At 72.0% G+C, this 45,998-nt stretch carries 45 protein-coding genes and 7 tRNA genes (1 of these 52 running past the window's edge); 31 read left to right on the top strand and 21 right to left on the bottom strand.

Going from position 1 to position 45,998, the window contains the following annotated elements; genetic code table 11:
- Positions 1 to 373 precede the first annotated feature (373 nt).
- Complete coding sequence (locus ABD299_RS00805) at positions 374 to 1,600, top strand: glycoside hydrolase family 10-like protein (protein ID WP_344257930.1); 1,227 nt, start codon at positions 374 to 376, stop codon at positions 1,598 to 1,600.
- Positions 1,601 to 1,618: 18 nt separating this feature from the next.
- Here ABD299_RS00805 and ABD299_RS00800 read toward each other — a convergent pair whose 3' ends face one another.
- Positions 1,619 to 1,816: a DUF1918 domain-containing protein gene (locus ABD299_RS00800; RefSeq protein ID WP_344257928.1), complete on the bottom strand. Its 198-nt coding sequence runs from the start codon at positions 1,814 to 1,816 to the stop codon at positions 1,619 to 1,621.
- Between the two features lie 292 nt (positions 1,817 to 2,108).
- On the opposite strand from ABD299_RS00800, the gene ABD299_RS00795 reads away from it, so the two are divergent.
- Both ABD299_RS00795 and ABD299_RS00790 read left to right on the top strand, forming a co-directional pair.
- Positions 2,109 to 2,351 (top strand): GNAT family N-acetyltransferase, encoded by a 243-nt coding sequence (locus ABD299_RS00795; RefSeq protein ID WP_344257926.1) that lies wholly within the window; start codon positions 2,109 to 2,111, stop codon positions 2,349 to 2,351.
- A 69-nt stretch (positions 2,352 to 2,420) separates the two neighbouring features.
- On the top strand, positions 2,421 to 2,981 hold the full coding sequence (locus ABD299_RS00790) for a histidine phosphatase family protein (RefSeq protein WP_344257924.1): 561 nt from the start codon (positions 2,421 to 2,423) through the stop codon (positions 2,979 to 2,981).
- Here the strand turns inward: ABD299_RS00790 and ABD299_RS00785 are convergent.
- The 3 genes from ABD299_RS00785 to ABD299_RS00775 form a co-directional block, all read right to left on the bottom strand.
- Positions 2,941 to 4,992, bottom strand: coding sequence for a TRAP transporter permease (locus tag ABD299_RS00785; protein WP_344257923.1), 2,052 nt, complete (start codon positions 4,990 to 4,992; stop codon positions 2,941 to 2,943). The two genes, ABD299_RS00790 and ABD299_RS00785, sit on opposite strands and share 41 nt — an antisense overlap.
- Entirely contained in the window at positions 4,989 to 5,492 is a 504-nt protein-coding gene (locus ABD299_RS00780) for a DUF1850 domain-containing protein (protein ID WP_344257921.1), read from the bottom strand. Before ABD299_RS00780 ends, ABD299_RS00785 begins: the two co-directional genes overlap by 4 nt.
- A gap of 61 nt (positions 5,493 to 5,553) precedes the next feature.
- Positions 5,554 to 6,579: a TAXI family TRAP transporter solute-binding subunit gene (locus ABD299_RS00775; protein WP_344257919.1), complete on the bottom strand. Its 1,026-nt coding sequence runs from the start codon at positions 6,577 to 6,579 to the stop codon at positions 5,554 to 5,556.
- 187 nt (positions 6,580 to 6,766) lie between these two features.
- Here ABD299_RS00775 and ABD299_RS00770 point away from each other — a divergent pair, with 187 nt between their 5' ends.
- The gene (locus ABD299_RS00770) at positions 6,767 to 7,726 is read left to right on the top strand and encodes a TAXI family TRAP transporter solute-binding subunit (RefSeq protein ID WP_344257918.1); all 960 of its coding nucleotides are present in this window, start codon (positions 6,767 to 6,769) and stop codon (positions 7,724 to 7,726) included.
- Between the two features lie 36 nt (positions 7,727 to 7,762).
- Here the strand turns inward: ABD299_RS00770 and ABD299_RS00765 are convergent, their stop codons facing one another.
- Together ABD299_RS00765 and ABD299_RS00760 are read right to left on the bottom strand one after the other, a co-directional pair.
- Positions 7,763 to 9,145 carry a sensor histidine kinase gene (locus ABD299_RS00765; RefSeq protein ID WP_344257917.1) on the bottom strand — a complete coding sequence of 461 codons (1,383 nt, stop codon included), beginning with the start codon at positions 9,143 to 9,145 and terminating at the stop codon, positions 7,763 to 7,765.
- Between the two features lie 7 nt (positions 9,146 to 9,152).
- Entirely contained in the window at positions 9,153 to 9,821 is a 669-nt protein-coding gene (locus tag ABD299_RS00760; RefSeq protein WP_344257916.1) for a response regulator transcription factor, read from the bottom strand.
- 294 nt (positions 9,822 to 10,115) lie between these two features.
- On the opposite strand from ABD299_RS00760, the gene argC reads away from it, so the two are divergent.
- From argC to ABD299_RS00735, 5 genes are all read left to right on the top strand, one after another.
- Positions 10,116 to 11,144, top strand: a complete 1,029-nt coding sequence (argC, locus tag ABD299_RS00755) for an N-acetyl-gamma-glutamyl-phosphate reductase (protein ID WP_344257944.1) — start codon at positions 10,116 to 10,118, stop codon at positions 11,142 to 11,144.
- Between the two features lie 94 nt (positions 11,145 to 11,238).
- Positions 11,239 to 12,390 carry a bifunctional glutamate N-acetyltransferase/amino-acid acetyltransferase ArgJ gene (argJ, locus tag ABD299_RS00750; RefSeq protein WP_344257915.1) on the top strand — a complete coding sequence of 384 codons (1,152 nt, stop codon included), beginning with the start codon at positions 11,239 to 11,241 and terminating at the stop codon, positions 12,388 to 12,390.
- Complete coding sequence (gene argB, locus ABD299_RS00745; RefSeq protein WP_344257913.1) at positions 12,387 to 13,355, top strand: acetylglutamate kinase; 969 nt, start codon at positions 12,387 to 12,389, stop codon at positions 13,353 to 13,355. The genes argJ and argB overlap by 4 nt, the downstream gene beginning before the upstream one ends.
- The gene (locus ABD299_RS00740) at positions 13,352 to 14,542 is read left to right on the top strand and encodes an acetylornithine transaminase (RefSeq protein ID WP_344257912.1); all 1,191 of its coding nucleotides are present in this window, start codon (positions 13,352 to 13,354) and stop codon (positions 14,540 to 14,542) included. Before argB ends, ABD299_RS00740 begins: the two co-directional genes overlap by 4 nt.
- A 14-nt stretch (positions 14,543 to 14,556) precedes the next feature.
- Positions 14,557 to 15,081: an arginine repressor gene (locus tag ABD299_RS00735; RefSeq protein WP_344257910.1), complete on the top strand. Its 525-nt coding sequence runs from the start codon at positions 14,557 to 14,559 to the stop codon at positions 15,079 to 15,081.
- Positions 15,082 to 15,102: 21 nt separating this feature from the next.
- Here ABD299_RS00735 and ABD299_RS00730 read toward each other — a convergent pair whose 3' ends face one another.
- Complete coding sequence (locus tag ABD299_RS00730) at positions 15,103 to 15,693, bottom strand: pyridoxamine 5'-phosphate oxidase family protein (protein ID WP_344257909.1); 591 nt, start codon at positions 15,691 to 15,693, stop codon at positions 15,103 to 15,105.
- Between the two features lie 105 nt (positions 15,694 to 15,798).
- On the opposite strand from ABD299_RS00730, the gene ABD299_RS00725 reads away from it, so the two are divergent.
- Positions 15,799 to 16,995 (top strand): argininosuccinate synthase, encoded by a 1,197-nt coding sequence (locus ABD299_RS00725; protein WP_344257908.1) that lies wholly within the window; start codon positions 15,799 to 15,801, stop codon positions 16,993 to 16,995.
- Complete coding sequence (gene argH, locus ABD299_RS00720; RefSeq protein ID WP_344257907.1) at positions 16,992 to 18,482, top strand: argininosuccinate lyase; 1,491 nt, start codon at positions 16,992 to 16,994, stop codon at positions 18,480 to 18,482. The genes ABD299_RS00725 and argH overlap by 4 nt, the downstream gene beginning before the upstream one ends.
- A 45-nt stretch (positions 18,483 to 18,527) precedes the next feature.
- On the opposite strand, the gene ABD299_RS00715 is transcribed toward argH, so the two are convergent.
- Together ABD299_RS00715 and ABD299_RS00710 are read right to left on the bottom strand one after the other, a co-directional pair.
- Entirely contained in the window at positions 18,528 to 19,532 is a 1,005-nt protein-coding gene (locus ABD299_RS00715) for a Gfo/Idh/MocA family protein (RefSeq protein ID WP_344257906.1), read from the bottom strand.
- 124 nt (positions 19,533 to 19,656) lie between these two features.
- Entirely contained in the window at positions 19,657 to 20,337 is a 681-nt protein-coding gene (locus ABD299_RS00710) for a lysophospholipid acyltransferase family protein (protein WP_344257904.1), read from the bottom strand.
- 390 nt (positions 20,338 to 20,727) lie between these two features.
- On the opposite strand from ABD299_RS00710, the gene ABD299_RS00705 reads away from it, so the two are divergent.
- Positions 20,728 to 21,252, top strand: coding sequence for a GNAT family N-acetyltransferase (locus ABD299_RS00705; RefSeq protein ID WP_344257902.1), 525 nt, complete (start codon positions 20,728 to 20,730; stop codon positions 21,250 to 21,252).
- A gap of 34 nt (positions 21,253 to 21,286) precedes the next feature.
- Here the strand turns inward: ABD299_RS00705 and ABD299_RS00700 are convergent, their stop codons facing one another.
- Both ABD299_RS00700 and ABD299_RS00695 read right to left on the bottom strand, forming a co-directional pair.
- On the bottom strand, positions 21,287 to 21,727 hold the full coding sequence (locus ABD299_RS00700) for a hypothetical protein (protein ID WP_425581219.1): 441 nt from the start codon (positions 21,725 to 21,727) through the stop codon (positions 21,287 to 21,289).
- 1 nt (position 21,728) lies between these two features.
- On the bottom strand, positions 21,729 to 22,091 hold the full coding sequence (locus tag ABD299_RS00695; RefSeq protein WP_344257900.1) for a hypothetical protein: 363 nt from the start codon (positions 22,089 to 22,091) through the stop codon (positions 21,729 to 21,731).
- 120 nt (positions 22,092 to 22,211) lie between these two features.
- Between ABD299_RS00695 and ABD299_RS00690 the strand changes: the two genes are divergently transcribed.
- The 5 genes from ABD299_RS00690 to ABD299_RS00670 all read left to right on the top strand — a co-directional run bounded on the left by ABD299_RS00690 (position 22,212) and on the right by ABD299_RS00670 (position 29,160).
- Positions 22,212 to 22,808, top strand: a complete 597-nt coding sequence (locus tag ABD299_RS00690) for a GNAT family N-acetyltransferase (protein ID WP_344257898.1) — start codon at positions 22,212 to 22,214, stop codon at positions 22,806 to 22,808.
- 89 nt (positions 22,809 to 22,897) lie between these two features.
- The gene (cbiE, locus tag ABD299_RS00685) at positions 22,898 to 24,130 is read left to right on the top strand and encodes a precorrin-6y C5,15-methyltransferase (decarboxylating) subunit CbiE (protein WP_344257896.1); all 1,233 of its coding nucleotides are present in this window, start codon (positions 22,898 to 22,900) and stop codon (positions 24,128 to 24,130) included.
- A gap of 238 nt (positions 24,131 to 24,368) precedes the next feature.
- The gene (gene cobT / locus ABD299_RS00680) at positions 24,369 to 26,978 is read left to right on the top strand and encodes a nicotinate-nucleotide--dimethylbenzimidazole phosphoribosyltransferase (RefSeq protein ID WP_344257894.1); all 2,610 of its coding nucleotides are present in this window, start codon (positions 24,369 to 24,371) and stop codon (positions 26,976 to 26,978) included.
- 161 nt (positions 26,979 to 27,139) lie between these two features.
- Positions 27,140 to 28,351, top strand: a complete 1,212-nt coding sequence (gene cobA, locus ABD299_RS00675) for a uroporphyrinogen-III C-methyltransferase (RefSeq protein WP_344257892.1) — start codon at positions 27,140 to 27,142, stop codon at positions 28,349 to 28,351.
- Positions 28,348 to 29,160 (top strand): TrmH family RNA methyltransferase, encoded by an 813-nt coding sequence (locus ABD299_RS00670; protein WP_344257890.1) that lies wholly within the window; start codon positions 28,348 to 28,350, stop codon positions 29,158 to 29,160. Before cobA ends, ABD299_RS00670 begins: the two co-directional genes overlap by 4 nt.
- Positions 29,161 to 29,180: 20 nt before the next feature.
- Here ABD299_RS00670 and ABD299_RS00665 read toward each other — a convergent pair whose 3' ends face one another.
- The 6 genes from ABD299_RS00665 to ABD299_RS00640 form a co-directional block, all read right to left on the bottom strand.
- Complete coding sequence (locus tag ABD299_RS00665; RefSeq protein ID WP_344257941.1) at positions 29,181 to 30,332, bottom strand: serine/threonine-protein kinase; 1,152 nt, start codon at positions 30,330 to 30,332, stop codon at positions 29,181 to 29,183.
- A gap of 561 nt (positions 30,333 to 30,893) precedes the next feature.
- Positions 30,894 to 30,968: transfer RNA gene (locus ABD299_RS00660), tRNA-Val, on the bottom strand.
- Between the two features lie 18 nt (positions 30,969 to 30,986).
- Positions 30,987 to 31,058: transfer RNA gene (locus tag ABD299_RS00655), tRNA-Val, on the bottom strand.
- Positions 31,059 to 31,082: 24 nt separating this feature from the next.
- Positions 31,083 to 31,154 (bottom strand) — tRNA-Val (locus ABD299_RS00650).
- 1 nt (position 31,155) lies between these two features.
- Positions 31,156 to 31,229, bottom strand: a tRNA-Cys gene (locus ABD299_RS00645).
- Positions 31,230 to 31,250: 21 nt separating this feature from the next.
- Positions 31,251 to 31,323 (bottom strand) — tRNA-Gly (locus ABD299_RS00640).
- 152 nt (positions 31,324 to 31,475) lie between these two features.
- On the opposite strand from ABD299_RS00640, the gene ABD299_RS00635 reads away from it, so the two are divergent.
- From ABD299_RS00635 to ABD299_RS00625, 3 genes are read left to right on the top strand one after another with little or no spacing between them, the layout of a single operon-like run.
- Positions 31,476 to 32,531, top strand: coding sequence for a chorismate-binding protein (locus ABD299_RS00635; protein ID WP_344257888.1), 1,056 nt, complete (start codon positions 31,476 to 31,478; stop codon positions 32,529 to 32,531).
- A gap of 2 nt (positions 32,532 to 32,533) precedes the next feature.
- Entirely contained in the window at positions 32,534 to 33,358 is an 825-nt protein-coding gene (locus ABD299_RS00630; protein WP_344257886.1) for an aminotransferase class IV, read from the top strand.
- A gap of 50 nt (positions 33,359 to 33,408) precedes the next feature.
- Positions 33,409 to 34,245, top strand: coding sequence for a GNAT family N-acetyltransferase (locus ABD299_RS00625; protein ID WP_344257884.1), 837 nt, complete (start codon positions 33,409 to 33,411; stop codon positions 34,243 to 34,245).
- Between the two features lie 43 nt (positions 34,246 to 34,288).
- On the opposite strand, the gene ABD299_RS00620 is transcribed toward ABD299_RS00625, so the two are convergent.
- Positions 34,289 to 34,822 (bottom strand): DsbA family protein, encoded by a 534-nt coding sequence (locus tag ABD299_RS00620; protein ID WP_344257882.1) that lies wholly within the window; start codon positions 34,820 to 34,822, stop codon positions 34,289 to 34,291.
- Positions 34,823 to 34,951: 129 nt separating this feature from the next.
- Here ABD299_RS00620 and ABD299_RS00615 point away from each other — a divergent pair, with 129 nt between their 5' ends.
- Both ABD299_RS00615 and ABD299_RS00610 read left to right on the top strand, forming a co-directional pair.
- The gene (locus ABD299_RS00615; protein WP_344257880.1) at positions 34,952 to 35,359 is read left to right on the top strand and encodes a hypothetical protein; all 408 of its coding nucleotides are present in this window, start codon (positions 34,952 to 34,954) and stop codon (positions 35,357 to 35,359) included.
- A 68-nt stretch (positions 35,360 to 35,427) separates the two neighbouring features.
- Positions 35,428 to 35,631 (top strand): hypothetical protein, encoded by a 204-nt coding sequence (locus ABD299_RS00610; RefSeq protein ID WP_344257878.1) that lies wholly within the window; start codon positions 35,428 to 35,430, stop codon positions 35,629 to 35,631.
- Positions 35,632 to 35,654: 23 nt separating this feature from the next.
- Here the strand turns inward: ABD299_RS00610 and ABD299_RS00605 are convergent, their stop codons facing one another.
- Both ABD299_RS00605 and ABD299_RS00600 read right to left on the bottom strand, forming a co-directional pair.
- Positions 35,655 to 36,221 (bottom strand): CGNR zinc finger domain-containing protein, encoded by a 567-nt coding sequence (locus ABD299_RS00605; RefSeq protein WP_344257876.1) that lies wholly within the window; start codon positions 36,219 to 36,221, stop codon positions 35,655 to 35,657.
- A 172-nt stretch (positions 36,222 to 36,393) separates the two neighbouring features.
- Positions 36,394 to 36,807 carry an SsgA family sporulation/cell division regulator gene (locus tag ABD299_RS00600; protein ID WP_344257874.1) on the bottom strand — a complete coding sequence of 138 codons (414 nt, stop codon included), beginning with the start codon at positions 36,805 to 36,807 and terminating at the stop codon, positions 36,394 to 36,396.
- A gap of 248 nt (positions 36,808 to 37,055) precedes the next feature.
- Between ABD299_RS00600 and ABD299_RS00595 the strand changes: the two genes are divergently transcribed.
- The 4 genes from ABD299_RS00595 (at position 37,056) to ABD299_RS00580 (ending at position 40,132) form a co-directional block, all read left to right on the top strand.
- Positions 37,056 to 37,127: transfer RNA gene (locus ABD299_RS00595), tRNA-Val, on the top strand.
- A 138-nt stretch (positions 37,128 to 37,265) separates the two neighbouring features.
- A tRNA-Val gene (locus ABD299_RS00590) sits at positions 37,266 to 37,337 on the top strand.
- Positions 37,338 to 37,500: 163 nt separating this feature from the next.
- Positions 37,501 to 39,480, top strand: coding sequence for a threonine--tRNA ligase (gene thrS, locus ABD299_RS00585; protein ID WP_344257872.1), 1,980 nt, complete (start codon positions 37,501 to 37,503; stop codon positions 39,478 to 39,480).
- Positions 39,481 to 39,568: 88 nt separating this feature from the next.
- On the top strand, positions 39,569 to 40,132 hold the full coding sequence (locus ABD299_RS00580) for an HIT family protein (RefSeq protein WP_344257870.1): 564 nt from the start codon (positions 39,569 to 39,571) through the stop codon (positions 40,130 to 40,132).
- On the opposite strand, the gene ABD299_RS00575 is transcribed toward ABD299_RS00580, so the two are convergent.
- Positions 40,133 to 41,809 (bottom strand): hypothetical protein, encoded by a 1,677-nt coding sequence (locus ABD299_RS00575; RefSeq protein WP_344257868.1) that lies wholly within the window; start codon positions 41,807 to 41,809, stop codon positions 40,133 to 40,135.
- A 253-nt stretch (positions 41,810 to 42,062) separates the two neighbouring features.
- Here ABD299_RS00575 and pgsA point away from each other — a divergent pair, with 253 nt between their 5' ends.
- The 5 genes from pgsA to pdxS all read left to right on the top strand — a co-directional run.
- Complete coding sequence (gene pgsA / locus ABD299_RS00570) at positions 42,063 to 42,722, top strand: phosphatidylinositol phosphate synthase (protein ID WP_344257940.1); 660 nt, start codon at positions 42,063 to 42,065, stop codon at positions 42,720 to 42,722.
- Positions 42,719 to 43,642, top strand: coding sequence for a phosphatidylinositol mannoside acyltransferase (locus tag ABD299_RS00565; protein WP_344257866.1), 924 nt, complete (start codon positions 42,719 to 42,721; stop codon positions 43,640 to 43,642). The genes pgsA and ABD299_RS00565 overlap by 4 nt, the downstream gene beginning before the upstream one ends.
- Positions 43,639 to 44,799 (top strand): glycosyltransferase family 4 protein, encoded by a 1,161-nt coding sequence (locus tag ABD299_RS00560; protein WP_344257864.1) that lies wholly within the window; start codon positions 43,639 to 43,641, stop codon positions 44,797 to 44,799. The genes ABD299_RS00565 and ABD299_RS00560 overlap by 4 nt, the downstream gene beginning before the upstream one ends.
- Before the next feature lie 56 nt (positions 44,800 to 44,855).
- Positions 44,856 to 45,422 (top strand): LemA family protein, encoded by a 567-nt coding sequence (locus tag ABD299_RS00555; protein WP_344257862.1) that lies wholly within the window; start codon positions 44,856 to 44,858, stop codon positions 45,420 to 45,422.
- 132 nt (positions 45,423 to 45,554) lie between these two features.
- A protein-coding gene (gene pdxS / locus ABD299_RS00550; RefSeq protein WP_344257860.1) for a pyridoxal 5'-phosphate synthase lyase subunit PdxS crosses the window boundary here: on the top strand, positions 45,555 to 45,998 show its beginning. 471 nt of this gene lie beyond the right edge of the window; only the first 444 of its 915 coding nucleotides appear in the window; it begins with the start codon at positions 45,555 to 45,557; its stop codon lies off the right edge, out of view.

The following is a 45,998-nucleotide window of genomic DNA, read 5'->3' as shown; positions in this document are numbered from 1 at the left end:
ACCTCCAAGCCCGGTCCTTCAGGGCCGGGTCAAGTTGACCCGTTGGAGCAGGCCGCGCCGTTGAGCGCGAAGGAGTCCGACGCGTCGTTGCTGCCGCCGGGCCGGCTGCCGAGGAAGCCGAGCGAGGCCGAGTCGCCGGGGCGACGTGAACAGTGGCATGTCAACCGTCGAACGCTGTTCGCATAAGGGGGCGCGGGGAAGCCATCCGGGTGTGGCCGGGAGAGCCGCTCGGCGGGGACACTTGCACCCGGGCGGGCATACCGCCGACTATCGGGCAAGCTGCCGGGACGCCATCGGCCCCGCGGGAGGGTGCCGCTCCTTCGCCGGGCGGAGGCGGACGGCGGACCGGGTCACCTCAGAGCGGGGGTAGGACATGGGACGGATCACACGCCGGGGCTTCGCCCTGGCGACGGCAGGGGTGCTCTCCGGGGCTCTCGCGCTGAATGCCTCGGCGGCCTCCGGGCGGTCCGTCGCCCCGCCCGGCCGTCCGCACGGTACCGAGCTGCGCGGCATGTGGGTGGCCTCGGTCGCCAATATCGACTGGCCGTCGCGGTCCGGGCTGGCTCCGGACCAGGGGCGGGGCGAACTGTTCTCGCTCCTCGACACCGCGGTCGAGCGGCGGCTGAACACCGTCTACCTCCAGGTGCGTCCCACTGCCGACGCGCTGTGGCCCTCGCCCCACGAGCCGTGGTCCGCCTGGCTGACGGGGGAGCAGGGCCGGGACCCGGGCTGGGACCCCCTGGGCTTCGCGGTCGAGGAGGCGCACCGCCGCGGGCTGGAGCTCCACGCCTGGTTCAACCCCTACCGCGTCGCCATGCACGACGACCCCGGGCGGCTGGCCGCCGGCCACCCGGCCCGGCGGAATCCCGGATGGGTGGTCCGGCACGGCGGGCGGCTCTACTACAACCCCGGGATTCCCGAGGTGCGTGCCTTCACCCAGGAGGCGATGCTGCATGCCGTCGAGCACTACGACATCGACGGCGTGCACTGGGACGACTACTTCTACCCCTACCCGGTGGCAGGGCAGAGGTTCGATGACGACGCGGCGTTCGCCGCGCACGGCGGGGATTTCGCGGACCGGGGCGACTGGCGGCGCGACAACATCGACCGGCTGGTCCGGGAGATGCACCGGCGGGTGCGTGAGATCAAGCCGGACATCCCGTTCGGGGTGAGTCCTTTCGGGGTCTGGCGGAACCGCGACACCGACCCCCTGGGCTCCCCGACCCGGGCCGGTGTGCAGACCTACGACGACCTCTACGCGGACGTGCGGACCTGGGTGAAGGAGGGCTGGCTGGATTACGTCACCCCGCAGCTCTACTGGCACATCGGCTTCTCCGCGGCCGACTATGCCGCCCTGGTGCCCTGGTGGGCGGACGTCACCGAGGGCACGGGGGTGCGGCTGTACATCGGGGAGGCGGCCTACAAGGTGGCCGACCCGGCGCAGCCGGCGGCATGGCACGACCCCGCCGAGCTCTCCCGGCACCTCGCCTTCTGCCGCGATCACCCAGAGGTCCGCGGCCACGCCTTCTTCTCCGCCCGGCAGGTCGCCGACGACCCGATCGGCGCCCTCACCCGTGTGGTGCGGGACCACTACAGCTGAGAAGCATGTCGCGGGCGCTCACCGGTCGCGGTCGGCCCGGTGCTCCACCACCGAGTCGGGGCCCGGGGCCACCACGGTCTCGTGCCCGTCCCGGGACCGGACCCGGTAGGGCGGCTCTCCGTTCGGGCCCATCACCTCCACGATCTCCGCGACCTTCTCGTGTCCGCCGACGGTCCTGCTGTGGGTCACCACCCGGTCACCGGCTCTGGCTCGCATCGGGGTGCCTCCTGAACAACCGAAGATATGGGCAGGTTAGTGACATTTTAGTCCACTTCGCGTCGGGGCTCCCGTCCGAATCCGGTCGACGCCGCCCGCCGTGGCCTGCCACGCTCTGCTCATGATCGAGCAATACGTCATCTCCACGGATCCGGAGCGGCTGGACACCCAGCGGATTCACCGGTGGCTCCACGGACGCCTACTGGGCGGCGGGGCGAAGCCGCGCTGCCCAGTAGGCGGCGATCGACGGATCGCTCAATTTCGGCATGTATCACCGGAAGTCGGGTGAGCAGTGCGGCTATGCGGGTGGTCACCACCGGGGCACTTCGCCTGGCTCTGCGATGTCTGTCTCGACCGTTCCGCGAGCGGTCTCGGGCTGGGAGAACACCTGGTCCGTGCGGTACTCGAAGAGCTGGGGGAGGACGGGCCGCGCCCCGTCATGCTCGCCACCGCCGACGCGCACGGACTGTACCGCAATGCGGGATTCCGGCCGGTGCGCGAGCACGGGAAGTGGATGATTCGCGGAGCCGAGTGACCTGGCGGGCCGGAAAACAAGAGGCGTAGGACGCTGGTCCCGGAAATATGCTCTCCGTACCATTCGGCCATGCTGGTCACGCTGATAGCCGCTGCCCGCAGTTGTTCACCCCTCGACGTCCGCTTCGACGACGACAGGCCCCTGGACACCGCGGGCTGGTACGCCGTGGAGCGTGCCGTCCCGGTGCTGGCGCCGCTGGCCGCCGCCGAGCTGCGGTACTGCTCGCCCACGGCCTGCAGCCGGCAGACGGGCGACGTGCTCGGACTCGCCCCGCTGGCCCAGCTCGCTCTGCGGGACTGCGACATGGGCCGCTGGCGGGGGATGACCCTCCAGCAGGTGGTGGCCAGGGAGCCGGCCGCCGTCGACAACTGGCTGCAGGATCCGCGCTCGGCACCCCACGGCGGTGAGCCGCTGCTGTCCTTCGTGTCCCGGGTCGGCGGCTGGCTGGACACCCGGCCGGTCGGCCCGGACGGCCGGGTGGTCGCTGTCACCGAACCCTCGGTCATCAAGGCGGCGATGCTCTACGTCCTGAAGGCACCGCCGGATTCCTACTGGCGCACCGAGGTGTACCCGCTGTCCGTGGTCAGCCTCAGCGGGGGGAGGGGACAGTGGCATCTGCGGCTGGGGTGAGGCTGTCCGTCCGTCCCCGGGGGCCGCGCAGCTGAGCCACCACCGCCGCCAGCACCAGCACCGCCCCCACCGCGTCGGCGGCCACCGACGGCGTGAGCAGAAGCACCGCGGCGGCGCCCGAGGCCAGCCGTTCCCACAGTGCCGTCCGGCGCAGCCACCAGCCCTCGATGGTGACGGCGAAGGCCATCAGTCCCAGCAGACCGGAGACCACGGCGAGCACGACCTCACCCGCCGAGCCGTTGAGCAGCAAGGGTGAGTAGGCCATGAGCAGCGGGATCACATACAGGCCCTTGGAGAACTTCCACGCGGCCAGGGACGTGCGCATGGGATTCGAGCCGGCCACACCCGAAGCGGCGAAACCGGCCAGTGCCACCGGTGGTGTGACGTTGGAGTCCTGGCTGTACCAGTAGACGATCATATGGGCGACGATCAGCGGAACGCCGAGGTCCAGCAGGGCCGGACCGGCCAGCACGATCAGCACGATGTACGCGGCGGTCACCGGCAGGCCCATCCCGAGCACCAGGGAGGCCACCGCGATCAGCAGCAGCGTGGGCAGCAGGTAGCCCCCTCCCCAGCTCAGCATCATGCTGGAGAACTTCAGGCCGAGGCCGGTGAGCCCCACCATGCCCACGATCACGCCCGCCGCCGCGCACGCCACCGAGACCGACAGGGTGTTCCGGGCGGCCAGCACGAAGACCTCCGCGACGTCCTTGGCGTTCAGCCGGCTCGCCGCGCGGAACATGGCAACCACGGCCAGCACGGCGGTGGCGTACAGGCCGGCCAGCAGCGGTTCGTAGTACTGCGTGAGCAGCACGATCAGCAGCACGAAGGGCAGCAGGAAGTGGAAGCCGTCCCGCAGGACGTCCCGCAGCCGCGGCAACTGATCCGCGGGGACCCCCGTGATGCCGTGCCGTCGGGCCAGGATGTCGACGAACAGAAAGATCACCGCGAAGTACATCAGCGCGGGAATGACGGCGACCTTGACGATCTCCATGTAGGGCACGCCGATCAGCTCCGCCATGACGAAGGCGCCCGCTCCCATGATCGGCGGCAGCAGCTGGCCTCCGGTGGAGGCGGCCGCCTCCACACCTCCGGCCTCGTGCGGCTTGTACCCGACCTTCTTCATCATCGGGATCGTGAAGGACCCGGTGGTGACGGTGTTGGCGATGGCGCTGCCGGAGACCGAGCCCATCAGGGAACTGGCCACCACCGCGCCCTTGGCCGGACCCCCGCGGTACCTGCCGGTGAGCGCGTAGGCGATGTTGATGAAGAACGCGCCCCCGCCGGTCTTCTCCAGCACGGCGCCGAACAGGATGAACATGAAGACGAAACTGGCCGCCACTCCCAGGGCCAGCCCGTAGATGCCTTCCTGGAAAAGGTAGTTGTGGTAGATGATCCGCTGGAAGGTGTAACCGCGGTGGGACAGCAGTCCCGGCAGCAGCGGGCCGATCCAGGCGTAGCACAGGAAGCCGGCGACCAGCAAGGCCATGAAGACCCCGATCACCCGGCGGCAGGCCTCCAGCAGCAGTGCGATCGCCACCGCTCCCATCGCCAGGTCGAGATCCGAGGGGTTGCCGGTGCGGGCGACGATGCCGTCGTAGGCCACCACCGGATAGAGACTGACCGCCACCGCCGCCAGTACCAGCGTCAGATCGACCGCCACCATCACCCGCCCGCGGGCCCAGGCCCCCTTGCCGGCCGGCCGCACCGCGAACACCAGCACCAGCACGAACATCAGGTGCAGCACACGCTGGAGATAGGACGGCAGACCCAGGTCCACGGCCGTCCAGATCTGATAGGACCCCAGCGCCACGGCGACGACGAGCACGGCCAGTCCCGCCCCGCGTCCGGCCGGGCCGGTGCCCCAGCGGGAGACGGCCAGTTGCCGCCACAGCGGGGCCGACCCCGGCTCGTCCCCCGGCATCCCGGCTCCGACGGGCTCCGGCGCGGCGTCCGCCGGGCTGCCGGGTCTCCCGCCCTGCTGCGGGCCACTGGTGCTGTACTCGGTCACGGTGCCTCCTCCGGCACGGTCTGCGAATCCGCCCCGCACGGTCCCCCGAGGGACGACAGGGCGCGCTGGATGGTGGACTGCCGCTCCGGCCGGATCGTCACCCGCTGCCCGGCCCAGCGGCCGGAGAGGGCCACCGTGCCGCCGGGATGATGGAGCAGGTGACCGACCTGCGGGCCGCCGGCCCGGACCACCAGGTCTCCCACCTCACGGCCCATCCCGGTGACCTCCCACCAGTCACCGTCCGCGCGGCCCTCGCCGACGCCGTGGATGTGGCCCATGCCGGCCCCGAACTGCCGCAGCCGGGTGGCTTCCTGCACGATGCGGCCGTCCTCCACCCGGTAGTGGTCCTCGACCGGCAGACGGTCGACCGAGTGTGTGAAGGCCAGGACGAAGGTCTCCCCGCCGGCCAGCGGCAGGCGGCAGCCGGGTCCCTCCTGGGGGCGGACCTCCAGCCCGTCCCACGCCGGCCAGGCCAGGGCCGAGGTGACGGCCGCGGCCATGATGCAGGCCGCGACCGCCCGGAGCCCGGGCCGCGCCGGAGTCCGCGAACGCACGGTCCGGTCAGGGCCGGAGCTCGTCGGGCACCGTGACGCCCTGTTCCTCGGCGTACCGGATCACCCCGGGGTGCAGCGGCACGGGGCTGTGCTCCAGGGTCTCCAGGACGAGATACTCGATGCCGCCCTCGTACACCTGGCCCAGGAAATCGGTGTTCCCGTACAGCGCACTCGCCAGTTCGTAGCCGCGCTCCTCCGACATGTCCTCGGGAACCGAGAGCACGTTCCACAGGGCGAGCGTGTCCACGTCCTCCTCGACCGTGGAGTAGGTGCCGCCCCGGACGGTGTGCGGCGTGTAGAAGGGGTGCTCGCCGGTGACCTTCGCCAGCTCGTCCTCGCACATCGGGATGAGGTGGATCGGATCGGTCGCCTCCAGTTCCCGCAGCGAACCGTGGCCCTCGCCGACCACCCAGGACCCGGCGTCCACCTGGCCCTCGCGCAGGGCCCGCGCTGTCTCGGCGTAGGCGTACCGCTGCCGGGTGATGTCGGCGTCCGGCGACATGCCCAGTGCCTCGAACACCAGGTTGGTGGCCAGCTCGTTTCCGCTTCCCGGGGCACCCACGGAGAACCGCTTCCCCTTGATGTCGCCGAAGCAGTCCAGCCGCTGCTCGCGGTGGACCGAGCGCAGCGACACCGCGTGGTACACGTTCGGGTAGAGCACCATCAGGGCCTGGGCTCTGACCGGCGAGTCCGCGAACTCCCCTTCCCCGTGGTACGCCTGATAGGCCACGTCGCCCTGGGTGATGGCGAGGTCACTTTCGTTGCCGGCCATCAGCCGCAGGTTCTCCACCGAGGCCCCGGTGGCCTCCGCGCTGGCCGACACCCCTTCCACGTCCCGGTTGATGATCTCGGCCATCGCCCCGCCCAGCGGGTAGTAGATCCCCCCGGTGGTCCCGGTGGCGATGGAGAGGCTGGACCGGTCGCCCTCGTCCTCCCGGGCGGCGTCGGCAGGCTGGGTGCACGAGGTCGCCAGTACGGTGAGGCAGAGGCCCGCGGTGATCCCGAGGGCGGTCCGGCGGCGCTGTCGTCCCATGAAGCGCTCCTTCTCTGGTACGTGTGGAGGTGGTGTGCCGAGCGTGGGGCCGGCACGCCGGTGGCACCGGACGGTAGTGCCGGGGCGGGTGCCCGGCAGCCGTCCGGCGGTGTGCCTGAGGAATCTCTGAGGTCTTCCCGGCACCGGCGGGTACCGCCCGGGCGCAGGCGCACTACTGTCGGGCCGCATGACACTGGAGCGCCTCCGCCTCGGCCTGCTCGCGGCCGTTCTCGCCGTTCTCCCGGCGTGCCAGGGCACACCGCCTTCCCACGCCGGGGAACTGCGCATCGCCACCGGCGCCCCCGGCGGTGTCTACTACGCCTACGGCCACGGCCTGTCCGACGCGCTCCGCTCGCACCTGCCGGGCCTGGAACCGGAGGTGCTGCGGACGGCGGCGTCGCTGGACAATGTCCGGCAGGTGATCTCCGGGGAGGCGGAGGTGGCGTTCTCGCTGGCCGATTCCGCCGCTCTGGCGGCGGCGGGTGAGCCGCCCTTCGAGGACCCGCAGCCGGTGCGTGCCCTGGCCCGTCTGTACGACAACTACGTCCATCTGGTGGTGGCCCGTGACTCCGGCATCCGGTCCCTGGAGGACCTGCGCGGCCGGCGGGTCTCCACCGGGGCCGAGGGCTCGGGAACCGAACTCATCGTGGACCGGCTGCTGGAGCTGTCCGGCATCGAGCCCGGCAGCGACCTGGAGCGCAGCAGGCTCAACATCGATGCCTCGGCGGCCGCGCTGGCCGCCGGGGAGCTGTCCGCCTTCTTCTTCTCCAGCGGCCTGCCCGCCCAGGCCGTGGGGGAGCTGGCGGACGCCGGCAACATCCGGCTGGTGGACCTGGCCGAGCACGCCGGGCCGATGCGGGCCCGCTACGGGGAGCTGTACGCCGAGCGCAGCATCCCTCAGTCGGTCTACGGTCTGCCGGCCACCGGGACCATCGGGGTACCGAACTACCTGATCGTGCACGCCGACATGGACCGGGAACTGGCCCGCTGGCTGACCGGGGTGCTCTTCGCCGCCCGGGAGGAGTTGGCCGACGCGCACCCGGAGGCAAGAAGGCTGAACCTGCGCGGAGCTTTCTCGACCTATCCGGTGGAACTGCACCCGGGAGCGGCCGACCACTACCGGGAGGCGCGCGGGCGGTCCGGCTGACCGCGGCGGCGGACCGGTACCCTCTCCGCCGCCGGGTCAAGCTGACTGCTGCTCGGCGGGGCGAAGCCGCAGCCGCGCGTCGACCCCTCCCGGCCGGGCCGGCAGCAGCGCCAGCTCGCCGTCGCAGGCCGCCACCAGCTGCGCGACGACCGACAGGCCGAGACCGGACCCGGGAACGTTCTGGTGACTCTGCCCGCGCCAGAAGGGTTCCGTCGCCCGGACCCGTTCCGCCTCCTCCAGCCCCGGCCCCTCGTCGATGACATGCAGCTCGGTCCAGCCCTCCCGGAGGGACAGCCGCAACAGCACCCGGCCACCCCGGGGACCGAACTTCAGCGCGTTGTCGATCAGCGCGTCCAGGCACTGCTCCAGTGTTTCCACGGTGGCACGCACCGGGGCGGATCCCACCGCCGAGACCTCCAGCCGCATCTCACGGTTGCCGGCCACCGGCCCCCAGGCCGCCGCCCGGTCCCGCATCAGCATCCCCGCGTCGGCCGTGCCGGCGACCGGGGGAGCGCCTTCCGCCCGGGCCAGGGCGAGCATGCTGTCGAGAATGCCCGCCAGGCGGAGTGTCTCGGCCAGGGTCCTGCGATGCTCCCGGTCGCCCGAGGGGCGCAGATGCCCGGCCAGGTTCTCCACCCGGAGCCGGAGCACCCCAAGCGGCGTACGGAGCTGATGGCTGGCCTGGGAGACGAAGGCGCGCTGCCGGGTCAGGGCGCCGGTGACCGTGTCGGCCATGAGGTTGAAAGACGTTGCCAGGCGGCGGAGTTCGGCAGGCCCGGCGTCCTCGGGCACCCGGGCTTCCAGCGCCCCCGCGGTGATCCGGTGGGCGACCGCGTCCAGATCCCGCACCGGCCGCAGTGTCCATCGGGCAAGGGCGAGACCGGCCAGCACCGCCAGGGTCAGCGCCGTCCCGGCCAGCGCGGCGAGCGCTCCCCAGCGGCGCAGGATCTGACCGCGCAGCTGGTCGGTGGGGGCCACCGTGAGTACGGCGCCGGTCACCTCCCCGCCCCGGCCCACCGGCTCGGCCAGCACCATCGGCTCGTCCCGCCACGGCCGGAGAGCCTGTTCCACACCGGATCTCTCGCCGGACAGCCCGGCCTCCATCCGTCGCCGCACTGCCGTGTCGTCCAGCGGAAGGCCGTCCCGGGAGACCACCAGCGGTTCCCCGTTGATGTCCACCACCGCCGCGCCCACACCGAACAGTTCGTCATAGCGGGCCAGTTCGGCCTGCAGGGTCACCGTCTCCCCGGTGCGCAGGGCGGGTTCGGCCAGCGAGGCGAAGCGTGCGGTGTCGTTCAGCTGGTCGATGAACGCCTCCTGGGTGTCCCGGGCCGCGGTCGCGGCGGCATAGGGCACCGCCACCGCCACCAGCACCAGCGCGAGCATCACCAGGTAGACGGCCAGCAGCCGGCGTCGCATGCCCGGCTCACCGGGCCGGCGGCGAGGCCAGCCGGTAGCCCACCCCGTGCACCGTCAGGATCGGCCGCGGAGGCCCCAGCTTGGCCCGGAGGCTGGCCACGTGCACCTCCAGTGACCGGTCCACTCCCCGCCAGGTGGTCTGCCACACTTCGGCGAGAATCCGCTCCCGGCTCAGAACCGCCCCCTCGGCCCGGACCAGCGCCGCCAGCAGGTCGAACTCCTTGCGCGTCAGACTCACCTCGACCGTGTCCCGGAACACCGCCCGCCGGGCCAGGTCGATCTCCACCGCACCCACCCGGATCAGCTGCCCGGGCAATGGCGTGCCGGGCCGGACCCGGCGCAGCACGGCGTCCATCCGGGCGGCCAGCTCCGCCATCCCGAACGGCTTCACCAGGTAGTCGTCCGCGCCGGTGCGCAGCCCCAGCACCCGGTGCCGCTCCTCGCCGCGAGCGGTCACCGCGATCACCCCCACCTGGCTGCGCTCGCGCAGCCGGCGCAGGACCTCGATCCCGTCCAGGTCCGGCAGCCCCAGATCGAGCAGCACCAGATCCACGGCGGGCGCCTCCAGCGCCCGCGCCCCGCTGTCGGCGCGCAGCACCTCGTATCCGTGCCGCCACAGCGCGGTGCTCAGCGCATCGGCGAATTCGTCGTCGTCCTCGACCAGTAGTACCCGCATGGCGCTGCTCAATATGGCTCCCGGCCCCCACCCGGCGCCACCCCCGTGCCGATGATGATCAACGAGCCGGTCTCCGGCCGGAGCCGGCTTTCGCACGGGTGCTGATACGGGACGGAGCCGGACAGCGGCCGGACAGCGCCCGAGGCCGTTTGCCGCGTGCCCGGCCACATGAGCGGATCGGCTGACCTCGGCAGGCCGGTAGGCCGGTGCCGAGGGCCCACGAGAGTCCCGAACGACCCCATTGCATAAAAGTGCATGGACTCGTATAGTCATGCCATGGCTGAGAGAGAGGCGATGTCCGTGAGTGCGGCCGTGGCGGGAGCGAGCGGGTACGCGGGAGGGGAGCTGCTGCGGCTGCTGCTCCAGCACCCGCGGATCGAGATCGGGGCTCTGACCGGCGGGTCGAACGCCGGGCGGGAGCTGGGCGGTCTGCAGCCGCACCTGGGGCCGCTGGCCGGACGCGTCCTGGAGCCCACCGAGCCCGAGGTGCTGGCCGGTCACGACGTGGTCTTCCTCGCCCTGCCCCACGGCCGGTCGGCCGAGGTGGCGGCCGGGCTGGGGGACGAGGTCCTGGTGATCGACTGCGGGGCCGACTTCCGCCTGTCCGACTCCGCGGCCTGGGAGCGCTGGTACGGCTCCCCGCACGCCGGCACCTGGCCGTACGGCCTGCCGGAGCTTCCCGGCGCCCGGGAGGCGCTGGCCGGTGCCGGCCGCATCGCGGTGCCCGGCTGCTACCCGACCGCCGTCACGCTGGGGCTGTTCCCCGCCTACGCCGCCGGGCTCGCCGAGCCCGAGGCCGTGATCGTCGCGGCGTCCGGCACCTCCGGGGCGGGCAAGGCGCTCAAGCCCCATCTCCTCGGCAGCGAGGTGATGGGCTCCATGAGTCCCTACGGGGTGGGGGGCGCGCACCGGCACACCCCCGAGATGGTGCAGAACCTTTCAGCCGTCGCTGGCGAACCGGTCACGGTGTCCTTCACTCCCACCCTCGCCCCGATGCCCCGCGGGATTCTCGCGACCTGCACCGCCGCGGCCCGTCCCGGGACCACCGCGGGCGCGGTGCGGGAGGCGTACGCCAAGGCCGTCGCCGGCGAGCCCTTCCTGCGGCTCCTCCCCGAGGGGCAGTGGCCCGCCACCGCGTCCGTTCTCGGTTCCAACTCGGCGCTGGTGCAGGTGACCCTCGACGAGGAGGCCGGGCGCATCGTGGCGGTCACCGCCGTCGACAACCTCACCAAGGGCACCGCGGGCGGCGCGGTCCAGTCGATGAACATCGCGCTCGGCTTCCCCGAGGACCTGGGCCTTCCCGCCACCGGGCTCGCACCGTGAGCGAGGCAGCTCTCGCCCATCCGCACGATCCGCACGATCCGCACGAGCCGAGCGGCCCGCACCGGGCCGGCGCAGAAGCGAACGGAGACACCCAGTGAGCGTCACGGCAGCACAGGGGTTCACGGCGGCGGGCATCGCCGCCGGAATCAAGGAGGGGGGCAAGCCGGACCTGGCTCTGGTGGTCAATCAGGGGCCGCGCCTGGCGGCTGCCGGCGTCTTCACCTCCAACCGGGTCAAGGCGGCCCCGGTGCTCTGGTCCCAGCAGGTGATCAAGGACGGGCAGGTCTCGGCCGTCGTTCTCAACTCGGGCGGGGCCAACGCGTGCACCGGCCCTCTCGGCTTCCAGGACACCCACGCCACGGCGGAGAAGGCCGCCGAGATGCTCGGGCACAGCGCCGGCGACATCGCCGTCGCCTCCACCGGCCTCATCGGTATCCGGCTGCCGATGGACCGTCTGCTGCCCGGCATCGAGAAGGCGTGCGCCGAGCTGTCGGCCCACAGCGGTGAGAAGGCGGCCATCGCGATCACCACCACGGACAGCGTCCACAAGACGGCCGTCGTCCGGGGTGAGGGCTTCACGGTCGGCGGGATGGCCAAGGGCGCCGGAATGCTCGCCCCCGGCCTGGCGACCATGCTCGCGGTGCTCACCACCGACGCCGACGTGGACGCCGCCACGCTCGACACCGTGCTGCGCCGGGCCACCGCGGTCACCTTCGACCGCGTCGACTCCGACGGGTGCATGTCCACCAACGACACGGTGCTGCTGCTCGCCTCCGGGGCGAGCGGAACCGTTCCGGATACCGGTGCCTTCGCCGCCGCGGTCCAGGAGGTCTGCCAGGACCTGTGCCGGCAGCTGATCGGTGACGCGGAGGGCGCCTCCAAGGACATCCGCATCGAGGTCACCGGGGCCGCGAGCGAGGCGGACGCCGTCGAGGTCGGCCGCTCCATCGCCCGCAACAATCTCCTCAAGTGCGCCCTGCACGGCGAGGATCCCAACTGGGGCCGGGTGCTGTCGGCCATCGGCACCACCTCCGCCGTCTTCGACCCCGACCGGCTGAACGTCGCCATCAACGGCGTGTGGGTCTGCCGGAACGGCTCCGTGGGGGAGGACCGCTCCCTGGTCGACATGCGCTACCGCGAGGTCCGCATCACCGCGGACCTGTCCGCAGGCGAGGAGTCCGCGGTCATCTGGACCAACGACCTGACCGCCGACTACGTCCACGAGAACAGCGCGTACTCCTCATGACCACCACAGACCCCGCCCCCGTGACCGCCCGCCGGCACACCGCCCTGCCCAAGGCCCGCATCCTCATCGAGGCGCTGCCCTGGCTCACTCGCCATCACGGAAAGACCGTCGTGATCAAGTTCGGCGGCAACGCCATGGTCGACGACGAACTCAAGGCCGCTTTCGCCCAGGACGTCGTCTTCCTGCGGCACGCGGGGCTGCGCCCCGTCGTGGTCCACGGCGGCGGGCCGCAGATCAGCGCACAGCTGGACCGTTTCGGGCTCGCCTCGGAGTTCAAGGCGGGGCTGCGGGTGACCTCGCCGGAGGCCATGGACGTGGTGCGCATGGTCCTGGCCGGTCAGGTCCAGCGCGAACTGGTCGGCCTGCTCAACCGGCACGGGCCGTTCGCCGTCGGCATGACCGGCGAGGACGCACACCTGATGACCGCGACCAAGAGGTATGCCGACCTCGACGGCGAACGCGTCGACCTCGGCCGGGTCGGGGAGGTGACCGGCATCGACACCGGCGCGGTGCGGGCACTCCTGGAAGACGGCCGCATCCCGGTCATCTCCTCGATCGCCCGCAGCTCCGACGACGGCGACGACAACGGTGTGTACAACATCAACGCCGACACGGCGGCGGCGGCGCTCGCCGCGGCGCTGGGGGCCGAGACGCTGATGGTGCTGACCGATGTGGAGGGCCTGTACGCCGACTGGCCCCACAGCGACGAGGTCATCAGCTGCCTCACCGAGAGCGAACTGGAGAAGCTCCTGCCGGACCTGGCCAGCGGCATGGTGCCCAAGATGGAGGGCTGCCTGCACGCGGTGCGCCACGGTGTCCGCACCGCGCGGGTGATCGACGGCCGTGTCCAGCACTCGATCCTGCTGGAGATCTTCACGGACGAGGGCATCGGCACCATGGTCGTTCCCGACGGAACGGCACGGAACGACAGGGCCCGTGGGGCCGGGGAGGGGAAGACGGGATGAACAACCAGGAGCTGATGCGGCGCTGGCGGGAAGCGCTGGCTGACAACTACGGCACCCCGCGCATCCCGCTGGTCCGCGGGGAGGGTGCCCGGCTGTGGGATGCCGACGGCAAGGAGTACCTGGACTTCACCGGCGGCATCGCGGTGACCTCGCTGGGCACCGGCCACCCGGCGGTCGTACGGGCGGTGTCCGAGCAGATCGCCACGCTCGGCCATGTCTCGAACCTCTTCGCCGCCGAACCGCCGGTGAGCCTGGCCGAGCGGCTGCTGGAGCTCGCCGGACGGCCGGGACGCGTCTACTTCTCCAACTCCGGTGCCGAGGCGGTGGAAGCCGCCTTCAAGATCGGACGGCTCACCGGACGGTCCCACATGGTCGCCACCCGCGGTGGCTTCCACGGGCGGACCATGGGCGCCCTGGCGCTGACCGGCCAGCCGGCCAAGCAGGAGGGCTTCCAGCCGCTGCCCGGTGACGTCAGCCACGTTCCCTACGGGGACGCCGAGGCGTTGCGGGCGGTGGTCACGGAGAACACGGCTCTGGTGATACTGGAGCCCGTCCAGGGCGAGAACGGAGTCGTCGTCCCGCCGGAGGGCTACCTCGCCGCGGCCCGGGAGATCACCCGGGCCACCGGTACGCTGCTGGTGCTGGACGAGGTGCAGACGGGTGTGGGGCGGACCGGCCACTGGTTCGCCGGTCAGGCCCAGGGCGTCGAGGCCGACGTGATCACTCTGGCCAAGGGGCTGGGCGCGGGCCTGCCCATCGGGGCCACCCTCGCCTTCGGTGAGGCCGCACGGCTGCTGACACCCGGCCGGCACGGCTCCACGTTCGGCGGGAACCCGGTCGCCTGCGCCGCAGCGCTCGCGGTCCTGGACACCATCGCCGCGGAGGACCTGCTGCAGCGGGTGAAGGACAGCGGCGAACGCCTGCGGGAGGGCATCTGGCGGCTGGGCCACCCTCTGGTCGACCTGGTCCGCGGATCGGGACTGCTGCTGGGTATCGTGCTCACCGAGCCGCGGGCGCAGCAGGTGCAGCAGGCGGCCCAGGACGCGGGCTTCCTGGTGAACGCGGTCGCCCCGCACGTGGTGCGGCTCGCCCCGCCGCTGATCGTCGGTGACGCCGAGGTGGACGCGCTGCTGAGCGCCCTGCCCGCCGCCCTGGACGCGGCGGATCCGTCCGCCGCGGACCGATGACCGGAAGAGGGAGCATGACCCAGGAGCAGCACGGCCCGGCAGTCCCGCAGACCCGCACCGCACGGCACCGCAGGATCGTGGACATCCTGAACCGGCAGCCGGTGCGCTCGCAGAGCCAGCTCGCCAAGCTCCTGGCCGACGACGGCCTGAGCGTCACCCAGGCGACGCTCAGCCGGGACCTCGACGAGCTGGGCGCGGTCAAGATCCGCAACGCCGGCGGCGAGCTGATCTACGCCGTGCCCAGTGAGGGGGGGTTCCGCACACCGCGCGCTCCGCTGGGGGAGTCCGTCAAGGAGGAGCGGATGGCCCGGCTGGCCGGGGAACTGCTCATCTCCGCGGAGGCCTCCGCGAATCTGGTGGTGCTGCGGACCCCGCCCGGCGCCGCGCAGTTCCTCGCGTCGGCGATCGACCAGGCGGAGGTGCACGACATCCTCGGGACCATCGCCGGTGACGACACCCTGCTTCTGATCAGCCGCGATCCGGTGGGTGGGCAGTCGCTCGCCGACCACCTGCTGCGGCTGGCCCAGCGTGACCAGTGATGCGGGGCCGCCCCTCCCCGGTCATCCGGCGGGGGTGGGCGGCAGCGGGAGAGGGAGCCCCGGCAGTCCGTCCAGGCTGGTCGCCACGTGTTCCTTGCCCCGGAAGTACCGGTCGAGCGTCTCGTCGTCCTCCCGCTCGAAGCGGGACCCGTGCAGCGGACGGTCGCCCTCGTAGGCCATGAACGGGACCGCGTACCCGCAGGTGTCCCGGATCAGCTCGGCCGTGACGACGATCACCGCCCGAAGGCCGTGCCGGGAGGTGTCGATGTCCGGGAAGTGCGCCAGCAGCCCGGCCCAGCGCGGGTCGTCGCGGAAGACGGGTTCCCCGCGCCCGTGCACACGGACGATGTTCGGTGGGCCGGAGAAGGCGCACCACATCAGCGTGATCCGGCCGTTCTCCCGCAGGTGGGCGATCGTCTCGGCGTTGCTTCCGGCGAAGTCCAGATAGGCGACGGTGCGGTCGTCCAGCACGGCGAACGAGCCCGTCAGGCCCTTCGGCGAGAGATTCACGGTGCCGTCGGCCGTCAGCGGCGCGGTGGCGGTGAAGAACATCGGCTGTTCCTCGATGAAGGTCCGCAGCCTGCCGTCGATGCGTTCATATGTCTTCCCCATGACCGTCAGTATGCCGTCGTCCCTTCGGCGGGGTGGAGCGTTGACGAACCATGCGAAGTGCTGCATACTTATTCCAGATCGTGCATGCTTCCTAAGGAGACCCCCGTGACCGAGCGCGTCGTACTCGCTTACTCCGGCGGCCTGGACACCTCCGTCGCCATCGGCTGGATCGCCGAGGAGACCGGGGCCGAGGTCGTCGCCGTCGCCGTCGATGTCGGCCAGGGTGGCGAGGACCTCGACGTCATCCGCAAGCGCGCGCTGGCCTGCGGCGCCGTGGAGGCCGAGGTCGCCGACGCGAAGGACGAGTTCGCCGAGGAGTACTGCCTCCCGGCGATCAAGGCCAACGCGCTCTACATGGACCGGTACCCGCTGGTCTCCGCGCTCTCCCGGCCCACCATCGTCAAGCACCTGGTGGCCGCCGCCCGCAAGCACGGCGCGGACACCGTGGCTCACGGCTGCACCGGCAAGGGGAACGACCAGGTCCGGTTCGAGGCCGGTATCTCCTCCCTGGCTCCCGACCTCACGTGCATCGCCCCGGTCCGGGACTACGCCATGACCCGGGACAAGGCCATCGCCTTCTGCGAGGCCAAGGGGCTGCCGATCGCCACCACGAAGAAGTCGCCGTACTCCATCGACGCCAACGTCTTCGGCCGGGCGGTGGAGACCGGCTTCCTGGAGGACATCTGGAACGCGCCGATCGAGGACATCTACGAGTACACCCAGAACCCGGCCGTCGCCCGGGAGCCCGACGAGGTGGTCGTCACCTTCGAGCGGGGCGTGCCGGTCGCTCTGGACGGCAGGGCCGTCACTGTGCTCCAAGCCGTCCAGGAGCTCAACGAGCGGGCCGGCGCCCAGGGCATCGGCCGGATCGACATGGTCGAGGACCGGCTCGTCGGCATCAAGTCCCGGGAGGTCTACGAGTCGCCCGGCGGTATCGCGCTGATCACCGCCCACCAGGAGCTGGAGAACGTCACCGTCGAGCGCGAACTGGCCCGCTACAAGCGGCAGGTCGAGCAGCGGTGGACGGAGCTGGTCTACGACGGTCTGTGGTTCTCCCCGCTCAAGCGGGCCCTGGACGGCTTCATCGAGCAGGCCAACGAGCACGTCAGCGGCGACATCCGGATGACCCTGCACGGCGGCCGGGCCGTGGTCACCGGCCGGCGGTCGGAGAAGTCGCTCTACGACTTCAACCTGGCCACCTACGACACGGGCGACACCTTCGACCAGTCCCTCTCGAAGGGCTTCATCGAGATCTTCGGCATGTCCTCCAAGATCGCGGCCAAGCGGGACCTGGCCCAGTGACCGAGCGGAACGGCACCGGCGCAGTTCCGGCGGGAGCAGACGGCGGTCCGGACGTCCGGCTGTGGGGCGGCCGGTTCGCCGACGGCCCGGCGCAGGCGCTGGAGAAGCTCAGCGCCTCGGTCCACTTCGACTGGCGGCTGGCCCCCTACGACATCGCCGGCTCCCGGGCGCACGCCCGGGTCCTGCACACCGCCGGACTGCTCACCGCGGACGAGCTGAGCCGGATGACCGAAGGGCTGGACCGCCTGGAGGCGGACGTCGCGGACGGCTCCTTCACCGGCACCGTCGCCGATGAGGACGTGCACACCGCCCTGGAGCGCGGTCTGATCGAGCGGCTCGGCCCCGACCTCGGCGGCAAGCTGCGCGCGGGCCGCTCACGCAACGATCAGGTGGCCACGCTGTTCCGCATGTACCTGCGGGACCACGCACGGATCATCGGCGGTCTGATCGCCGACCTGCAGGCGGCGCTGATCGGGCTGGCGGAGGGCAACCCCGGTGTGGCCATGCCCGGCCGCACCCACCTGCAGCACGCCCAGCCCGTGCTGTTCGCCCACCATGTCCTCGCTCATGTCCAGGCCCTGTCCCGCGACGCCCAGCGGCTGCGGCAGTGGGACGAGCGGGCGGCGGTCTCTCCCTACGGCTCGGGAGCCCTGGCCGGCTCCTCCCTCGGCCTGGACCCGGAGGCGGTCGCCGCCGACCTGGGCTTCGAGGGCGGTTCGGCCGCCAACTCCATCGACGGCACGGCCTCCCGGGACTTCGTCGCCGAGTTCGCCTTCATCACCGCGATGATCGGTGTGGATCTCTCCCGGATCGCGGAGGAGGTCATCATCTGGAACACGAAGGAGTTCTCCTTCGTCACCCTGCACGACGCCTTCTCCACCGGCAGTTCGATCATGCCGCAGAAGAAGAATCCGGACATCGCCGAGCTCGCGCGCGGCAAGTCCGGGCGCCTCATCGGCAACCTCACCGGTCTGCTGGCCACGCTGAAGGCGCTGCCGCTGGCCTACAACCGGGACCTCCAGGAGGACAAGGAGCCGGTCTTCGATTCCTGTGATCAGCTGGAGATCCTCCTGCCGGCCTTCACCGGCATGATGGCCACTCTCACCGTCAACCGCGAGCGGATGGCCGAGCTGGCCCCCGCGGGGTTCTCGCTCGCCACCGACGTCGCCGAGTGGCTCGTCAAGCGGGGGGTGCCGTTCCGGGTGGCCCACGAGGTCGCGGGGGAGTGCGTCAAGGTCTGCGAGGCGGAGGGGATTGAACTGGAGGACCTCACCGACGAGCAGTTCGCCAAGATCTCCCCGCACCTCACCCCGGACGTGCGCGGTGTCCTGAACGTGCCCGGGGCCCTGGCCGCCCGTGACGGCCGCGGTGGAACGGCGCCGTCGGCGGTCGCGGTCCAGCTCGCCGAGGCCAAGGAGGCCCTGGCCCGTCAGCAGGACTGGGCCCAGGCGCGCGACACCGGCCCGGCACGTCCGGCCGGGTCCTGAGCCGGGTGTCTTCGGCCGGGAGGACGGTCCCGGCCGAAGACACGCTCACTCCCCGGGGAAGCGGACCCCGATGCGCTCGCGCACCCGGTCCAGCGTCCGCATGACCGCCACGGTGCCGTCCAGCGGCACCAGGGGTGACTCGGTCTCCCCGGCCCGCAGACACCGCATCACCTCCGCCGCCTGGTGGGCGAAGGTGACGCCCGTACCCGGCCCGTTGATCTCCTCCGGCTCCTTCCCCGGCCGGTGCAGAACGCACTGCTCGGGGAAGAAGAACCCGCGCGGGAACTCGATGCGGCCCGCGGTTCCGGTCACCGCCGCCCGCAGCGGGGTATCGGCCACCAGCGAGCACGTCAGCGCCGCCACCGCCCCCGAGGAGTAGCCGAGAAGCATTCCGGTGTTCTCGTCGACGCCGCCGCGCAGCCGGGCCCAGGCCGCCACTTCTGCGGGTTCCCCGAGCACGAGATGGGCGAACGACACCGGGTAGACGCCCAGATCCAGGAGCGCTCCGCCGCCCAGGGCCGGGTCGAGCAGCCGGTGTCCGTCCTCGAACCGCCCCGCCAGCCCGAAGTCCGCGTGCACCGCGCGGACCTCACCGATGGCACCGTCCCGCACCAGCTCGGTCATCCGGCGTATCACCGGATTGCAGTACGTCCACATGCCCTCCATCAGGAACACCCCCCGTTGCCGGGCCAGTTCCACAAGATCCTGGGCCTCGGTCGCATTCAGGGTGAAGACCTTCTCGCACAGCACCGCCTTCCCGGCCTCCAGGCACAGGCGGGCCGCCGGATGGTGGGCGTTGTGCGGGGTGGCGACATAGACGACATCCACCTCCGGATCGGCTGCCAGGTCCGCCCAGTTCCCGTGGGCCCGGGGTATGCCGAACCGGTCGGCGAACTCCCGGGCCGGCCCGGGAGCGCGGGAGCCGACAGCGGCGACTTCCGCCTCCGGCATCCCCAGCAGATCCCCGGTGAACCGGGCGGCGATCGAGCCGGTGGACAGGATTCCCCACCTGACCGGCCGCCGTGCGGCCTCCGCTGTGCTGTCGAGCATGTCCAACCTCCGATATCCCGCGGCCGGCCCCGGCAGCTTCCGGGGGAGCCGTCGTGCCGGATACGGAGGAAGACCGGGACCGGCGGCCGTTGCCTGCCCCTGCAGTGCGACATCGTAGCCCCGCTCAGGCGGCCTTTGCCTTGGTGGCGTACATGTCGACGTACTCCTGGCCGGACAGCCGCATCACCTCGGTCATCACCTCGTCGGTGACGGCGCGCAGCACGTAGCGGTCCCGGTCCATGCCGTCGTACCGGGAGAAGTCCAGCGGCCGGCCGAAACGCACCGTGACGCGGCGCCCCGGGCCGATCCGTGGCAGCCCCCGGCCGCCCGGCTGCACCCGGTCCGTGCCGATCATCGCGAACGGCACCACCGGGGCACCCGTCATCAGCGTCAGCCGGGCGATGCCGGTGCGTCCCCGGTACAGCCGGCCGTCGGGGGACCTGGTCCCTTCGGGGTAGATACCGAAGACCTTCCCCTCCTCCAGAATCCGCCGGCCGGTCATCAGCGCGGCCACGCCCCCGCGGGCCCCGTCGCGGTCCACCGGCACCATTCCCACTCCGGTGAAGAACCAGGCCATCAGCCGCCCCTTCAGGCTGCGCCCGGTCACGTACTCGTTCTTTCCGATGAAGAACACCCGGCGCCCGGTGACCAGGGGCAGGATCATCGAGTCGATGAAGGTCAGATGGTTGCCCGCCAGGATGACCGGGCCGCTGCCGGGAATCTGCTCCGCGCCCTCGACACGCGGCCGGAAAAGCACCTTCAGCAACGGGCCGAGAAGCGCCTTGAGCAGCAGGAATCGGGACAACGTGCCCTCCGGTCGTGATGGTTGCCGTTCACTGTCACGCAGATCGGGACGATACTCGCGTGTCCGCCCTCCGCGCACAGCAGGTTCACACAGTGGATGGGCGGCTCCGGTCCGCCGGCCTCCTGCCGGGACCGCCGGCGCCGCGCGCTCCGGCTTCCCGGGACCGTGTCTCCGCCTCCCCTCCTGCGAATCATGGCGTCCTGGTGCTAAACCACCTTCGGAGTCGGGAATATCACAGCGGTTGTGCGCCCGATCCGTTCCCCGGAGTCCGCTTTCCCGCGGACAATGCTGACGGCACGGGGCGTACCCGCGCCGTCAGGGCATCACAGGCCGGCCCGCGCGACCCTCATCTGCGCAGCCGGTTATCACCTCGCTGAGGAGGCGTGCGGCATGGGGATGAGTGTCACCATCGGCAGGGCAACCGGGCAGGACGCCGAACAGATACTGAAGCTTCAGTATCTGTGCTACCAGTCCGAGGCCGAACTGTACGGCGATTACCGGATCGAACCGCTCACCCAGACCCTGGACGCGCTGCGCACCGAACTGGCGGCCTCCTGCGTACTTGTGGCCCGGCTCGGGGACGAGATCGTGGGCTCGGTGCGTGGCACGGTGGACGAGGACGGCACGGGGCGCATCGGCACGCTCGTCGTGCACCCACGGATGCAGCGGCACGGGCTGGGCAAGCGGCTGATGCGGGCGATCGAGGCACGGCTCGCCGAGGACGGCGCCGCCACCCGGTACCGGCTGTCCGCCGGGCACCGCAGCGATGCCACGCTCCGGCTCTACCGGACACTCGGCTATGCCCCGGTGGCCACCGAGGAGGTGTCCCGCCGACTGCGGATGATCACACTGGAGAAGCATGCCGGAGAGACCGGGGAACCGGCGCTCCGGCAGCCGATGACGGCCGGCGCCTGAGCTCCCTNCCCGGCCGGAGCCCGGCGACAATCTGTCAGGACGGGAGCCGGGAGCGGCGCAGCCAGTACAGGCCGGTCAGTGGCAGGATCAACGGGATGAACAGATATCCCATGCCGTAGTGGGACCACACGGTGGCGTCGGGAAACGCGGCCGGGTCGAGGACCGTCCACGTGCCGACCGTCAGCACCCCCGCGAGCTCCGCCGCGCAGGCGACCAGCGCCGCCCTGCGGGAGCCCTCCCCGCCGCGGACGAGGGCGAGCGTGATGAAGGCGTACACCACCGCGGCCAGCAGCGACAGCAGATAGGCCAGCGGGGCCTCGTCGAACCGGGTGGAGAGCTGGTAGACGGAGCGGGACGTCGCCCCCACGGTGAAGATCGTGTACAGGGTCACCAGCAGCAGCCCCGGCCCGTGGCGCATCCCGGCGCGGGCCGGGGCCTGCGCGGTCCCGGGTGTCACCCGGGTCGTTCCGGTCATCTCAGCCTCCCCAGACATCGGCGAGCCGCACCTGGAGCACGGCGGCCAGCAGGGCTCCGGCGGCGACCGTGGCCGAGCCCCAGCGGTTGCGCTCCCCCAGGGAGACCAGTGCCACCAGGGGCACGCAGGCGGCGACGGACACCAGGTAGGACACGAACACGGCCGTGCCGTCCCCGGCCGGACGCTCCCCGGAGGCCAGCTTCACCGCCCCGACCACCACTTGGGCGACCGCGAGCAGGGTCACCACGGCCATTCCGCCGTAGTGCCAGTCCTTGGCGGGCTGGTCGCGCAGGGCCGCCCAGCCGCACCAGGCGGCCAGCAACAGGGCGGCCACGCCGGTCGTGACCGTGAGGGGGGTGAGCATGCCGCCGACTTTACTGCGATGTGCCGGGAGGTCCGCCCCTGGCCCCGGACGGGCGGCGCGCTGCACGGGTGGTGGATCATGCTGCATGCTGTCCGTCGGACCCCAGGTATGGAGCGGCGCATGACATCCATCTTCCCCGACATCTCCATCAGCACGGACCGGCTCGTGCTGCGGCCGTTCGAGGAAGCGGACATCCCCGAGCTCACCGACATGATGAACGACGAGCTCACCGCGGCCTGGACCTCGGTCCCGGCTCCCTACACCGTGGCCGATGCCCGGGAGTGGGCGACCCGTCAGGCGCCGGCCGAGCGGACCGGCGGCCGGGGCATCGTCTTCGCCGTCACCGAACTTCTCACCCACCGGCTGGTCGGCGTCGTCCACATCATGAAGACCGACTGGGAGAGACGGACCGCGGAGGTGGGCTTCGTGGTGGGGCCCTGGGCGCGCGGCGAGGGGTACGCCGCGGAAGCCGTCCTGGCCGCGGCCCAGTGGCTCTTCACCGGCCAGGGCTTCGAGCGACTGGAGTTGCGCACCGCGGCGGGCAACAGTGCCTCCCAGCAGGTGGCGCAGAAGATCGGCTGCGTCAGCGAGGGCATCCTGCGCAATGCCACCGTCGTGCGTTCGAGGACCGAGGACGGGGGCTGGACCGACATCCGCACGGATGTCATCGTCTGGGGTCTGCTCCCGGAGGATCTCGAGGACTCCGTCGCCGGCTGACCGGTGCCGTTCCGGACGGCCGTCCTCCCGGGCGATCGGGGGTACGCTCTTCGCGTTCCCCACCTGCGACGATCAGGAGCGCCCCGAGCATGGCCGACCGTGTCACGGTGATCGGATGGGACGGCTCCCCGCCGGCGCCGGCGGCCCGGGCCGCGCTCGGTGCCGCGACCCTGGTGGCCGGCGCCCCCCGGCATCTGACGCTGCCCCAGATTCCCCCCGGCGCAGAACTGGTGCAACTCGGCAGCGTCTCGGTCGCGGCCGAGCGTATCGCGGCGCACAGGGGCACCGCCGTGGTGGTGGCCGACGGCGACCCGGGCTTCTTCGGCGTGGTGCGCGCGCTGCGCGATCCGAGGTACGGGCTGGAGGTCGAAGTGGTGCCCGCGGTCACGGCGGTGGCCGCGGCCTTCGCCCGTGCGGGCATGCCCTGGGACGACGCGCGCATCGTGGTGGCCGGACGCCGGACCCTGCGGCGCGCGGTCAATGTCTGCCGGGCTCACCCCAAGGTGGCGGTGCTCACCTCACCGGGCGCGGGGCCGGCCGAGATCGCCCTGCTGCTGGGCAGGGACCACCGCACGTTCGTGGTCTGCGAGGCGCTGGGCACCGAACGCGAACGCGTCTCGGTTCTGACCTCGGACAAGGTCGCCCAGCACCGATGGACGGACCCGAACTTGGTGATCGTCGTCGGCGGGACGGGCGCCCCCGCCTCCGCCGCGGCGGGCAGCGGCTGGCTGGCCGGTGCCGACCCGGTCGCCGACAGCCACCCGAGGGGATGGGGGCTGGACACCGCCGCCTACTTCGGCCCGGTTCCCGTGCCCGGCACCGAAGGACCGGGCGGCAACCCCCGGCTGAGGGCCCTGCAACTGGCCGCGCTCGGCCCCCGGCCCGGAGACCTGCTGTGGGATGTGGGGACCGCGAGCGGGCTGGCCGCGCTGGAGGCCGCGCGGCTGGGAGCGGCCGTCATCGCGGTGGACCGTGACGCGGAGGCCTGCGCACGCACCGAGGCCGTCGCGCGCCGCCTCGGTGTCCAGCTCCAGGTGGTCCACGGAGTGGCGCCGCAGGTGCTGGAGGATCTTCCCGAGCCGGATCTCATCCGTGTCGGCGGTGGCGGCCCGCGCACGCTCACCGCTTGTGCCGACCGCCGCCCGCAGCGGTTGGTGACGCATGTCATGACCCGGGACGAGGCGGAGAGGGTGGGGCAGGTGCTGACGGGCGCCGGTTACGCAGTGGACTGCACGCTGCTCCAGTCGGTGGAACTGGAGACCCGGCACTGGTCCGAGAGCGGCCGCACGGTCGCCTTCCTGCTGTCCGCCCGCCGCGCGTGAGCAAGGGACACGTGCGGATGAAACGGACGTCCGGGCGCGGGTGGGGGCACCCGGTGGCTCTGCCCCGGGTACGCTGATGGATCGTTGCGCCACGGGCCGGACTTGAGGATTCGTCCATGGATGTCCGGATGGTGCGGACGGAACTCGTGCCGCACGGCGGGCACGCTCGTTCTTCACTGCAGGGCGCGGCGCACCCGCCGGGGTTGGAAGGAGCACTACCGATGGGCGAGGGGTACGCATGACGGACACCGGCCAGGTTCCCGACGGGGGACAGCTGGAACAGGCAGGTGCACAGCCGCAGCCGCCGGCCGCCCCGGCCCCTGCGGCCTACCCGTTCCCGGGCGTGCCGGGGGATGCCGGTGACATCGAGGAGGAGGACCTTCTCATGCCCGGCTCGCACGGGGCATGGGGCGAAGCCGTCGCTGTCCCGCAGCGCCACGCCGCCCCGGTGAGCGGGCAGTCCCCGGAGGCGCACCCGTTCGCCGGCGGGCACCCGGGGCCGCAGAGCACGGCGGCGCACGGCCCCGTGCACCCGGACGCCCCGGCTCAGGAACCGGGGGAGACCGCGGGCCCTGCGGTGAGTGCTGCGGTGAGTGCTGCGCCGCGTCCGGAGCCGGCCGCGGCGGGCCCGGCCGAGGACGACGGCTCCCTCCCCCCGGGGCCGCAGGCCTCCCCGGAGGCCGTACCCGGGGCCTACGCCATGGCCCCGGTGCCGCACCCCGCGACCGGTGCCGCGGTGCCGCCTGCCGGCCCGCAGCCCGCCGGGCTTCCCTCGCAGCCCGGCTCCTGGCAGCCCCCCGCCCCGCAGCCGCAGGAGGACCTTGCCGGGGACGCGTCGGGCGCCCGTCCGGAACCGGCGGCACAGGAACAGCCGGCCACGACGGAGCCGGAAGCGGCGCACGGACCGGAGGCCGGCCGGGCGCCGGCCGGCCGGCAGGACGAGTCCGTCCCGCCAAGCGCACCGCAGGCCCCCGCACCGCAGGCACCGGCCGTGGCGGCGCAGGAACCGCAGCCGGCGGATGCCGGTGACGACCCCGAGCAGCCTGCTCACGCCCCGCACGCCGGGCCGTTGCCGGTGACGGTCCCCGGTCCGCGTCAGGAGGCCGAGACGGCCCCGCCCGCCCCCGGCTACGCCGCGGCCGAGCGCGAGGCCGTGCACCGGCTCATGCGGGACCGCCGTGACATCCGCAACGGCTTCCGCTCCGACCCGATCCCGCACGACGTGCTGCTGCGGGTGCTGGAGGCCGCGCACACCGCGCCGAGCGTGGGTCACTCCCAGCCCTGGGACTTCGTCATCATCCGCTCCGCCGAGACCCGGGAGCAGATGCACCGGCTGGCCATGCGGCAGCGCGAGGCCTACGCCAAGTCGCTGCCCAAGGCACGGGCCAAGCAGTTCAAGGAGCTCAAGGTCGAGGCCATTCTCGACACCCCGGTCAACATCGTGGTGACCGCCGACCCCACCAGGGGCGGCCGGCACACCCTGGGCCGCCACACCCAGCCGAAGATGGCTCCGTACTCCGCGGCGCTCGCCGTGGAGAACCTGTGGCTGGCCGCGCGCGCCGAAGGGCTGGGCGTGGGCTGGGTCAGCTTCTTCGACGAGCGCGAACTGGTCCGCTCCCTCGAACTGCCCGAACACCTGGAGATCGTCGCCTATCTGTGCGTCGGCTACGTCGACGAGTTCCCGGACGAACCCGAACTGCTGCAGGCCGGCTGGTCCCGCCGCCGGCCGCTGTCCTGGGTCGTCCACGAGGAGTCCTACGGCCGCCGCGCGCTGCCCGGCGCCGAACCGCACGACCTCCTCAGCGAGACCCTGGAGGAGATCCGCCCGCTCGACGCCCAGGCCCTGGGCGAGGCCTGGGAGCGGCAGAAGCGGATGACCAAACCGGCCGGCGCGCTGGGCGCCCTGGAGATCATCTCCGCCCAGCTGTGCGGGCTCTCCCGCAGCTGTCCGCCCCCCCTGCCCGAGCCGGCCGCGGTGGCCGTGTTCGCCGGCGACCACGGGGTGCACGCCCAAGGGGTCACCGCCTGGCCGCAGGAAGTCACGGCGCAGATGGTGGCGAACTTCCTGGGCGGGGGAGCGGTGTGCAACGCGTTCGCCGCTCAGGTCGGAGCCGAGGTCTGCGTGGTGGACGTCGGGGTCAGGAGCGAGCTGCCGGCCACCCCCGGCCTGCTGCCCCGCAAGGTACGGGCCGGGACCGCCGATTTCACCGCTGGGCCGGCCCTGACCAGGGAAGAGGTGCTGCGCGCCCTCGAGGTGGGCATCGAGACGGCCCGGGACCTGGTCGCAGCCGGCAACCGCGCACTGCTCACCGGTGAGATGGGCATCGCCAACACCACGGTCTCGGCTGCCCTCATCGCCGCGTTCACCGGGGCCGATCCGGCCGAGGTCACCGGCCGGGGCACCGGGATCAACGACGAGACCCACGCCCGGAAGATCGAAGTGGTGCGGCGGGCCCTGGAACTGCACCGGCCCGACCCGGCCGACCCGGTCGGGGTGCTGGCCGCCGTGGGCGGGCTGGAGCACGCCGCCATCGCCGGGCTGGTCCTGGGAGGTGCGTCGCTGCGGGTGCCCGTCATCCTCGACGGTGTCAGCGCCGGGGCCGCTGCCCTGGCCGCCCGGGCCATCGCACCCGAGGCGGTGTCCGTGTGCATCGCGGGTCACCGCAGCGCCGAGCCGGGCCACATGGCCGCCCTCACCGCCCTGGGACTGCGCCCGCTGGTCGATCTCGACCTGCGCCTGGGCGAGGGGACGGGGGCGCTGCTGGCGCTGCCGGTGGTACAGAGTGCGGCCCGGGCGATGCGCGAAGTCGCCACGTTCGACTCGGCGGGTGTCACCGACAAGAACTGATCACCTCCCCGCCGCCCGGCCCGCTCGCGTGAGGTGCGACGCAGCGCGGGGCCGGGCGGCGCCGTAGGGTGATCCGCACAGGCCCGTCCCCCTTCCCGCCGCTCCGGTGCCGCAGCGGCCTCACGACCGATCGTCACAGCGCCGAGGAGCCCGCGCCCGCCATGCCCGATCATCCCGCATACCCCGTCGGACTCCGCCTGACCGGACGCCGCGTGCTCGTGCTCGGCGGCGGCACCGTCGCCCAGCGCAGACTGCCCACGCTGCTGGCGGCCGGGGCGGACATCCAGCTGGTCGCACCGGAGGTCACGCCGTCCGTCCAGGCCATGGCCGAGGCCGGGGAGCTGCGCTGGGAGCGGCGCGGCTACCGGCCCGGCGACGTGGAGGGGGCCTGGTACGTCCTGATCGCCACCGACGACCCCGAGGTCAACGACGCCGCGTCCCAGGAGGCCGAGGAGCGGCGGGCGTGGTGCGTCCGCAGCGACGACGCGGAGGCCGCCACCGCGTGGACGCCTGCCACCGGGCGCAGCGACGGTGTCACGGTCGCGGTCCTCACCGGACGCGACCCCCGCCGCTCCGCGGCTGTCCGGGACGCTGTGGTGGAGGGACTGAGGGACGGTACCCTGGCGGCTCCCCGGCACCGACGCCGAGCCTTCGGCGTGGCCCTTGTGGGAGGCGGTCCCGGGGACCCCGATCTGATCACGGTCCGCGGCAGGAGGTTGCTTGCCCAGGCCGATGTCGTCATCGCCGACCGGCTCGGTCCACGCGATCTTCTGGACGAGCTCCCCCCGCATGTGGAGGTGATCGACGCGGCGAAGATCCCCTACGGACGGGCGATGGCCCAGGAGGCGATCAACGCCGCACTCATCGAGCACGCCCGGGCAGGAAAGTCGGTGGTGCGCCTGAAGGGCGGTGATCCCTACGTCTTCGGGCGGGGGATGGAGGAGGCGCAGGCACTGGCCGAGGCGGGCATCCCGGTCACCGTGGTGCCCGGGATCACCAGCGCCATCAGCGTGCCCGCCGTGGCGGGCATCCCCGTCACCCACCGTGGGGTCGCCCACGAGTTCACCGTGGTCAGCGGGCACGTCGCCCCCGACGATCCGCGCTCTCTCGTCGACTGGCCCGCGCTGGCCCGGCTGCGCGGCACCCTGGTGCTGCTGATGGCGGTCGAGCGCATAGGTGCCATCGCCGAAGCCCTGGTCGGCAGCGGGCGCCCGGCGTACACGCCGGTGGCGGTGATCCAGGAAGGCACCACCGCCGCCGAACGCCGGGTGGACGCCACGCTGGCCGACGTGCAGCGCCGGATCCGCGAGGAGGACATCCGGCCTCCGGCCGTCATCGTCATCGGGGACGTGGTCGAGGTCGGCTCCAGATGAGTGCCCCTGTCCGGATCACCGATCCCGCGGACCCCCGGCTGAGCGACTACACCGCGCTCACCGATGTCGCCCTGCGCCGAACCCGGGAAGTGGCCGAAGGGCTGTTCATGGCGGAGGGCGAGAAGGTGATCCGCAGGGCGCTGGCCGCCGGATACCCGCCGCGGTCCGTGCTGCTGACGGACAAGTGGCTCGATGCCATGGGGGATCTCGTCCGGCAGCCAGCCGTCCCGGTCTACGTCGTGGACCCTGGCGTGGCCGAGCAGGTCACCGGTTATCACGTGCACCGCGGGGCGCTCGCCGCCATGCGGCGCCTCCCGCTGCCCTCCGCCGCCGGCGTGCTGGCGGGCGCGCGGCGGCTGGCCGTGCTGGAGGGCGTGAACGACCACACCAACATCGGTGCCCTCTTCCGGAGCGCCGCCGCGCTGGGCATCGACGCGGTGCTGCTCTCCCCGGACTGCGCGGATCCGCTCTACCGGCGCGCGGTCAAGGTCTCGATGGGGGCCGTCTTCACCGTGCCCTACGCGCGGGTGGACCGGTGGCCGCACTGCCTGGAGGACCTGCGCGAGGCGGGTTTCCGGCTGCTCGCCCTCACACCGGACAGTGACGCGCAGTCCATCGCACAGGAGGCAGAGCGGAACGCGGGACCGACGGCGCTGCTTCTGGGGGCCGAGGGGGAGGGGCTCTCGCGCCGGGCGCTCGCCGCTGCCGACGCGCGGGTGCGCATTCCGATGGCCCGGGGCGTGGACTCGCTCAATGTCGCAGCCGCGGCAGCCGTCGCGTTCTACGCCCTGACCCCCCGCGAACCCTGACCGGCAGGGCGGCCGAGGCCTCAGCCCAGCAGGGGACCCAGGCTCTGGGCGGGGCCCTGGCACCCCTGAGCGGCGGCGATCCCGAGCGCCACCATCAGCGTCACGGTGACGAAGACGATCAGCCTCTGGCGCAGCAGCCGGCGGTCCAGTCCGGCGCCGGGGCCGCGGCCCGGGCCGGCGGCCGGGTGCGCCCGGCCGCGGGCCGGGCGGGAGTCCGCCGGGCGCCGGGGCAGCACAGGAGCGGGAGCGGCGGAGCGGGCCTGCGCCTCGGCCGGGCCGGGCATGGAGGCGGCCGGCCGGCTCGGTGCCACCGGCTCCGGGGGCCCTGCGCGGCGCGCATGGCCGACACCGCGCGCCTCACGTGCCGCGATCTCCTTGAGACGCAGGGAGAGCTGCAGTGTGCTGGGGCGCTCCTGGGGGGATTTGGCCAGGCAGGAGCGGATCAGGGGGGCCAGCGCGGCCGGAGCCCCGTGCAACTGCGGCTCCTCGTGCACCACCCGGTACAGCATGATCTCCGAACTGCCCTGGCCGAACGGTGAATCGGCCAGGGCGGCGTACGCCAGCGTGGCACCGAGCGAGAAGACGTCCGTGGCCGCGGTGACCGCCGCTCCGCGGACCTGCTCGGGAGCGAGGAAACCGGGGGAGCCCACGGCTGTTCCCACCCGGGTCAGGGTGCTGGCGCCAGTGGACCAGGCGATGCCGAAATCGATGATCCGGGGGCCCTTGGGCGACAGCAGGATGTTGGACGGTTTGAGGTCCCGGTGCACCACCCCCGCCTCGTGCACGGCCAGCAGACCCTCCGCCAGCGCGGCACCGATGGCGGCGGTCTCCGAAGCCGGCAGGGGGCCTTCGGTCATGACCTTGTCGTGCAGGGACGGCCCGGGCACGTACTGGGTGGCGAACCACGGCCGGTCCGCGTCGAGATCGGCCGCCACCAGCCGGGCCGTGCATCCGCCCCGGATCCGCCGCGCGGCCGATACCTCCCTGGCGAACCGTGAACGGAACTCCTGGTCCTCGGCGAGGTCGGGCCTGATGACCTTCAGGGCGACCCGTTGGCCGCGCCGGTCCGAGCCGAGATACACCACGCCCATGCCGCCGGCGCCCAGCCGCCGGTGGAGCTTGAACGCGCCGACGACTCGCGGGTCCTCGCGCCGGAGCCGCATCATCGCCATGTCCATCCTCGTCGCCGGTCCTTGTGCTGGGCCACAGCTTACGGACTGTGCGCCCCGAGTGCCGAAAGGCCGCGCCCCGGGGGCGGATCCGGAGACACACACCAGGGAATCCACCGTGGGGAGTAGTCCGCCGGGGACGCGTCATCCTGGGGGATGCCCTGCGAACGGTACGCCGGGCGGACGTCAGGAGCCGTGCCACTGCCTACTGTTGGATCTGGCGGTGGGCGCCGCACCCGTCCCCCGGGAACATCGGCCCGCCGCCGTGACGAACCGGCAGGAGGGCTGAGATGGCACACGTGTCACCGGGCACCAGGGCTGCGTCCGGGCCGGTTCCGGCGCCTGCCGCGGGCGCGGCCGGACGAAGGCATCCGCTGGTGGCTGCCGCGATCGTGCTTCCTCTGGGACTCGCCCTGGCCGTTGTCTTCGGTGGCGTGGACGCCATCGCCGCCCACGTCTCCACCGTCGCCGGCCTCCTCCGACGCTGACCGGGACATCGGAGCGAGCGCAGGGCGCAACAACCGGAGGCCGGGGGAGCAGCCAGCTCCCCCGGCCTCCGGCCGATGGTGGACGATACTGGGATTGAACCAGTGACCTCTTCCGTGTCAGGGAAGCGCTCTCCCGCTGAGCTAATCGTCCGCGATGCGAGGTTCCGCGTGCGCGATACTGGGATTGAACCAGTGACCTCTTCCGTGTCAGGGAAGCGCTCTCCCGCTGAGCTAATCGCGCGGGACGGGCCCTTGTGGGGCCCAGTGGACGATACTGGGATTGAACCAGTGACCTCTTCCGTGTCAGGGAAGCGCTCTCCCGCTGAGCTAATCGTCCATGGAGGTGGAGACGGGATTTGAACCCGTGTAGACGGCTTTGCAGGCCGTTGCCTCGCCTCTCGGCCACTCCACCGAGGGGGGATGACCCCCTTCGAGCGGACGACGAGATTCGAACTCGCGACCCCCACCTTGGCAAGGTGGTGCTCTACCAGCTGAGCTACGTCCGCGGAAACCGCCTCCGGACCGCGGGAACCGCGACCCGGTGACGTCATGAACTCTAGCGGATTCCCCGGCCAGCTCAAACTCAGTACCGCGCCGCGGCCCGGAGTGCCGGGGGCCGGACCGGCACCCCGGCCGGAACCGCCCTAGACTCGCACACGTGCACGACATTCCCCCGATCGCCCGTTTCGGCGGGCTCCTCGCCACCGGGCTGCGTGACGTCACCGGCGACGCCGAGGCGCTGGAGTCCTCGGGATGGTGGGCGGTGGTCGCGGACTTCGAGGGGCGGCTGGTGTGCGCCCGGTTCGACTCCGTGGTGTCCGCCCCGGCCCCGCCTCCCGGCCGCTGGAAGGGGCCGGACCCCACCCGGTGGCGCAGCTCCCTCGGGCGCGAGGAGTACCTCGCGGGAGTCCGGCGGATCCGCGAGCACATTGCCGCGGGGGAGGTGTATCAGGCCAATCTGTGCCGGGTGCTGAGCGCGCCCCTGGAGACGGCCGACGGCCCGCCGGACATCGACGCCCTCACCGCCCGGCTCGCCCGGGGAAACCCGGCGCCCTACGCGGGTACCGTGCGCCTGCCCGCCCGTGGCATCGAGATCGCCACCGCGTCCCCGGAGCTCTACCTGCGCCGCGGCGGCCGGGTCGTCGAATCGGGGCCGATCAAGGGCACCGGCCGTACCGCCGAGGACCTGCTGGAGAAGGATCACGCCGAGAACGTGATGATCGTGGACCTGGTCCGCAACGACCTCGGCCGCGTCTGCGAACCGGGCTCGGTGACTGTTCCCGCGCTGTGTGTCACCGAGGCTCACCCCGGACTTGTCCATCTGGTCTCCACCGTCGAAGGGCGTCTGCGCGCGGACACCGGCTGGCCGGCGCTGCTCGCCGGAACCTTCCCACCCGGTTCGGTGACGGGGGCACCCAAGTCCAGTGCGCTGCGCATCATCGAGTCGCTGGAGACAGTCCCGCGCGGCCCCTACTGCGGGGGGATCGGCTGGGTGGACGCGGACCGCGGCACCGGCATGCTCGCGGTGGGCATCCGGACCTTCTGGATCGAGCGTGACGACCCCGCGGGCGCCCGGCTGTGCTTCGGCACCGGCGCGGGCATCACCTGGGACTCCGACCCGGAACGGGAGTGGCGCGAAACCGAACTCAAGGCTTCCCGGCTGCTCGCGGTAGCGTCCGGGGAACGGCAGACGATCGCGACGGGAGGGCAGTGACCATGGGCCTTATCTGGCTGGACGGTGCGCTGCGGGACGAGGACAGCGCACAGGTATCGGTCTTCGACCACGGACTGACCGTCGGTGACGGCGTGTTCGAGACCCTCAAGACAGTGGAGGGCAGGCCGTTCGCGCTGACCCGCCACCTGGACCGGCTCGCCGCGTCGGCCGCCGGTCTCGGGCTCGGGGAGCCGGACCGGGACGAGGTGACCCGCGCCTGCCGGGAGGTCCTCGCGGCCGAGCCGCTGCCGCTGGGCCGCCTGCGGATCACCTTCACCGCCGGGCGGTCCCCGCTGAGTTCCGCCCGGGGACACGCGCGCCCCACCCTGGTCGTCGCCCACGGGCGCGCGACCCGCCGCCCCGACACCACCGCGGTCATCACCGTTCCGTGGTCCCGCAACGAGAACGGCGCACTGGCCGGCCTGAAGACCACCTCGTACGCGGAGAACGTGCTCGCCCTGGCCCGGGCCCGCCAGGAGGCGGCCTCGGAGGCCCTGTTCGCCAATACCGCCGGACACCTGTGCGAGGGCACCGGAAGCAATGTCTTCGTGGTGCTCGACGGAGAGCCGCACACCCCGCCGCTGTCCGCCGGTCCGCTGGCCGGCATCACCCGGGCCCTGGTCCTCGAATGGGTGGGCGCCAAGGAGACCGACCTGCCGATGGATGTGCTGGAGCGGGCCGAGGAGGTTTTCCTGACCTCCAGCCTGCGCGACGTACAGGCGGTGCGGCGCGTCGACGGCCGGGACATCCCCGAGGTCCCCGGCCCCGTGACGGAGCGGGCCCTGCGGGTCTTCCAGGAGCGCTCGGCGGCCGACATCGACCCGTGACCGCCGTCGCGGGGGTGCCGCGGGCAGCTGCCGCGGGTAGGAATGGCGGCGTGACCACCACACTGCGGCCGGACGGCCCCGAGGAGCGGACCGCGGACGGCACTCGCACCCGGACCTTCACCATCTGTGACAACGCCCGGCCGGTGGGGACCCTCCGGCTCTCCGCGGACTCCGGCCCGGGCGGCACCGCCGGCCGCATCGAGGAGCTGTCCGTCGAGGAGCCCGACCGCCGCCGCGGGCGAGCCACCGTCGCGGCGCTGGCGGCCGAGGAGGTACTGCGCGACTGGGGATGCCGGCACCTCGGGGTGAGTGTGCCGGCAGATGCCGGAGGCGCGACACGACTGGCCGGGCTGCTCGGATACGCCGCGGACGGCCGGATGATGTCCAAGGAGGTCCCCGGGCACACACCGCCGCCCCCGCCCGGCAGTACGCTGGAGGACATGAGCCCCGCGCGGTACCCGGGCTGGCTGGAGGCCGAGAAGGCCGGATTCGTGCGCACCTGCACCGGGCGCGGCCTGTCGTCCGCCCGCGCCGGCGCGATCGCCGACGAGACGCACCGGCGTCACCTTCCCGACGGGCCGGACAGCGAAGGGTCGGCGGTGCGGGTTCTCATGCACGAGGGCAACGATGTGGGAACCCTGTGGGTGTCCACGGGGGAGGGGCTGCCGCTCCCCACCGAGGGCTTCGTCTTCTCCGTCGAGGTCGCCGCGGCCCACCGCGGGCGCGGGCACGGGCGGACGCTGATGTACGAGGCCGAACGCGTCTGCCGCGCGGCAGGGGCACGCACCCTCGGTCTGCACGTGGTGGAGGGCAACGCCGCGGCGCGAGCGCTGTACCGGTCACTGGGGTACCGCACTGTCACCCGGTCCTTCCACAAGCTGTTGTGACCGCGGACCGGTCGCCTCGGCCGCGCGGCGGCGCCGACGCGGCTCAGCCGTCGGTCCGTGCGGCAGCCCCCTCCCGCGCCGTGAGCTGCGCCTCCACCGCCTCCGTGATCCGCTCCAGCAGACCGTCCTGGCTCCTGCCGCCGTCCAGCCGGAGACCACCGACCACATAGGTCGGTGTCCCGGTGACCCCGATGGCCTGTCCCTCGGCCTGGTCGGCATCGACGGCCAGCAGATGCCGCCCGTCGATCAGCGCGGTGTCGATCTCCTCGGCGTCCAGCCCGAGGCCGGAAGCCACCTCCAGCAGCACCCGGGTGCCGCCGCGCGCGAGGTCACCGGTCCTGGCCAGCAGCGCCTGGGTGTACTCCTCGCCCCTGCCCTGGGCGGCGGCCTCCTCGGCCGCCTGGGCGGCGGCCAGGGCGTGCCGGTGCCCAGGCAGTGGGAAGTGGCGGCGGCGGATCTCCAGGGCGTCGCCGAACCGCTCGCGCAGCACCCGGAGATCGGCCAGCGCCCGGTGGCAGTCGGAGCACTGGAGGTCGCACCACACCTCGAGGACGGCGCGCTTGTCGGTGTCGTTCATGGGTTCAGTCTTCCAGGACCGGCGCACGGGGGTGGCGAGGGCCTCGGCCGGCTCGCCGTATCCGGGCCGGCGCGGCGGTCCGGCGCCCGGGCGTGGCCCGCGAGCCGCCCGGCAGGGCAGGATGGAGACATGCTCATTACGACAGCCTGTGCCGTAATCTCCGCCGCCGGCCTGGGGATCGCCTTCCTGGTGGCCCGTCGCCGTCGGTTCGCGACGGCCCTCCGGGTGGCCGCCGTGTCACTGCTGCCCGTGGGACTGGCCATGACGGGGGTGGTGCGATTCGTCCTGAACATGACTTTCAATCCGCTGGCCTGGGCGGGTTTCGGAGTGCTGGCCCTGGCCGTGCTGATGTTCCTCGGGGCCAGGTTCGCGGACCGCCGGGGCCACGGAACCGCCCGGCCGCCTGCGGCTTCCGCCGGCGAGCCCGCTCAGGCCCTCCCCGCCACCCGTGAGCGGCCCGGGGGCGCTCCGGCCGGAGCCGGCGGCGCGGACGACTTCTCGGATATCGAGGCGATCCTGAAGAAACACGGAATCTGATGAATTCTGGCGCATACAGGGCGTGTTGATGTGCCACGCATGGGCGCTTGGGCGATCATCGCCGCGAAATGGCGCACATCACGAGGGAGCAGGCTCCCGGCCCCCGACCAGAACCCGACGAACCACCCGCGGTCACGCATCCGGCTCCGGTGGAGCCGCCGCGTCCCCGCGGCTGCCTGTTCGCTCTGTCCCAACCGCCGCTGATGCTGTTCCTCGCGGTCATCGGCGCTCTGCTGCTCATCACGGGGGTGCATGACCTGTTCCTCCTGTGATCCGTCCGCCCGCCCCGCGGTGACTACCGTGCCTGCGGGGCGGAGGAGCGGCGCCGCGCCCGGTACGCGGCGACGTGCAGCCGGTTGCCGCAGGTCCGGCTGTCGCAGTAGCGGCGCGAGCGGTTCCTCGACAGGTCGACGAAGGCCCGCTTGCAGTCGGGCGCCTCGCAGTGCCGCAGCCGCTCGCGTTCCCCTGCCACGATGATGAAGCCCAGGGCCATACCGCAGTCGGCCGCCAGATGGTCGGCGACCGATGCCCCGGGGGCGAAGTAGTGCACGTGCCAGGAGTGCTCGTCGTGGTCCGTCAGCCGTGGTGTTGTCCCCGCCGCCGCCACCATCGAGTTGATCAGTTCCGCGGCGGCCCGGTCCGAGCCGGCCGCGAAGACGTCCGCGAACCGCTCCCGGACCTTCCGCACCGCCCGGAGATCCCGCTCACCCAGCGTTCCGACGTCGCTGATCCGGTGGCAGTCGACGAAGGTCCGCAGGGCACCGACATCCGCCAGTTGGTCTGCGGCGGAGTCCTGCGGGGCGGTGTTCAGCAGGTCCACCACGCTCTCCAGGGCGCACCGGGTGTCGTGGTTGATCAGCAAAGCATCGCTCCGGATCCGGAGGGGCGGCGGTCGTCACCGGCCGTGCGGTCGCCGGTTGCCAGACTCTAACCGGTGCTCCGCACGGCCGCGGCGCCCACGTGCCGGCTGCCGCCCGTCCCGCGCCGGTTCCGCGCCGTCGCCCCGAGTCGGACGGCACGGAAACCGGCGGGTCTCAGCTCTCGGCGAGGATGTGCGAGAGCTCTGTGTCCAGATCGAAGTGGCGATGCTCGGTGCCCGGCGGCACCGCCGCCTCGGTGCGCTTGAGAAATGATTCCAGCGCCCGCGCCGGAGCCTCCAGCAGCGCCTCGCCCTCCGGGGAGCTCAAGGCGATGCAGGCGACCCCCTGACCATGGCTGCGGGAGGGCCACACCCGGACGTCGCCGGTGCCGGTGGGCCGGTGCAGGCCTTCGGCGAGGAGATCACGGGCGAAAACCCACTCGACGGTTTCCTCCGCTCCGGTATGGAAGGTGGCGTGGACGGCGTAGGGGTCCGCTGTGTCATACCGCAGCCCCGCGGGAACAGGCAGTGAGGACTCGCTCGATACGACGAGGCGCAGGTGCAGCTCGCAGCTGACCGTGGTGTTCATAAGCGCCAGGGCCTTTCGCTCAGTGTGCGCTCGGGGATTCGCACGTCGGCGAAGTCCACATGCCTCCTGTGCGCCGGGTGTAAACCCCTCTGACTCAATTGCCCCGATTGGCATCATTCGAATGGAGGAGTCCGGTATGCGATGACGGGGCGGCTGGCCACATTCCGTGTCCGGGGCGGGCTTCCTCCGGCCCGGGCGGCGGGCGGTGCGGGGATGATCTCCGGTGAGGTAGTGTGGCTGCCGCACCCGGGCGATTAGCTCAGCGGGAGAGCGCTTCGTTCACACCGAAGAGGTCACTGGTTCGAACCCAGTATCGCCCACACTCCGCAAGGGGCCGGCTTGAATGCCGGCCCCTTCCGTATGCGTGACGCACCCGGCGCCCGGGGTCCGCCCGAGACCGGTTTGGATGAGGGCCGGGCGGCACTGTATGGTTCTCACCGTGCCGCAGGGCACCACCGGGGCGATTAGCTCAGTGGGAGAGCGCTTCGTTCACACCGAAGAGGTCACTGGTTCGAACCCAGTATCGCCCACATCCCCGAAATGCCGGGCCGTCCCTGACGGTCCGGCATCACTGTTTCCGGGTGCTGCGTGTTCGGGCCGCGCATATCCGTTTCGCGGCGGGATCTGCCCGTCGGTAGGATGCCACGGCGCAGCGCCTGCTGCATTTCCCGGGACAAACGTCAGGAGAGACCGGTGTCGGACGTCCGCGTGACCATCCATCGTGATTCCGAGCGGGAAGAACGCGTGGTGACCCTGGGCACGACGGCCGCCGCGCTCTTCGAGGGCGACCGCTCGGTCGTGGCCGCCCGCATCGACGGCGAGCTGAGGGACCTGGCGCACCCGCTCGCCGACGGGCAGGAGATTCTCCCCGTGGAGATCACCTCCCCCGACGGCCTGGACATCCTGCGGCACTCCACCGCCCACGTCATGGCGCAGGCGGTCCAGGAGCTCTTCCCGGAAGCCCGGCTCGGCATCGGCCCGCCCATCAAGGACGGCTTCTACTACGACTTCGACGTCGAGGCGCCCTTCCACCCGGAGGACCTGCGGCGCATCGAGAAGCGGATGCAGCAGATCCAGAAGCAGGGGCAGCGCTTCTCCCGCCGGGCCGTCAGTGACGAGGAGGCGCGTGAGGAACTGGCCGCCGAGCCGTACAAGCTCGAACTCATCGGCCTCAAGGGTGCCGCCGCGGACGCAGCCGAGGGAGCGTCCGCGGAGGTGGGCGCGGGGGAACTGAGCATCTACGACAACATCGACCCCAAGAGCGGTGAGCTGTGCTGGCGGGACCTGTGCCGCGGTCCTCACCTGCCCAGCACCCGGTACATCCCGGCGTTCAGGCTGATGCGCTCGGCGGCCGCCTACTGGCGCGGCAGCGAGCGCAACCCGCAGCTGCAGAGGATCTACGGCACCGCCTGGCCGTCGAAGGAGGCACTGAAGGAGTACCTGGAGTTCCTCGCGGAGGCCGAGAAGCGGGATCACCGCCGGCTCGGTGCCGAGCTCGATCTCTTCTCCATTCCCGAGGAGATCGGTTCCGGACTGGCCGTCTTCCATCCGCGTGGCGGTACGGTCCGCCGGGTCATGGAGGACTACTCGCGCCGCCGGCACGAGGAATCCGGGTACGAGTTCGTCTACAGCCCGCACGCCACCAAGGGCCAGCTCTTCGAGCGCTCGGGCCACCTCGACTGGTACGCCGACGGCATGTACCCGCCGATGCAGCTCGACGGCGGCCAGGACTACTACCTGAAGCCGATGAACTGCCCGATGCACAACCTGATCTTCGGGGCGCGGGGCCGGTCCTACCGGGAACTGCCGCTGCGTCTGTTCGAGTTCGGCACCGTCTACCGCTACGAGAAGTCCGGTGTCGTGCACGGCCTCACCCGGGCCCGGGGCTTCACCCAGGACGACGCGCATATCTACTGCACCCGGGAGCAGATGGCCGACGAGCTCGACTCGCTGCTCACCTTCGTGCTGAACCTGCTGCGCGACTACGGCCTGGAGGACTTCTACCTGGAACTGTCCACCCGGGACCCGGAGAAGTCCATCGGCTCCGACGAGAACTGGGAGCGGGCCACCGAAGCCCTGCGGCAGGCGGCCGGCAAGCAGGGACTGGAGCTGGTCATGGACCCGGGAGGAGCGGCCTTCTACGGGCCGAAGATCTCCGTCCAGGCCAAGGACGCGATCGGCAGGACCTGGCAGATGTCGACCATCCAGCTCGACTTCAACCTGCCCGACCGCTTCGACCTGGAGTACACCGCTGCGGACGGGTCGCGCCGCCGGCCGGTCATGATCCACCGGGCGCTCTTCGGATCGATCGAGCGCTTCTTCGCCGTTCTGCTCGAGCACTACGCGGGTGTCTTCCCGCCCTGGCTCGCGCCGGTCCAGGCGGTCGGTATCCCGGTCGGTGACGCCCACGTTCCCTACCTCCAGGAGTTCGCCGCACAGGCCAGGGCCCAGGGACTGCGCATGGAGGTGGACGCCTCCTCGGACCGCATGCAGAAGAAGATCCGCAATGCGCAGAAGCAGAAGATTCCCTTCATGATCATTGCCGGGGACGACGACGTCGCCCAGGGGGCGGTGAGCTTCCGCTACCGGGACGGCTCGCAGAAGAACGGCATCCCCCGCAACCAGGCGCTGACGGAGATCGCCGACGCGGTGCGCAGCCGCTCCCAGGTCTGAGACCGGGACGGGAACGGTGCCGCCCGCCCTCCGCGAAGGTGTGCGAGGCGGCGCCGTCCCGCCGTCCGGCACGGGACCGGCACGCCATATGCTGGCCCGCATGAGCAGTGAGCCGGAACAGCAGATCGGGGTCGGGACGCCGGACGACTTCCAGCGCCTGTGGACGCCTCACCGGATGGCCTACATCCAGGGCGAGAACAAGCCGACCGGCCCGGAGCCCGGGGACGGCTGCCCGTTCTGCTCGCTGCCCGCCAAGTCCGACGAGGACGGCCTGATCGTGGCGCGGGGGGAGTCCGTCTACGCGGTGCTCAACCTCTATCCCTACACCGGCGGCCACCTGCTGCTCGTGCCCTACCGGCACGTCGCCGACTACACCGGTCTCACCGGTCCGGAGACAGCGGAACTGGCCGAGCTCACCAAGCGGGCGATGACCGCGGTACGGGCCGCCGCCGGAGCGCAGGGGTTCAACATCGGAATGAACCAGGGCGCGGTCGCCGGGGCGGGCATCGCCGCCCACCTGCATCAGCACGTGGTGCCCCGGTGGGGCGGCGACGCGAACTTCATGCCCGTGGTCGGGCACACCAAGGTGCTGCCGCAACTGCTGGCCGAGACCAGGCAGATGCTCGCCGCCGCCTGGCCCGGCAGCCGCTGATCACATGTTGTACTCGTCGGCCTTCTTCGGCTCGGCCGACTGGACCTGACCGCTGAGGGCCTGGGCGCGGGCGCCGAACTGGCTGGTGTCCACGCCGTTCTCCTCCAGAACCCGCAGCATTGCCGCGTGGGCCACCCGCAGCACCGGGGTGGCGGCCCGCAGGGCGTCGTCCGCCATGAAACGGTGCCGCCACGGCTTGGTGGCCCAGGTGTGCCGCAGACCGAACGGCTCGGGCAGGGCCAGCGTGCCGCCGTAGGCGTCGAGCTGCTTGGGGAACCACGTCAGCGGCGCACGGGCGGCCAGCCGCACCACCTCCTTGGCGTCCACCAGCGGCAGCGGCCGGTCCTGCTTCGTCCAGAACTTCACCGGATGGGGAACCTTCTTGGTCTTGCCGGCGGGCTTCTCCCGGAAGAAGCCGTGCACCGGCCCCAGCGCGTGGCCCGTCACCTCGACGCGCAGCGTGTGATGCAGGACCGTCACCGTGATCATCATGGTGATCACCAGCTCGCCGTCCCACAGGACGAACTGCACGCCCAGGTAGTGCCGGTCGCCACTGTCGAACTGCTGCTCGTTGCAGATCCGCTGCACCTCGATGCCGTTCACGCTGTAGGCCTCGGCCTCGGGGCCGTCCGGCCGGGAGACCGCTCCCGCGTTCTCCCCCACATGCCGTACCACCCAGTGCTCGATGGACGGCGGGGGGAAGCCGCCGGTGTGCAGCGGCCCGCGCTCCAGCATGCGCAGCCGGTCGTGCATGGCGCGCGCGATGTCCCAGCTGCGGAAGGGGTCGATGTCACCCTCCGGGTCGCGGGGCGTGAGCTCCTCGGCGAGCTGCCAGCTGCCCCACCGCACGCCCATCCCGAGAATGCCCTTCGGCCCGGCGTAGTAGACCATGTTGCTGTTCTGCTCCGCGGCCACCTTGGCCAGCCCCAGCCGCAGCCGCTCGGCGTCCGCGTCGTTCGGGTTCTCCGGTACGGCTTCCGGGATCCGGGCCCCCGCACCGCCGCCGCCGAGCAGGTCCGCCCAGTGCGCCCGCAGGTTCTGCGCCGTCTGCTCGCACACCCGCTGCGCCCACAGCCAGGCGAGCACCGGGGCCGGCAGCTGCGCCCACAGATAGAGCCGCCACCCTCCGTCCACCGGCAGCTGGCTGATGACGAGCACGATCAGCAGTGCCAGGCCTCCCAGGATCAGCAGCCCGAACCACCCGGCCCGCTTGTCCTGGGAACCGGCCAGGGTGCGGCGTACCTGGAACAGGCCCAGCCAGATGAGCACGCCGGGCAGGAAGAGCAGCGCGAACACCGCCATGATGAGTGTGAGCTTGCTGTCGCGCTGTTTGCGGATGCGTTTGGCGGCCAGGCAGTGCTCCACAACCGTCTGGGGTTCCGCGCCGAACGACTGGATCAGCGGCTTGCGCCCCTCGCCGAGCATCCGGGTCTCCAGGGCGCGTGTGAACGCTTCGCCCAGGTTGGGCTCCAGCAGCGAGAACTTCCCCGGTTTCACCGACGCCTGGTCGTTGGCCGCCCGGATGTCCGCCGGATCGCCGTCCCGGTAGGCGACCGAGGCGATCGCATGGCTGACACCGGTCTGCCCCCGGCCGGCTCCGGAGAGGGGGACCTGGGCGCCTGGCGCGAAGTCGAAATCCACCCCCGCCTTGCTCTTGAGGTCGTCGAAGCCCGCCATCGTCTGCCCCCAGCGTGAGAACCGAACCGCTGCCGGCTGGTCTTCCCGGTGCCGGGGTGCCCGACACCTGCCGGCGCGCGGCCGGGTGGCCGCGCAGGACGCCAGCCTATCGGCGGACTGCGGTTCGCCCGGCGGGAACCGTCGATCCCCGGCCACGGCACGGGGCCTGCCCCCGTGCGTCCCGGGCGTGGCTACGATGGGCCCGCCGGTGGCCGTTCGACCACCCGGCCCGCAGCGACCCACCGGGAAGACCATGCTCAACAAGTACGCGCGTGCCTTCTTCACGCGTGTTCTGACTCCGTTCGCCGCGCTCCTGCTGCGGATGGGGATCAGTCCGGATGTGGTGACACTCATCGGGACCGCCGGGGTGACGGTCGCGGCCCTGGCGTTCTACCCGCAGGGCATCTTCTTCTGGGGCACCGTCGTCATCACCCTCTTCGTGTTCTCCGACCTGGTGGACGGGACCATGGCCCGGCAGGCCGGGCTCTCCAGCCGCTGGGGCGCCTTCCTGGACTCCACGCTGGACCGGGTCGCCGACGCCGCCGTCTTCGGCGCCCTGGCCCTGTGGTTCGCCGGACGCGGCGACGACCTGCTGCTGTGCGCGGTGGCGCTGTTCTGCCTGGCGAGCGGTCAGATCGTCTCCTACACCAAGGCCCGGGGAGAGAGCATCGGACTCCCGGTCAAGGTCAACGGCCTGGTCGAGCGCGCCGAACGGCTGGTCATCACGCTGGTGTGCACCGGGCTGGCCGGTCTGGAGACGTTCGGGGTGCCCTACATCGGCCTGCTGCTCCCCGTCGCCCTGTGGGTCGTCGCGGCCGGCTCCCTGATCACTCTCGTCCAGCGCGTGGTGACCGTCCGCAAGGAGGCCGCCGAGGCGGACGCCGCCGACCGGCAGGGGGGCACGGCCACATGAAGGAACGGCTGACCGACGGGCTGTACGGGCTGGGCTGGGGCGCGGTGAAACGGCTCCCCGAACCCGTGGCGATGGCGCTGGGCCGCCGGATCGCGGACACCGCAACCAGGCGCCGCGGCCGCGGCGTGCGGCAGCTGACGGCCAACCTGGCCCGGGCCGTACCGGATGCCGGGACCCGGGAGCTGGATGCCCTGACCCGGGCCGGCATGCGTTCCTACCTCCGCTACTGGATGGAGTCCTTCCGGCTGCCGGTGTGGAGTGCCGACCGCATCCGCGCCTCGGTGGAGATCGAGGACCTCCACCACCTCACCGACGGCATCGCCTCGGACCGCGGAGTCGTCCTGGCCCTGCCGCACACCGCCAACTGGGACCTGGCCGGAGCCTGGCTGACCACCGCACTGGACACTCCCTTCACCACGGTGGCCGAACGGCTGAAGCCGGAGACTCTCTACGACCGCTTCGTGGCCTACCGGGAGGGACTGGGAATGGAGGTCCTGCCGCACACCGGCGGTGCCTTCGGGACCCTGGCCCGGCGGCTGCGGCACGGAAAGCTCGTGGCACTGGTGGCGGACCGGGACCTGTCCTCCTCCGGCGTCGAGGTGTCCTTCTTCGGGGAGACCGCACGGATGCCCGCGGGGCCGGCCGTACTGGCTCTGCAGACCGGCGCTCTGCTCCTGCCGGCCACCTTGTGGTACGACTCCTCACAGGTCATGAAGGGGCGCGTGCACCCGCCCGTCGAGGTCCCCGCAGAAGGCACCCGGGCGCAGAAGGCGGCCGTCATGACCCAGGCGGTGGCCGACTGCTTCGCCGCCGGCATCGCCGCTCACCCGGAGGACTGGCACATGCTCCAGCGGCTGTGGACCGCCGACCTGCCGGAACCCGGCGGCCGCGCCGGAGCCGCGGAGACGAGGACAGCGTGAAGATCGGCATCGTCTGCCCCTACTCGTGGGACGTTCCCGGAGGGGTCCAGTTCCACGTACGGGATCTGGCCGAACACCTCATCCGTGAAGGGCACAGCGTCTCGGTGCTGGCTCCGGCGGACGAGGGCACACCGCTGCCGCCCTACGTCGTCTCCGCCGGGCGCGCCGTTCCGGTGCCCTACAACGGCTCGGTCGCCCGCCTCAACTTCGGCTTCCTGTCCGCGGCCCGGGTGCGGCGCTGGGTGCACGAGGGCGACTTCGAAGTGCTGCACATCCATGAACCCGCCGCCCCGTCGCTGGCTCTCCTCACCTGCTGGACCGCGCGGGGCCCCATCGTCGCGACGTTCCACACCTCAAATCCGCGCTCCCGCGCGATGATCGCCGCGTATCCGATCCTCCAGCCCGCCCTGGAGAAGATCAGCGCCCGGATCGCGGTCAGCGAGTACGCGCGCCGCACCCTGGTGGAACACCTCGGCGGGGATGCCGTGGTCATCCCCAACGGCGTGGACGTCGGCTTCTTCGCCGGTGCGGAGCCCAAGGCGGAGTGGCAGGGCGGCACCATCGGCTTCATCGGCCGCATCGACGAGCCGCGCAAGGGGCTGCCGGTGCTCATGGAGGCCTTGCCCCGCATCCTGGCGCGCTGTCCGCAGACCCGGCTGCTGGTGGCCGGCCGGGGGGACGAGGCCGAAGCCGTCGGACGGCTGCCCGAAGGGATGCGCGACCGGGTCGAGTTCCTCGGCATGATCAGCGATGAGGACAAGGCCCGGCTGCTGCGCAGCGTGGACGTCTACGTGGCTCCCAACACCGGCGGTGAAAGCTTCGGGATCATCCTGGTGGAGGCCATGTCGGCGGGGGCTCCCGTCCTCGCCAGCAACCTGGACGCCTTCGCCCAGGTGCTGGACGGGGGAGAAGCGGGGCAGCTGTTCCCCAACGAGGACGCCGAGGCCCTGGCCGCGACGCCCGTCGGGCTGCTGGGCGACGCCGGCCGCCGGGAGGAACTGCGCCGCCGGGGCAGCCGGCACGTGCGCCGCTTCGACTGGTCCACGGTGGGGGCCGACATCCTCGCCGTCTACGAGACCGTTACGGCCGGTGCCGGGGCTGTGGCACCCGACGACCGGGTGGGCCTGCTGGGCCGCCTGGGCTTCTCCCGGGACTGACGCCCGGCCGCCATCCGCCCCGGGCCCGGCTTCCGGGCCCGGTATGGTGACCGGCCGTGACCACTCTCATCTGGACAGCGGCTGTCCTGTTCCTCATCGGTGTCTACCTCAGCTGGACGGCCGGCCGGCTGGACCGGCTGCACGCCCGGATCGACGCGGCCCGTGCCGCCCTGGACGCGCAGTTGCTGCGCCGTGCCTCCATCACCCAGGAACTGGCCACCGCCGGGGTCTTCGACCCCGCCGCCTCCATGGTGCTCTACCAGGCGGCCCACGCGGCCCGGCTGGCCGAGGACGAGCACCGGGAGGTCGCCGAGAGCGAGCTGAGCCAGGCGCTGCGCGCCGTGTTCGCCGACGGTGCCCAAGTGGAGGCGGTGCGCCGGGCACCGGGCGGTGAGGCCACCGCGGAGGAGCTGACCGCCGCGGTGCGCCGGGTCCCGATGGCCCGCAGATTCCACAACGACGCGGTCCGCGCCGCCCGGGCGCTGCGCAGGCACCGCACGGTGCGCTGGTTCCGGCTGGCCGGGCATGCCGCGTCTCCGCTGGCCTTCGAGATGGACGACGAGCCGCCGCGGGCTCTGGACGCCCACGCGGCCGGAGCGGGCGGCGGCGGGGCAGGCCACTGACTGACGATTGGCCCTTTGCGGACATGTCCCGGGGAGGTTTCATCGACAAGGCGGGGTAGTGCGCCCCGTGCCGGCCCGTTCCGGCAGCCAAGTACGCCCATCGTCCGTCGATCGCCGAGTGAGGTCCACACCGTGTCCAGCACGTCCCCCAGCACGCCCCAGAACTCCGAGACCGGTACAGCCCGCGTCAAGCGCGGCATGGCCGAGCAGCTCAAGGGCGGCGTGATCATGGATGTGGTCACCCCGGAGCAGGCCAGGATCGCCGAGGACGCCGGCGCGGTGGCCGTCATGGCCCTGGAGCGGGTCCCCGCCGACATCCGCAAGGACGGCGGCGTGGCCCGGATGTCCGACCCCGACATGATCGACGGCATCATCGAAGCGGTCTCCATCCCCGTGATGGCCAAGTCCCGCATCGGCCACTTCGTCGAGGCCCAGATCCTTCAGGCGCTCGGCGTCGACTACATCGACGAGTCGGAGGTCCTCACCCCGGCCGACGAGGTCAACCACAGCGACAAGTGGGCGTTCACCACTCCGTTCGTCTGTGGTGCCACCAACCTCGGTGAGGCGCTGCGCCGG

Source organism: Streptomyces sodiiphilus (assembly GCF_039529215.1).
In the GTDB taxonomy this organism is placed as follows: Bacteria; Actinomycetota; Actinomycetes; order Streptomycetales; family Streptomycetaceae; genus Streptomyces; species Streptomyces sodiiphilus.
Note: the sequence above shows the minus strand (reverse complement) of the source record. Positions and strands in the feature narration are given on the sequence as shown.

Bases quoted from the DNA above. Each gene is read 5' to 3' on its own strand.
- ABD299_RS00805 (WP_344257930.1), top strand. From the start codon at position 374: ATGGGACGGATCACACGCCGGGGCTTCGCCCTGGCGACGGCAGGGGTG.
- ABD299_RS00800 (WP_344257928.1), bottom strand. From the start codon at position 1,816: ATGCGAGCCAGAGCCGGTGACCGGGTGGTGACCCACAGCAGGACCGTC.
- ABD299_RS00790 (WP_344257924.1), top strand. From the start codon at position 2,421: ATGCTGGTCACGCTGATAGCCGCTGCCCGCAGTTGTTCACCCCTCGAC.
- ABD299_RS00780 (WP_344257921.1), bottom strand. From the start codon at position 5,492: ATGGCCGCGGCCGTCACCTCGGCCCTGGCCTGGCCGGCGTGGGACGGG.
- ABD299_RS00775 (WP_344257919.1), bottom strand. From the start codon at position 6,579: ATGGGACGACAGCGCCGCCGGACCGCCCTCGGGATCACCGCGGGCCTC.
- ABD299_RS00770 (WP_344257918.1), top strand. From the start codon at position 6,767: ATGACACTGGAGCGCCTCCGCCTCGGCCTGCTCGCGGCCGTTCTCGCC.
- ABD299_RS00765 (WP_344257917.1), bottom strand. From the start codon at position 9,145: ATGCGACGCCGGCTGCTGGCCGTCTACCTGGTGATGCTCGCGCTGGTG.
- ABD299_RS00760 (WP_344257916.1), bottom strand. From the start codon at position 9,821: ATGCGGGTACTACTGGTCGAGGACGACGACGAATTCGCCGATGCGCTG.
- argC (WP_344257944.1), top strand. From the start codon at position 10,116: ATGTCCGTGAGTGCGGCCGTGGCGGGAGCGAGCGGGTACGCGGGAGGG.
- argB (WP_344257913.1), top strand. From the start codon at position 12,387: ATGACCACCACAGACCCCGCCCCCGTGACCGCCCGCCGGCACACCGCC.
- ABD299_RS00740 (WP_344257912.1), top strand. From the start codon at position 13,352: ATGAACAACCAGGAGCTGATGCGGCGCTGGCGGGAAGCGCTGGCTGAC.
- ABD299_RS00735 (WP_344257910.1), top strand. From the start codon at position 14,557: ATGACCCAGGAGCAGCACGGCCCGGCAGTCCCGCAGACCCGCACCGCA.
- ABD299_RS00730 (WP_344257909.1), bottom strand. From the start codon at position 15,693: ATGGGGAAGACATATGAACGCATCGACGGCAGGCTGCGGACCTTCATC.
- ABD299_RS00715 (WP_344257906.1), bottom strand. From the start codon at position 19,532: ATGCTCGACAGCACAGCGGAGGCCGCACGGCGGCCGGTCAGGTGGGGA.
- ABD299_RS00705 (WP_344257902.1), top strand. From the start codon at position 20,728: ATGGGGATGAGTGTCACCATCGGCAGGGCAACCGGGCAGGACGCCGAA.
- ABD299_RS00700 (WP_425581219.1), bottom strand. From the start codon at position 21,727: ATGACCGGAACGACCCGGGTGACACCCGGGACCGCGCAGGCCCCGGCC.
- ABD299_RS00695 (WP_344257900.1), bottom strand. From the start codon at position 22,091: ATGCTCACCCCCCTCACGGTCACGACCGGCGTGGCCGCCCTGTTGCTG.
- ABD299_RS00690 (WP_344257898.1), top strand. From the start codon at position 22,212: ATGACATCCATCTTCCCCGACATCTCCATCAGCACGGACCGGCTCGTG.
- cbiE (WP_344257896.1), top strand. From the start codon at position 22,898: ATGGCCGACCGTGTCACGGTGATCGGATGGGACGGCTCCCCGCCGGCG.
- cobT (WP_344257894.1), top strand. From the start codon at position 24,369: ATGACGGACACCGGCCAGGTTCCCGACGGGGGACAGCTGGAACAGGCA.
- cobA (WP_344257892.1), top strand. From the start codon at position 27,140: ATGCCCGATCATCCCGCATACCCCGTCGGACTCCGCCTGACCGGACGC.
- ABD299_RS00670 (WP_344257890.1), top strand. From the start codon at position 28,348: ATGAGTGCCCCTGTCCGGATCACCGATCCCGCGGACCCCCGGCTGAGC.
- ABD299_RS00665 (WP_344257941.1), bottom strand. From the start codon at position 30,332: ATGGCGATGATGCGGCTCCGGCGCGAGGACCCGCGAGTCGTCGGCGCG.
- ABD299_RS00630 (WP_344257886.1), top strand. From the start codon at position 32,534: ATGGGCCTTATCTGGCTGGACGGTGCGCTGCGGGACGAGGACAGCGCA.
- ABD299_RS00620 (WP_344257882.1), bottom strand. From the start codon at position 34,822: ATGAACGACACCGACAAGCGCGCCGTCCTCGAGGTGTGGTGCGACCTC.
- ABD299_RS00615 (WP_344257880.1), top strand. From the start codon at position 34,952: ATGCTCATTACGACAGCCTGTGCCGTAATCTCCGCCGCCGGCCTGGGG.
- ABD299_RS00610 (WP_344257878.1), top strand. From the start codon at position 35,428: ATGGCGCACATCACGAGGGAGCAGGCTCCCGGCCCCCGACCAGAACCC.
- ABD299_RS00600 (WP_344257874.1), bottom strand. From the start codon at position 36,807: ATGAACACCACGGTCAGCTGCGAGCTGCACCTGCGCCTCGTCGTATCG.
- ABD299_RS00580 (WP_344257870.1), top strand. From the start codon at position 39,569: ATGCTGGCCCGCATGAGCAGTGAGCCGGAACAGCAGATCGGGGTCGGG.
- ABD299_RS00575 (WP_344257868.1), bottom strand. From the start codon at position 41,809: ATGGCGGGCTTCGACGACCTCAAGAGCAAGGCGGGGGTGGATTTCGAC.
- pgsA (WP_344257940.1), top strand. From the start codon at position 42,063: ATGCTCAACAAGTACGCGCGTGCCTTCTTCACGCGTGTTCTGACTCCG.
- ABD299_RS00565 (WP_344257866.1), top strand. From the start codon at position 42,719: ATGAAGGAACGGCTGACCGACGGGCTGTACGGGCTGGGCTGGGGCGCG.